Below are 47,950 nucleotides of genomic sequence, written 5' to 3'. Positions count from 1 at the left end.
CGAGGACAGTGAAGATTTCCAAAACTCGGTATCCGGTAGATCGTAAGGCCGCTCCGCTTAAGTGAACAGCATTACGCCGTCGTCGCGGGCTTTTTCATGGGCGCTGTTTGGCTTTCAGGCTATGCACAGTCTTGTGGGAGCGGGCTTGCTCGCGAACGCGGTGGATCAGTAAAAGTAGGTGTCGACTGATATACCGCATTCGCGAGCAAGCCCGCTCCCACAGGGGACTGTGGCGCTTGCAGGCTCAGGGCTGGCTGTGCCACCCCGCCAACAACTCCGGCAATTCGGTCAGGCTGCGAATCTCCGCATCGGGTACATGGTTGGCATCCCAGGCCTTGCCTGCCGGGTTGAACCACACCGCCCGCAGGCCGGCCTGTTGGGCGCCGGCGATATCGTCGCCGGGATGATCGCCAACGTGTACCGCGGTTTGCGCCGTGGCACCGCCGCGTTTCAAGGCTTCGTGGAACAGTCGCGCATCAGGTTTGGCGATGCCGATGTCCTCGGCGCACAGCGCGAACTTGAAGTAGTCCGCCAGCCCCAGGCGACGCACATCGGCGTTGCCATTGGTGACCACGCCGAGGGCGAACTGGTTGGCGAGGATTTCCAGGGTGGGCTGTACCTCGGGGAAAACCTCCAGTTGATGGCGGGCATGCAGGAACGTCTCGAAGCCCTGGTCCGCCAGCTCGGACGCTTGCCACTGGTCATAACCGGCTTCCTGTAGCGCACGGAACAGCACCCGCCGCCGCAACGCGCTGATGCGATGCTTCAGATCGGGTTCCTCGCGCAACACCTGCTCGCGAATCGAAAAAAGATGCTCGACCGGCAAGCCGCCCAGGTTCGGTGCGTTGTCGGTCAGCCATTGGCGTAGAACGGCTTCGGCCGTGGCGATCACCGGGGCGGTATCCCATAAGGTGTCGTCGAGGTCGAAGGTGATGAGCTCGATGGTCATGATTCGTCGCCCTTGATGCGTTTGGCCCTGGGATGGGCACTGTCATAGACCGTCGCCAGGTGCTGGAAGTCCAGGTGGGTATAGATCTGAGTGGTCTTGATGTCCGAGTGGCCCAGCAACTCTTGCACGGCGCGCAAGTCCTGGGAGGATTCCAGCACGTGGCTGGCGAAGGAGTGCCTGAGCATGTGCGGGTGCAGATTCTGCCCCAGCTCGCGTTCGCCGGCGGCCTTGACACGTACCTGGATCGCCCGCGGACCGAGGCGCCGCCCCTGTTGGCTGACGAACACCGCGTCATCGGCCGGATTGCTCAGGGCTCGCAACGGCAGCCACAGTTCCAGGGCTTCCCGGGCCTTGCGGCCAATGGGCAGCAGGCGGGTCTTGCTGCCCTTGCCAAGTACCTGGACCATGCCGTCGGCCAGGTCCAGTTGATCCAGGTTCAACCCTGTCAGTTCGGAAAGCCGTAGGCCGGAGGAATAGAACAGTTCGAGAATCGCCTGGTCTCGTCGCGCCAGGAAATCATCTTCGACCGCGCCTTCAAGTAATTGCAGGGCGCGGTCGGTGTCGAGGGTTTTCGGCAGGCGGCGTTCGCCCTTGGGCGGTGCCAGGCCGGTGGCCGGATCGTGATCGCACAGGCCTTCGCGGTTGAGGTAGTGATACAACCCACGTACCGCAGAGAGCAGGCGTGCCAGGCTGCGGGAAGACTGTCCCTGCTGATGCAGGCGCGCCACCAGGCTGCGCAGACGCTGGATGTCCAGCGCCTGCCAACTGCCGACGTTCTGCTTCTGGCACCAGCCCAGCACTTTTTCCAGGTCGCGGCGATAGGCCGCCAGCGTGTGGGGGGACACCTGGCGCTCACTGCGCAGGTGTTCGCAGTAGGCGTCCAGCTGTCGTTCCATCATTAGCGTACCGAGCGCAGCGAACCGGCAACCCGTGGCAGTACCCGGCCGGTGACTTCGGCGATGTAACTCAAAAACAGCGTGCCCACCGAGCTCTTGTAGTGCTGCGGGTCACGGCTGGCGATGGCCAGCACGCCATGGACGCCTTGGTGGGCGATGGCGACGACGGCGGTGGAGCCGATCTGCTTGCGCTGTTCTTCACCGAACAGAAAGTCCAGCTCATGTTCGCGCAGGCTGCCGCTGACGCTTTTGTTTTCCGTGAGCAGGCCGCCAATGGCGGTCTGTGCCTCGGCGTGAGTCACCCAGCGACCCACCGGCATGGCGTTGTCGCCGAACAGGATCAGGCTGACAAAGGGCACCTGGAAATCCTGGCGCAGGCTGTCTTCGACGCTCATGACCAGATCTTCGAGGGTGCTGGCGTCCATCAGGGCGAGGATCAGGCGCCGGGTCTTGTCGAAGAGCCGGTCGTTGTCCCGGGCGACGTCCATCAGGTGCGAAAGGCGATGGCGCATCTCGATGTTGCGCTCACGCAGGATTTTCATCTGGTGCTCCACCAGCGACACGGTGTCGCCGCGCCGGTGGGGAATGCGCATCACTGCAAGCAAGTCTTCACGTTCGACGAAGAAATCCGGATGAGCCTCCAGGTAAGCGGCCACCGCCGCGGCCTCCGGAAGCGGGCTCGAGGATTCATCGGGCTGTGGCGCTGGAACCTGTGGCGTGTCGGTCATGGGTTTGGCTCATTCAAAGACGGACTTGTCCTTCGTATACGCGCACTGCCGGGCCGGTCATCATCACCGGTTGGCCGGGGCCTGCCCATTCGATGGACAGGCGTCCGCCGGGCAGGTCGATCAGCAGGGGCGAATCCATCCACCCCTGGCTGATCGCAGCGACTGCGGCGGCGCAGGCGCCGGTGCCGCAGGCCTGGGTTTCCCCGGCACCGCGCTCCCAGACCCGCAATTGCGCGCGGTGACGGTCGATGACCTGCAGGAACCCCACGTTCACACGTGCCGGAAAGCGTGCGTGGTTCTCGATCTTCGGCCCCAGTTCATGCACTGGCGCGCCATTGATGTCGCTGACCCGCAGCACGGCATGGGGATTACCCATGGACACCGCCGCCAGTTCCACCGTGGTGCCGTCGACGTCCAGCTGGTAGCTCAGGGCCTGGGCCGCTGCTTCGAACGGAATATCCGCCGGCATCAGGCGCGGGGCGCCCATATTGACGCCGATCTGACCGTCGTTGCGCACGTCCAGCTCGATGATGCCGCTTTTGGTCTCGACGCGAATCCTGCGCTTGGCCGTCAGGCGCTTGTCCAGTACGAAGCGGGCGAAGCAGCGGGCACCGTTGCCGCATTGTTCCACTTCCGAACCGTCGGCGTTGAAGATCCGATAGCGAAAGTCCACGTCCGGGTTATTGGGCGCCTCGACGATCAGCAACTGGTCGAAACCGATGCCGGTGTGCCGGTCGCCCCATTGCTTGGCATGCTTGGGCAGGATGTGCGCGTGCTGGCTGACCAGGTCGAGAACCATGAAGTCATTGCCCAGGCCGTGCATCTTGGTAAAACGCAGCAGCATGGTTTTACTCCGGCAGCAGGCTTTCGCCGGCAAACAACTCGGCTACCGTCTCGCGGCGACGCACTTCGAACGCTTGATCACCGTCCACCAGCACCTCGGCGCAGCGGCCGCGGGTGTTGTAGTTGGAACTCATGACAAACCCATAGGCACCGGCCGAATGCACCGCCAGCAGGTCGCCTTCTTCCAGCGCCAGCTCCCGGCCCTTGGCCAGGAAGTCACCGGTTTCGCAGATCGGGCCGACGATGTCGTAGCTGCGGGCGGCGCTATCGCGGGGGCGCACGGCAGTCACATCCATCCAGGCCTGGTACAGCGCCGGGCGGATCAGGTCGTTCATGGCCGCGTCGACGATGGCGAAGTCCTTGTGCTCGGTGTGCTTGAGGTATTCGACCTGGGTCAGCAGCACGCCGGCATTGGCCACGATGTAGCGGCCCGGCTCGAACATCAGCGCCAGGTCGCGGCCTTCGAGACGCTCGCGAACGGCCTTGATGTAATCGGCCACCAGGGGCGGCTCTTCATCACGGTAACGCACGCCGACACCACCACCCAGGTCGATATGACGCAGGTAGATGCCGCAATCGCCGAGACGGTCGACCAGCGCCAGCAGGCGATCGAGGGCATCGAGGAAAGGTTCCAGGGTAGTCAGTTGCGAGCCGATGTGGCAATCGACGCCCAATACTTCCAGGTTCGGCAGTTGCGCGGCGCGCACATAGACGTCTTCGGCGTCGGCGATGGCGATGCCGAATTTGTTTTCCTTCAGGCCGGTGGAAATGTACGGGTGGGTGCCTGCATCGACGTCCGGGTTCACGCGCAGGGAAACCGGCGCGCGCACGCCCAGCTCGGCGGCGACGACCTGCAGGCGCTCCAGTTCGTCAGTGGATTCGATGTTGAAGCAATGCACGCCGACCTCCAGGGCACGGCGCATGTCTTCGCGGGTCTTGCCGACGCCGGAGAAGACGATCTTGTCCGGGCTGCCGCCAGCCGCCAGTACACGTTCAAGCTCTCCGCCGGAGACGATGTCGAAGCCGGCCCCCAGGCGCGCCAGGATATTGAGCACACCCAGGTTGGAGTTGGCCTTCACGGCGAAGCACACCAGGTGTGGCATGCCGGTGAGGGCGTCGGCGAAGGTCCGGTATTGGGCTTCGATGTGGGCGCGGGAGTAGACGTAGGTCGGCGTGCCGAAACGTTCGGCAATGGCGGACAAGGCAACCCCTTCCGCGAACAGCTCCCCGCCACGGTAGTTAAAAGCGTCCATGGCGTTCCCTTAGTAGGTGGTGTGAGTGTCGTGCGTGTGGGCTTTGGATTGCGACGACTTGGCCTGCTCTTCAGGGGACTTGCTGTCGTCAGGCAGGTACAGCGGACCTTTTTGACCACAGGCTGTCACAAGGCAGGCAACCGCGACGAGCGCAGCAAGGGAAGAGATCAGGCGCTTCATGGCGAAATCCTTGAAAATGCATTAATTGCGCCGGAGTATACCGGCCACCCGGCGGCTTGCCTATGCAACGGGGCTCCCGTCCGGCGGGGCTGGTGGTCGCTGATGGGTTATTCTTTGCAATCATCTGGCCGCACCCGTATCTTGCGGCGCTTGAGCATGAGCAGACATTTTGAGGTTGTCGCAATGAAAGAAGCCCGTTTCCACGATCTGGTCGATACCACCCAGCAAATACTGGAGGATATCTTCGATGAGAGCGAACTGGACATCGATCTGGAAAGCTCTGCGGGTGTGCTCACCGTCAAGTTCGAAAATGGCAGCCAGTTGATCTTCAGTCGCCAGGAGCCACTGCGGCAGTTGTGGCTGGCGGCGGTGTCCGGTGGTTTCCACTTCGACTACGACGAGGAAAGCGAACGCTGGGTATGCGACAAGCACGCAGAGCAGTTGGGCGAGATGCTCGAGCGTATCGTCAAGCAGCAGGCCGGTGTCGAACTTGAGTTCGAAGGCCTGTGACAACGTGAGCCAGACCGTCCCGGGCCGGCCACCCAAGCCGCTCTACAGCAACGTCAGCCCTGCCGTGCCGTCGCCGTGTACCCGTGTATGCAAGCTGGATGAGCAGAAGGTCTGCATCGGCTGTTTCCGCCATGTGGAGGATATCCGTGAATGGCGCTCGGCCGATGACGAGCGGCGGCGGGAGATCCGTGCCGAGGCGGCGCGACGCAAAGCCTTGGTGTGATCAATGTGGCGAGGGGATTTATCCCCGCCGGGCCGCGAAGCGGCCCTAAAACCTGACACTTCGATTTGTCAGATTGACTGCTTTGGGGCTGCTTTACAGCCCAGCGGGGATAAATCCCCGCGCCACAGTTCTACATCTCATGCAGTGAGTGCGACTACCTGTGGGTTGTATATTTTTTGAGCTGTGATAGTGTCCGGCTACGCCTCAACTTGCCGAGGCCTGTGAAAAACCCCGTCTTTTTGTGGCGGGGTTTTGCTTTTTTCGTGCAGAAGAAAGGAGTCTGCCTGGATCATGACCGCACCTTCCATCACTCTTACCCGCCTGGACGTACAGCGTCTGGAGCGCCTGATCGACAGTCTCGACGAAACACTGCCGGGCGTGATTGCGTTGCAAACCGAACTGGACCGCGCCGAGACCCTGGTGAGCCATGAAGAAGTGCCCGCCGATGTCGTGACCATGAACGCGCGCGTACATTGCCGCGAGGAGGGCAGCGGCAAGGATTACCATCTGACCCTGGTTTATCCACAGGACGCGAATGCCGACGAAGGCAAGGTCTCGATCCTTGCGCCGGTGGGCAGCGCCTTGCTCGGGCTGAAGGTCGGCCAGCACATTGATTGGCCGGCACCGGGTGGCAAGACGTTGAAGTTGACGCTGCTGGCGGTGGAATACCAGCCCGAAGCGGGTGGCGACTTCCACCTCTGAGGGCTTCAGACCAGGGCCAGCGCTTCGTTCAGGGCGCGTTCCAGATCGGCCTTGTAGCGCAGGTACAGATTACTTGAGCAAGCGCTATCACCCACCAGGCCCGAGAGGTCCAGGTCGGTGATGTAGCAGCGATAGCGTTCGGCCTCGCGGCGCTGCTCGACGATCTCACTGGCGACCACACGGAACAGTTGGTCGCCATGTTCCAGTTCCGAAAACTCCTGTTGATTGCAATACAGGGTGACGTGGACCTGGCCATGGGTCGCTTTGCCGATGATGGCCTGCACGTCGTAGAACGGCTTGTTCTCGGGTGTCTGCGGCGCCGGGCGCATTTCGACCCGGCGTGCGCGTCCGTTACCTGAGGGCAGGAGCTGGTAGTACAGGGTATCCAGGTTCAACGGCTGGTCGGTGTCCATCGACAGCAAGGCGTCCCGACGGTACAGCACTGACTGCAGGAAGCGCTGCAGCGGTACCAGCAGGCTCTGTTCGTCGTGATAAGGCAGGCGCTGTTGCCACAGGGCATTGAGCTCATCGAGCACGTACAGATCGGCGTCGTCCTCATTGACCCGGTAGAACACCTGGATGCATTCCGGCTGGCCCATCGGCAGGATCAGCGCCAGGTCGTGGTCTTCCAGCGCCATCGGGTCCAGATGCAGCGGGCTGTAGGCATCCAGTTCTTCGCCCAGGTAATCCAGCAGCGCCGACAGGCTGCCCAGCGCCACGTGCTTGACCTGGCCCGGGACCAGTTCCAACACGTGATAATACTGCTGCACCTGCAGCAGGTAGCGATGGTTGAGCCTGCTCAACAACAGGGTCTGGGCCGTTTCGATGACCTCTTCGACCCGTCGCGCAATGAACTGCGCCCGGTTGTGGCAGAAACAGCGCACCTGCAAGCGCGGTTGGCGCGCAGCGGCGGGCAGGTCGTTGAGGTAGTCGCGCAGGCAGTCGAGCAGTGCGTGTTCGCCATCGAATCGGTTGACCAGTACTTCATTCCAGCTGTTGAGCGTGACCTGGTCGAGGGTCAACACGAGGTTTTCCCGGACCCCGGCATAGCTCAGGGAGTCGGTGCGCTCGGTGGTCATCAGGATGTTCAGGTCGCGGTGATGCTTGAGCGGGTCGACGCCGACGTTCACCAGGATCAGCACTTCACTGGGGACGCTGGCGTGCAGCAGCTGTTCTTCGTCGACCATGGCCAGGGGCAGGGCGATGGCCTGTTGCAGGCTACCCAGCAGGTTGAACAGTTCGAACTCGCTCAGGTCGCTGTCGCCTGGGTGCAGCGCCAGGCGTGTGCTGCTGTCGATCACGCCGTTGCGATGGCACCAGGTCAGCAGTTCCAGCAATTCGCGGCTGCGCTTGATCGGCGCGAAGTTCTCCCATTCCAGAGCATTGAGGCTGCCGTTGTAGAGGCCCCACTGGTTCTGCCCGGGTTCTTTCTTGTTGGGCGACTGGACCAGCGTCAGGGTATCCTCGGCCAGGTCCGGGGCGATGCCGGGGTTGATGAACTCGACCTTGTCAGCCTTGCGTTCGAAAGCTGCATACAGCCGGCGGCCAAGGACGTTGAGGTCGCGCTTGTTGAGCAGGCTGACGGTTTTTTCGGTGCGGGCGAACTGGGTCAGGAAGCGGTAGCTATAGGTCAGTTCGTTGACCAGCGCGCGCCGCTCGTTGCTGACCTGGCGCACCTTCCACTGGCTGCGGCTGTCCAGGAGCGCGAGCTGGCGCGGGTCCCAGCCCCATTCTCCGGCCAGGCGTTCGAGCAGCGTCCGCTGCCAACTGCTGCTGCGCCCTTGACCGGTGAGCTTGCGGTTGACCTTCAGGTACAGCGCGCGTCGGATCAACTCCAGGCGCTCGGGTTCGCCGCGAGCGTTGAGGTATTCCTCGATACGGCGGTACACCAGCATGTAAGGGTCCAGCTCCTCCAGGTCCAGGCGGTTGGCGAATACGGCTTGCTTGAAGCGCAGGCTCAGGCAGCGGACATCGGGGTGTTCGCTGGCGTAGACCTCGGTCAGCAACAGTTTGAGCACGGATTTGTAGGGTGACTCGATGCCCTTGAACAACTGCCAGAGCCCGGCGCCAATGAACTCGCCCGGTGGAATATAGGCCAGGTGCCCGAGGTCGAGGGTTTCATCGGCGCGGATGAAGCGTTTGGAAAGCAACGTATGGGTGTATTGCTCATAGTTGTCTTCCTCGTACACCGGCACCAGCCACCAGATCGGTGTGCGCCCGGCCAGCCAGATCGCGGTGCGGTAGAACTCGTCCAGCAGCAGGTAGTGCTGAGTCGTGCCGCAATCGTCGGAACTGAGCTGATTGTCCCGTTCACCCCGCACGAACCGGGCCGGGTCGATCAGGAAGAAATGGGCTTCGGCGCCCTGGGTCGCGGCCCAGGCTTCGAGCAACTGGCATTTTTTGCGCAGCTCGGCCAGTTCGTCGTCGCTCAGGTCCGGCCCATGGCAGACCCAGACATCCATGTCGCTCTGATCCGCCTGGGCGAGCGTGCCCAGGCTACCCATCAGGTACAAGCCCAGGATCGGTCGCGGCGGATTGCTGCCATGGCGTGGCTTGTAGGAAAACGAACGGGTCAGTCGCTGGGCTTCGGCAAGAACATCGGCATCAGGCTCGTAGTTCGACAGCCCGGCGGGCGTGCTGCCGGAGACGTAGCCGGGCAGCAGCGGATGGTTGACGTGGAAAAACAGCGGCAACAACGTCAGTACGCCTTGCTGGCGGGGTGACAGGCCTTCGAGGGCGCGCTCCAGCCGCACGGTATTGAGCTTGAGAAAACGGGCGCGCAACTGGCTCAGCACCTTGCGGTCGATTCCCTCGTCCAGATCGGGGCGTATTTCGTGATTGCGGGTCATGTCGGCTCAAACCGGCTTTCGGCGTCGAACGTGGGGTGATGGCAGGTTAGCGCCCGGTCTTGGGAATACTTAAGCTGAAAACAGGTTTTTGATGCCGGTTTTTTACGTTGTGCGTCAGTGCGCCTGCGGAAATCCCATAGAGGAGATTTCCGTGGGCGGTAGGGGGATCAGGCGGCTTCTTGTTGAACGCTGAGTATCGTCAGGACGGTTTGGACATTTTGGGCGGCATCCCGTCCCAGGCTGGTCAGGTAGCCGCCGTCGGGCTGGCTGATCAGGTCTTTCTCGTATAGACGTCGGGCAGCGGCAATGGCTGCAGGGGCAGCGGTCTGATGGATTTTCAGGCCTTCCTGGGAACTGTCCAGGTTGAAGAGTGCAAGGATTTCCAGTTCGGCAACCAGCTCAGGGGTAAGCGACATAAGGACTCCAGACTTTCTAGGAATATGGTCGATAGCGTTACTAAGGTGAGCGCACTCAGCCGAGCTGTCCAGTGCCGGAGGCCGGCTTTTTTTGTTTTGGGTGGTAGAGCCAAGGTCTTCTGCGATACCGAGACCACGCAAGTCCCTTGTGGCGAGGGGATTTATCCCCGTTGGGTCGCGAAGCGACCCTTGAAATTAATCGTCGCCCGATTCTCTAGGCCTGCTGCGCAGTCCAACGGGGATAAATCCCCTCGCCACAGAGCAGTCGTGTACCGTAAGTTCAGCTCTTTTCCGGTGGCAGTTCGGGCAGTTTGCGCAACGCCTCTTCATACCACTGGGTATCGAACGGGCGGTCTTCCTCGAGCATGGCGTCGATTTCGAAGGCCAGCACATGGGCCATGAGGTTCAGAATTTCTTCGCGCTCGTAATTGACCAGGGTCAGTTTGTTGAAGGTGGCCTTGGCTGCTGGCGGGTTGCCGCTTTCGATCTGGTTTTCTATGGCTTCGATCAGGGTCGACTCGACGAATTCTTCTTCGTCGTTGTCGATGTCGGTTGGCTCGCTCATGGCAGGCTCCTGTGGGAAAGGCACCAGTTTACCTGCATCCAGCTGCGTGATGCGCCTGGCGTGAAACCTCCTGACAGTCTATAACGCAAGGCTGCCCACCCCACACGGACCGGAGGTATTTGCAATGTTCAAGCTTTATGGTTTCTGCGCCAGCAATTATTACAACATGGTCAAGCTGGCGTTGCTGGAGAAGGGCGTGCCCTTCGAAGAAGTACCCTTCTATGGCAGCCAGACTCCGGAAATACTCGCCATCAGCCCACGGGGCAAAGTGCCGGTGCTGAAAACCGACCAGGGCTTCATCAGCGAAACCAGCGTCATCCTCGAATACATTGAGCAAACCCAGCCGGGCAAGGCCCTGCTGCCCGCCGACCCGTACGAACGAGCCCAGGCCCTGGCCCTGTGCCGGGAAATCGAGTTGTACATCGAACTGCCGGGGCGTGCCTGCTACGCCGAGGCATTTTTCGGTATGACGGTACCGGATGCCATCAAGGAAAAGAGCAAGGCTGAACTGTTGCTGGGGTTCGCCTCGCTGGGCAGGCACGGCAAGTTCTCACCCTATGTGGCAGGCGATAGCCTGAGCATTGCCGATTTGTACTTTCTCTACGGTGTTTCGCCAGCCTTACAGGTAGGCAAGAAGTTGTTCGATATCGACTTCTTCGCAGACATGCCGGCGGCCAAGGCGCTGATGGAGCGGTTGGGGGCGAATCCGAACGTGCAGCGGATCGCGGCGGACAGGGAAGCGGGGATGCCAGAGTTTTTGGCGATGATCGCCGCCAAAAAGTGAGATTTGTGCTGTTCTGAAGCATGCTTTCGCGAGCAGGCTCGCTCCCGAGGATCTGTGAACACAGAGATCCCCTGTGGGAGCGAGCCTGCTCGCGATGCTTTTGGGTCTTAGCGACTGGCCAGCAGCGCCTGGCCACGTACCACGGCAGCCTTCACCTGCGCCGGCGCCGTACCGCCGATATGGTCACGGGCGTTGACCGAACCCTCCAGAGTCAGGACAGCAAACACGTCCTGCTCGATCTGGTCGCTGAACTGACGCAGTTCGTCCAGGCTCATCTCCGCAAGATCCTTGCCGTTGTCCACACCGTATTTCACGGCATGCCCAACGATTTCATGGCAATCGCGGAATGGCAGGCCACGGCGCACCAGGTAATCGGCCAGGTCTGTCGCGGTGGAGAAACCGCGCAGGGCCGCTTCGCGCATCACCGCATGCTTGGGCTTGATGGCCGGGATCATGTCGGCGAAGGCGCGCAGTGAGTCGCGCAGGGTGTCGGCGGCGTCGAACAGCGGCTCCTTGTCTTCCTGATTGTCCTTGTTGTAGGCCAGCGGTTGGCCTTTCATCAGGGTCAGCAGGCCCATCAGCGCGCCGAATACCCGGCCGCTCTTGCCCCGTACCAGCTCCGGCACATCAGGGTTTTTCTTTTGCGGCATGATCGAGCTGCCGGTGCAGAAACGATCTGGCAGGTCGATGAACTGGAACTGCGCGCTGGTCCACAGCACCAGCTCTTCGGAGAAGCGCGACAGGTGCATCATCGCGATGCTTGCGGCGGCGCAGAATTCGATGGCGAAATCGCGGTCCGAGACGTTATCCAGCGAGTTGCCGCCCACGGCGTCGAAGCCCAGCAGTTGGGCGGTATATTCGCGATCGATCGGGTAGGTGGTGCCGGCCAGCGCGGCGCTGCCCAGGGGCATACGGTTGGTGCGCTTGCGGCAATCGACCAGGCGCTCATAGTCGCGGCTGAGCATTTCGAACCAGGCCAGCATGTGATGCCCAAACGTTACAGGTTGGGCGGTCTGCAAGTGCGTGAAGCCGGGCATGATGCTTTCGGCCTCACGCTCGGCCTGTTCCAACAGGCCTTTCTGCAGGCGGGTGATCTCGGCCAGGATCAGGTCGATTTCATCACGCAGCCACAGGCGGATGTCGGTGGCGACCTGGTCGTTGCGACTGCGGCCGGTGTGCAGCTTCTTGCCGGTCACGCCGATGCGGTCGGTCAGGCGCGCTTCGATGTTCATGTGCACGTCTTCGAGGTCGACACGCCAGTCGAATTGGCCGGCCTCGATTTCACCCTGGATGGTCTTCAGGCCATCGATGATGCTGTCGCGCTCGGCATCGGTCAGCACGCCGACCTTGGCCAGCATGGTGGCGTGGGCGATCGAACCCATGATGTCGTGGCGATACAGGCGCTGGTCAAAATTGACGGAGGCGGTGAAGCGGGCGACGAAGGCGTCGACGGGTTCACTGAAGCGGCCGCCCCAGGACTGATTGGTCTTGTCAGTGCTCATGAATTCGCTCGTGATCGGCTGTGGAAAAAGTAGCGGTTAAAAGGCTGCGGCGGATGATAGCAGGGTTGCCGGGGCTGGCGCTGGCACTGGTCGGCTGGTTTTTTGCGCATGAGCCGGGCGTGCAAGCAGGTTTTCTGCACAACGATATTTTCCGATTGAGCAATATCGTCGTGGCAACCGTCTACAGTGGACGATAGGAGTTTTGCTTTTTCCATCATGGCGCATGGGGCGAACCAACCAGGGGGGCTCAATATTGATCAGATCGAAAATGAACAATCCCCACGGCGACGCCGTGCGACAACGGGCCTCGAGCATCGGTCGGCAAGCGCTGGTAAAGATAGGCAACCGCCTCGCGGCACTTTTTGGCCCTCGGGCGAGTCTTAGCGTGGATCGCGGTGACGGATGTCACTTCCCCTGTCTACGCTATCCTTGTGCGAGACTCACGCAGGAATCCAGCGCAATATGAATGTCCTGATCGTTGATGACGAACCACTGGCCCGCGAGCGCCTGAGCCGAATGGTTGGCGAGCTCGAGGGTTACAGTGTCCTGGAGCCGAGCGCCACCAATGGCGACGAGGCGTTGGCCCTTATCGACAGCCACAAGCCGGATATCGTGCTGCTCGACATTCGCATGCCTGGCCTGGATGGTCTGCAGGTGGCGGCGAAGCTGTGCGAACGGGAATCGCCTCCCGCCGTGGTGTTTTGCACCACCCGGGATGACTTCCCGCCCGAGATATTGCAGGCCGGCGCCGTGGGCTATCTGGTCAAGCCGGTGGCATCCGAGGCGTTGCTCGACGCCTTGCGCAAGGCCGAGCGACCCAACCGCGTGCAACTGGCGGCGCTGACCCGTCCGGCAGCGGAAAGTGGCAGCGGCCCGCGCAGCCACATCAGTGCGCGAACCCGCAAGGGCATCGAATTGATCCCGTTGAATCAGGTGGTCTACTTCATCGCCGACCACAAATACGTGACCTTGCGCCATGAGAGTGGCGAGGTGCTGCTGGACGAGCCCCTCAAGGCTCTCGAAGACGAGTTCGGTGAGCGATTCGTGCGTATCCACCGCAATGCCCTGGTGGCCCGCGAGCGCATCGAACGTCTGCAACGTACGCCCCTTGGGCATTTCCAGCTGTTTCTCAAAGGCCTCAATGGCGACGCGTTGATCGTCAGTCGGCGACATGTGGCGGGCGTGCGCAAGATGATGCAGCAGCTCTAGTGGCCTGTACGGTTAACTTGAGTACAGGCCACTAGCGCAACGCCTCGCCGGCATTGCACGTTTCATTTCCAGGACATTGACGGCCAGGGAGGCCTTGGGGTCGTGATTCAAGTCAAAGCGGATTTGGCTGAGCTGTTATTATCCGCCGTATCTTTTAAGTACGGATTGATCCATGTCCCCTCGCGAGATCCGCATCGCCACTCGTAAAAGTGCCCTGGCCCTGTGGCAGGCCGAATACGTCAAAGCCCGTCTGGAAGCCGCCCATCCCGGCCTGATCGTGACGCTGGTGCCCATGGTCAGTCGTGGTGACAAGCTGCTGGACTCGCCGTTGTCGAAAATCGGCGGCAAGGGTTTGTTCGTCAAGGAGCTGGAAACCGCGCTGCTGGACAACGAAGCCGACATCGCGGTGCATTCGATGAAAGACGTGCCCATGGACTTCCCCGAAGGCCTGGGTCTGTTCTGCATCTGCGAGCGGGAAGATCCGCGCGATGCGTTCGTCTCCAACACCTTTGCCAGCCTTGAAGCGCTGCCTGCCGGGAGCGTGGTTGGCACGTCCAGCCTGCGTCGCCAGGCACAACTGCTGACCCGCCGTCCCGACCTGCAAATCCGCTTTCTGCGTGGCAACGTCAACACTCGCCTGGCCAAGCTCGACGCTGGCGAGTACGACGCCATCATCCTGGCCGCCGCCGGCCTGATCCGCCTGGGCTTCGAGGACCGCATCACTTCGGCTATCAGCGTCGACGACAGCCTGCCAGCCGGTGGGCAAGGCGCCGTTGGCATCGAATGCCGCAGCGCCGACAGCGAGATCCACGCGTTGCTGGCCCCCCTGCATCATGAAGACACCGCGACCCGGGTCTTCGCCGAGCGTGCCCTCAACAAGCACCTCAACGGCGGCTGCCAGGTGCCGATTGCCTGCTATGCCGTACTGGAAGGCGAGCAGGTCTGGTTGCGTGGCCTGGTGGGTGATCCGAACGGCGGCAGACTGCTCAGTTCCGAAGCCCGGGCGCCCCGGGGCGATGCTGAAGCGCTGGGAGTGCGAGTCGCCGAAGATCTGCTGAGCCAGGGGGCTGACGAGATTCTCAAGAAGGTCTACGGCGAGGCTGGCCACGCGTGATGGGCTGGCGGTTGCTGCTGACCCGGCCAGAGGACGAGTCGTCAGCCCTGGCGACTGTCCTGGCCGAGGCTGGCGTATTCAGCAGCAGCCTGCCGTTGCTGGCTATCGAACCGATTCCCTTGTCCGATTCCGGCCGGGCGCTGCTGCAGCGGCTCGACCGGTACTGCGCCGTGATCGTCGTCAGCAAACCCGCTGCCCGGTTGTGCCTGGAACATCTGCGCGAGTATTGGCCCGAGCCGCCGGAACAACCCTGGTTCAGCGTGGGGGCGGCCACCGGGCAGATCCTGACCGATGCGGGCCTTTCGGTGTTTTATCCGGCCGAGGGCGACGACAGCGAAGCCTTGCTGCAACTCCCGGCGTTGCGCCAGGCGTTGACCCGGCCCGATCCCCAGGTTCTGATCGTGCGTGGCGAGGGTGGCCGAGGCTTGCTGGCGGAGCGCTTGCGCGAGCAAGGTGCTAGTGTCGATTATCTGGAGTTGTACCAGCGTGGCCTGCCCGAGTATCGCGAAGGCGAACTGCTGGCGAAGGTCGAAGCGGAACGCTTGAACGCACTGATGGTCAGCAGTGGGCAGAGCTTCGAGCATCTGCACCGCCTGGCGGGTGCCGCGTGGCCCGATCTGGCGCGGTTGCCGTTGTTTGTTCCAAGCCCCAGGGTGGCCGGGATGGCGCGGGCCGCCGGGGTCCGATCAGTTATAGATTGTCGTGGCGCCAGTGCCGCGGCTTTGCTGGCGGCGTTACGGGGACAATCCGTGCCGTTTTCTAATGCAAAGGATGGATACGTGAGCGAAACAGCCTTGCCAAAAGATCAAGACCGGCCCGTGATCGATACGCCGGTGGAAACCCCGGTACCGGTGGCGCCGCGTCGCGGTAACGGGTTGGCCATTGTTGCATTGTTGCTGGGGGTCGCTGGCGTGGCCGTTGGCGGCTGGGGTGTCTGGCAGGTGCGTCACCTGCAGGCCAACAACCAGCAACAATCCGCCCAGGTCCAGGCACTGAATGATCAGGCCCAGAATCTCAAGCTCAATGAGCAACGCCTCAGCGAGCGCCTCGCACAGATGCCGGCGGCCGAAGAGCTGGAGGAGCGACGGCGTCAGGTCGCGCAGTTGCAAGGCGACCAGCAGCACCTGAGCCAGCGTCTGGAAACCGTGCTCGGTGCCAGCCGCAAGGACTGGCGGTTGGCCGAGGCCGAGCATCTGTTGCGCCTTGCCAGCCTGCGCCTGTCCGCCCTGCAAGACATCAGCAGTGCCCAGGCCCTGGTCCAGGGTGCCGACGAAATCCTGCGGGAGCAGAATGACCCGGGGTCGTTCGCTGCCCGCGAGCAGCTGGCCAAGACGCTCGCGGCGCTGCGCAGTACCGAGCAGCCGGATCGCACTGGGCTGTTCCTGCAGTTGGGAGCCCTGCGTGAGCAAGTGCTGCAACTCACGGAGCTGGCGCCGGAGTACAAGGATCGCGGCGAATCCCTGCTGGGCCTGACGGCCGATGGCGATGGAGCCAGCCGCTGGGCGCAGTGGTGGGATCAGATCTCGCGCTATATCCGCATCGACTTCAATGCCGACGAGAATGTCCGCCCGCTGCTGGCCGGGCAGAGCCTGATGCAGGTGCGCCTGGCCTTGAGCCTGGCGCTGGAGCAGGCGCAATGGGCGGCTCTCAACGGGCAGGCGCCGGTGTATACCCAGGCGTTGGACGAGGCCCGTGATGTACTGAAGAACAACTTCAACCAGGACAACCCGCAGAGCAAAGTCATGCTCGAGCGAGTGGCCGAACTGGCCAAACAGCCGGTGACGGTGGTTACACCGGACCTGACCGCGACCCTGAGCAGCGTCCAGGCCTATCTGGAGCGCCGTAACCTGAATGCCGAGGAGTCGGTCAAGCCGCTGGCCAAGCCTGCTGAGCAGGGGGCCACGCCATGAAGCGTCTCTACGTGATTCTATTTGTGGTCATCGCTGCCGCCGCCCTGTTGGGCGTGGCGATTTCCGAGCATTCGGGTTACGTGCTGGTAGCGTACAAGAACTTCCGCTACGAAGCGGGCCTTTGGGTCACCCTGGCGTTGGTGGCGGTGCTCTGGCTCTTGTGGCGGGCAGTGCGCGCCTTGATCGGCCTGGTGACCACTTCCGGCGGCGTGGTCAACCCGTGGTCGCGGCGCAATCGTAGTCGACGCGTGCAAGTGGCGATCGAACACGGGCAACTGGACCTTGCCGAAGGTCGCTGGGCCAGTGCCCAACGGCATTTGCATCGTGCCGCGGAAGCCGAGCGCCAGCCATTGCTGTATTACCTCGGCGCGGCCCGCGCGGCCAACGAACAAGGTCTTTACGAACAGAGCGACAACCTCCTGGAGCGCGCCCTGGAGCGCCAGCCCCAGGCGGAGCTGGCCATTGCACTGAGCCACGCGCAGTTGCAGATGGACCGGGGCGACACCGACGGCGCCTTGGTCACGCTGCAAGCCATGCATGATCGTCATCCTCATAACGTACAGGTCCTGCGCCAGTTGCAACGGCTGCATCAGCAGCGCGGCGATTGGTCGGCGGTGATTCGCCTGTTGCCGGAACTGCGCAAGGACAAGGTACTGCCGGCGGCCGAACTGGCTGAGCTGGAACGCCGGGCCTGGGGTGAAAACCTCTCCCTGGCGGCCCATCGTGAAGAGGACGGCAGCGTCGGCTTGCAGTCGCTCAACCGCGCCTGGCAACAACTGACGTCCGCGCAGCGCCAGGAGCCGGCGCTGGTGCTGGCTTATGCCGAACAGCTGCGACAGCTGGGCGCGCAGGGCGAGGCCGAGGAAGTATTGCGCGCCGCGCTCAAGCGTCACTACGACAGCCACTTGGCGCGCCTGTACGGGCTGGTCCGCGGCAATGATCCGGCTCGACAACTGCAAGCGGCCGAGGACTGGCTCAAGGATCATCCGGCCGATTCCAGCCTGCTGTTGACGTTGGGCCGCTTGTGTTTGCAAAACAGCCTCTGGGGCAAGGCACGGGATTATCTGGAAGGTAGCTTGCGGATCCAGCGCAATCCCGAAGCCTGTGCCGAACTGGCGAGACTCCTGGCACAACTGGGCGATGCCGAGCGCAGCAACCAGTTGTTCCAGGAGGGCTTGGGACTGCTGGATGAGCGCTTGCTCGCTGCACCGTTGCCGGTTCCAGCCCAGGTATTATCCAGTTAAGGAGTACTGACAAAGCTCTGCGGTTCGCGGTGGTCTTGCCAAGAGGACAGTCGCTGATCGCCGTCCGGTTCAAGGCCCAAATGATGTATTCGGGAAAGTCCTACAGGGGGTTGCGCGAAATCCCCTCGTCTCTGTCGGGAATTCCCTACACCCTTGGTGAAGTGTCTGCGCGGGCCTGCCTTGAAAGGCCGGAGGGCTTTCCTCTACCGTAACTGCTTGTCTCTTCTGTTACGGAACCGCCATGTCTTTGGCTTGCTCTCGCTTCTTGTTTTTCATGGCTTCCGCCGCCGCGGCCCTGGCTTTGGGCATCGCCAGCTATCTGGAGTACGCGGTCGGACTGACGCCTTGCAGCCTGTGTGTCCTGCAGCGTTTGTGCCTGGTGCTGTTCCTGGTGAATGGTCTCGCAGCCTGCGTGCATGGCCCGGGTCGAAAGGGCAGCATTCTCTACGGTGTGACGGGACTGGTTTCCGTGTCCGGAGGAATGGCCCTGGCCTGGCGTCAGGTTCTGTTGCAAAGCCATTCGCCCGATTGCCTGACCCAAGTGAAGGGCGCGGGTTCATGGTGGAGTGCCATGCGACAGGTTCTCGATGGCGCGGTCGATTGTGCGGGTGTCACCTGGACATTGTTCGACCTGAGCATCCCCGAATGGAGCCTGCTGTTTTTTCTCGCCATATCCATTGCAATGACCTACTTGCTGCTTCGCCTTGTCTGGACCGCTCTGATTCGACCGCTGGGCGACAAGACGTCGCAATTCGTCCGGGTAACGGATTAAACACTTGTATGAACTTTGTCGCCTGCGTACCTTGAAGCGGCTGTCGTGCGAGCATAATCTGGCCCGCACGTATCATTGGAATTATGCCGCTCGATCATGTTGTGTCCGGCTTGCCATGAATCATCAAGGTGTATGCAGGCTGCGAGGGGCATGACTCACAAGGGAAGAAATCGCCATGCTCGAAAGTTGTCAGAATGCTCAGGAACGATGGGGTGGGGTGCATCTGCTGATCGACCGCTGGTTGCAGGAGCGTCACGAACTGGTTCGGGCCTATGATGCTCTCGGTGACAAACCTGAAGCGTTGGGTGAAAGCCGTAAGCCGTTGCAGGAATTCTGCGGTGTGCTGGTGGACTATGTCTCTGCCGGGCATTTCGAGATCTACGAGCAACTTACCGGCGAGGCCAAGGCCTTCAACGACAAGCGTGGCCTGGAGCTCGCCGAACAGATCTACCCGCGCATCGACGTTATTACCGAAAAGCTGTTGGCATTCAACGACCTTTGCGATGAAGGCAAATGCGTAGCGGAAAAATTCAAGGAGCTGGGTGGACTTCTGCACGAGCGGTTCGAGCTGGAGGACTGCCTGATCGAAGTGTTGCACAACGCCCATAAGGAAGAGGCGGCCGTTCAGGCTTGATGGTTTCTCTGGAAAAAAAACGGTGCGCATTGCGCACCGTTTTTCGTTCGGGCGATGTCAGCTCGTCACACCCAGCAGCTCGATCTCGAACACCAGTGGCGTGAACGGGGGAATCACATCCCCGGCACCTTCGGCACCATAGGCCTGGGTCGAAGGAATCACCAATCGCCATTTCGCGCCTACGGGCATTTGCGGTAACGCGCTGCGCCAACCATCGATCACGCTGTCGAGATTGAACCACTGCGCCTGGCGGTTGGCGTCGAACACGCTGCCGTCGGGCAGTCGACCGGTATACAGCACCTGGACCTTGCCGTGGGGACCGGCTTTCGCGCCATGGCCTGGCTTGAGTTCAGTCAGCAGGATGCCGTCTTCCAACTGTTTCACACCTGGCCGGTTTCTTTCCTCGTTGAGAAATTTTTGCTCCGTCTTCAGCGCCACTTCAATCTGTGGTGTCGTCGATTGCGCAGTGAGCTGTGCCTGATGCTTGGCCAGGATCTGTTCGATGCGTTCATCCTTGAGCGCCAGCGGCTTGCCCAGGTAGGCCTGTTGCAGGCCTTCGACCAATGCCTGGATCTGCAGGTCGGGCACGTCCTGGCGCAGGCGTTCACCCAGGCTCGCGCCCAGGCTGTAGGCCAGGTCGTGGGCATCGCTTGCGCTGGTTTTTTCAACGGCCTGGACCGTTGAGCAAACCATGCACAGGAGGAAAAACAGGTGACGCGACATGTGTGCTCTCCGGGCTCGAATGGAGGAATTATGCCTGCGACGATTGCCGCGAAGTGAGATTGCTCCGGCAATGGCGCAGAAGATTTTTTGTGTCTTGCAACGCAACGTCTTGTGTACTGTCAACATGCCCTAGCGGCGGTTGCAGCAGAGGTCTAGTATGAGCCGCACTCACGTCAGTCAGGAGGTAAACCATGTCGGCCCCCAAGAAGCCTGTAAACACTCCGTTGCACTTGCTCCAACAACTCTCGGGCGCCTTGCTCGAACATTTGGAAAGCGCCTGCTCCCAAGCCCTGGCTGATGCTGAAAAACTGCTCGCCAAACTGGAAAAACAACGCGGCAAGGCGCAGGAAAAACTGCACAAGTCGCGTACCAAACTGCAAGACGCAGCTACCGCCGGCAAGGCCAAGGCACAAGCCAAGGCCAAGGACGTCGTGAAAGAACTCGAAGACCTGCTCGATGCCTTGAAGGATCGTCAATCCGAAACCCGCGCCTACATCCTGCAACTCAAGCGTGATGCCCAGGAAAGCCTGAAGCTGGCCCAGGGTGTGGGTCGTGTGCAGGAGGCTGCCGGCAAGGCGCTGACGCTTCGTGCTGCCAAGCCTGTCGCTGTATCGGCCAAGAAACCGGTAGCTAAACCCGTTGTGGCAAAAGCACCGGCCAAGGCAACTGCCAAGCCTGCCGCGAAAGCACCGGCCAAAGCAGCGAGTAAGCCTGCGGCTAAACCGGTCGCTGCCAGCGCTGCTAAACCAGCGGCTAAAAAACCGGTTGTCAAAGCTGCCGCCAAGCCCGTTGCAAAAACAGCGGCCGCCAAACCTGCTGCGAAAGCTGTTGTGAAACCGGTCGCTAAAAAAGCAGTCGCCGCCAAACCCGCCGCGTCGAAAACTGCGGCTGCCAAGCCTGCCGCCAAAGCGCCTGCAAAAGCTGTCGCAGCGAAGCCAGTTGCCAAACCAGCGGCGACGAAAACCGCTGCCGCCAAACCTGCTGTAGCTGCCAAGCCAGCCGCTGCCAAAGCGCCCGCCAAGACTGCGACTAAACCCGCTGCGGCCAAATCCGCCGCCAAGCCAGCCGCTGCAAAACCCGCTGCTGCAAAACCGGCAGCGAAGCCTGCTGCTGCCAAGCCAGCAGCCAAACCCGCTGTGAAAAAGCCAGCCGCTGCCAAACCCGCGACTGCGCCAGCCGCCAAGCCTGCATCGTCGGCCCCGACAGCGACCCCGGCTCCAGCCGCCAGTACCCCGGCTTCGACGGTCAGCCCAGCCGCCGTTACGCCGAGCGCCAGCACCCCAACCAGCGCTTCCTAAGTGCTGGAGACCGCGACGCGCAACTGATGCAGCGCGTCGTGGTCCGCAGGTTCGGTACTCGCCGCCAGCTCTTGCAGCCATCGCGCTGAAGCGTTCTGTTGGCCCCCAGGCCAATTTGCAGCCATGACTTCCAGTCGCTCCAACAAACACCGTTCGGCTTCCAGCTCCAGTTTCTTGACCTGCTCGCGCAAGTGCATAAGGTCCGGGTCTTGAACGGCATCCGCTTTCCATTGGCTGCGAAGCGTCCGTAGCGGCTGGACCACTTCTTTATCCCAAGGCTCCGCCAACTGCCGAAGCTGTTGCAGTCTTTGTTGATCGCAAGCCACGCCGCGCTGTTCCAGCCACAGGCCGCAAAGCAGGAGGCAGACGCTCGCGCCGGCCTCCTGCAATGCCAGGCAGGTCTGCTCTACGCCGGGCCGGGCATAGAGGTCGAGGGAGAAATTCCACAGGTCAGAGGACATCGTGCTACTCGCGCCAGTTGCGAGCGAAGCTGGTAGACTCCGCCGCCATTATGATCCGACTTCAGAACCTGACTTTACAGCGTGGCCCGCAACGTCTGCTAGAAGACGCCGAGCTGACCCTGCACGCCGGCCACAAAGCCGGCCTCATCGGTGCCAACGGCGCCGGCAAATCGAGCCTGTTCGCCTTGTTGCGGGGTGAGCTTCACCCGGACTCCGGTGATTGCTCGCTGCCCGCCGACTGGCGTATTGCCCATATGCGCCAGGAGGTCGATACCCTCGAACGCCTGGCGGTGGACTACGTGCTCGACGGCGATATACGCCTGCGTCAGGTTCAACGCGACCTGGCTGTCGCCGAAGCGGCCCACGACGGCGGCGCCCTGGCCCGGTTGCATTCGGAGCTCGACAGCGCCGACGGTTATACCGCCGATGCCCGCGCCCGCAAATTGCTCGCTGGCCTGGGGTTTACCAACGAACAGATGGACCGTCAGGTCGGGGATTTCTCCGGTGGCTGGCGGATGCGCCTGAATCTGGCCCAGGCCTTGATGTGCCCCTCGGATCTGCTGCTGCTCGACGAGCCGACCAACCACTTGGACCTCGACGCCATCATCTGGCTCGAGGACTGGCTCAAGAGCTACCCGGGTACTCTGCTGCTGATTTCCCACGACCGTGATTTTCTCGACGCGGTGGTGGACCACGTGGCCCACGTCGATCAGCGCAAGCTCGTCCTGTATCGCGGCGGCTATACGGCTTTCGAGCGCGCCCGTGCCGAGCGCCTGGCCCAGCAACAGCAGGCCTATGAGAAGCAGCAGGCGCAGCGTGCGCACATGGAAAGCTACATCGCCCGCTTCAAGGCCCAGGCCACCAAGGCCCGTCAGGCCCAGAGCCGAATCAAGGCGCTGGAACGGATGGAGGAGCTGTCCGCGGCCCACGTCGATTCGCCATTCGATTTCGTCTTCCGCGAGTCCACCAAGATCTCCAGCCCGCTGATCGACCTGTCCGATGCGCGACTGGGTTATGGCGACAAGACCGTGCTGGAGAAGGTCAAGCTGCAGCTGACACCCGGTGCGCGGATCGGTTTGCTGGGCCCCAACGGGGCCGGTAAATCAACCCTGATCAAGAATCTCTCCGGTGAACTCCAGCCCTTGGCCGGACGCCTGACCCGCGGCGAGAACACCGTGGTCGGCTACTTCGCCCAGCACCAGCTGGATTCCCTCGATGCCAAGGCCAGCCCGTTGCTGCACTTGCAGCGCCTGGCGCCGACCGAACGCGAGCAGACCTTGCGTGACTTCCTCGGCGGTTTTGACTTCCGTGGCGCGCGCATCGACGAGCCGGTGCTGAATTTCTCCGGTGGCGAGAAGGCGCGCCTGGCGCTGGCCTTGATCGCCTGGGAGAAGCCCAACCTGCTCTTGCTCGACGAACCGACCAACCACTTGGACCTGGAAATGCGCCTGGCCCTCACCATGGCCTTGCAGGAGTTCAGTGGAGCGGTACTGGTGGTGTCTCACGATCGACATCTGCTCAAGAGCACCACGGACAATTTCTTTCTGGTGGCCGACGGCAAGGTCGAAGAGTTCGACGGCGATCTCGAAGACTACGCACGCTGGCTGGTGGACTACCGTCAGCGCAATGCGCCGGTCAGCAGTACGCCGGTGAACCCGGACAAGACCGACAAGAAAGCTCAGCGCCAGGCCGCCGCCGCCCTGCGACAGCAGCTGGCGCCGCACAAGCGCGAGGCCGACAGGCTCGAGTCCGAGCTGGGCAAGCTGCATGAAAAACTGCATCAAATCGAAACCCGCCTCGGCGACAGTGGTCTCTACGAGGCAGCGCGCAAGGATGAACTGCGCGACCTGTTGGCCGAACAGGCCCGGTTGAAAGTTCGGGAGGCGGAGCTTGAGGAGGCGTGGATGCAAGCCCTGGAGTTGTTGGAAACCCTGCAAGCGGAGCTGGAGGCGCTGTCCTGATGGAAGCGTTGACCTTGCCCATCCCGGTCATGTGGATCGAGCCGCTCTGGCTCGGTGTGCAAGTCCTGCTGATCCTGCTGGCCGGTTATGTGATGCAGCGTATCGTGGCGCGTGGGCTCACGAGACTCGGTGAGCGCTACCCGTTTCCGCCTCACCTGTTAATCGTTCTGCGCGGCGTGCTGCGCTGGCTGATCATGGGCAGCGCGGTGCTGGTGGTGCTCGAACGCCTGGGGGTGTCGGCCACGGTATTGTGGACCGCGATTTCCGGCTTCGTCGCGGTGGCGGCCGTGGCGTTTTTCGCCATCTGGAGCGTATTGTCGAACCTGCTGTGCGCCGTCCTGATCTACACCGTCGGGCCATTTCGCCTGGGCGACGTGGTCGAGCTGGTAGAGGCGACCGACAAGCCCGGCATCAAAGGACGGGTGGTCGCGATCAACCTGCTTTACACCACCTTGATCGAGCCTGAGGAACTCGGCACCGGCAGCTCCATGGTGCAAGTGCCCAACAGCCTGTTCTTCCAGCGATCGGTCCGGCGGTGGCGTGGCAGTGAGGCTTTTCCGGTGGGTGGGTTCGTCGAGTAGACTGCCTCGATACCGCTACCCTCTTTTGTCAGTGTTTGAAACAAACTTTCAAGCTGAGCCGGTGTTTGATACCGCTACTGTTCAGGCAGGCACTGATGGATTTTCTCGTCGAATGCACCGTATCGGGAGGCTAGGATGGTTAAGAAAGTTTACGATTCGGATCAGCTATCGAGGCTGACCCTCAAGGGTTACAAGTCCATCGCCGAATGCGATATCGAATTAGGCAAGCTCAATGTGCTTATCGGTGCGAATGGTGCAGGGAAATCCAATTTCATTGGTTTCTTTCGCTTGATTAGCCGCATTCTGGATGAGCAGTTGCAACTCTCGGTAGGGGCTGCCGGAGGTCCTGATGCCTTGCTTCATTTCGGTCGAAAAAAGACCGAAGAACTTTGTGCGGAACTGTACTTCGGCAATAACGGTTATAAATTCAAGCTCAAGCCCACTCAAGATAACCGCATGATGTTCAGCCATGAGGCACTGTGGTGGAACGTTAGCGGTGACTGGCGTGCCAGATCCGGCCATTTTGAGTCATACGCAGCTGAGCAAAAGTCCAAGACGCAGATCTACAGACATGTCGTTCCCGCTATCAGAAGCTGGCGTATCTATCATTTCCACGACACGGGCTCCAGCGCCCTTGTGAAGCAAGTCCATGGCATCAACGATAATGAGTATTTGCGCGATGATGCGCGAAATCTGGCCGCGTTTTTATATCGCTTGAAGAACCATAACGAAACGCACTACAAGCGCATCGTGAAGGCCGTTCAGATGGTGGCTCCGTTCTTTGGTGACTTTTATCTGCGCCCAACGGTTGATAACAAGGAAAAGATACAGCTTGAATGGACAGAAGTCGGCCAGGACATCCCTTTCACCGCAGCCGCTTTGTCTGATGGCACGTTACGCTTCATCTGCCTGGCAAGCGTGTTGCTGCAGCCTGAGGAGTTCATGCCCTCAGCCATTCTGATTGATGAGCCGGAGCTGGGGCTGCATCCCTTTGCCATCGTTGCGCTGGGTGGCCTGATGAAGTCGGTTTCCCAGAAACACCAGCTCATTATTTCGACGCAGTCAGTAGAGCTCGTTGATCAGTTCGACGCTGAGGATTTGATCGTCGTAGACAAGGTCGGTGGTGCCTCGACGTTCAAGCGATTGGATACCGCCGCTCTGAGCGCATGGTTGGAAGAGTTCAGTCTTGGTGAACTTTGGAAGAAGAACATATTGGGCGGGAGGCCGAGCCGATGAGTCGAGTCGTTCTTCTTGTAGAAGGGCAAACGGAAGAGGCCTTCGTCAACGAGTTGCTGGCTCCTCATTATTGGGCATTTGGTGTTTTTCTTACGCCAATCATCATCAGCACAAGCCCCGGCAATAAGGGGGGCGTCGTCAGCTATGGAAAAGTCAAACATCAAGTGACTCGCTTATGTCGGGAGCATCATGCTGCGCAGGTCACCACAATGTTTGATCTCTATGCATTGCCCGGTGATTTTCCCGGCTTGGCGTCTGCCGATTTTCCGATTGCGGGTACAGGTCGCCAAAAGGCTTGTTTTCTGGAAGCCCAGCTGGCGATCGATATTGGGGAAAAGAACTTCATTCCCAACTTGATGGTGCATGAGTTCGAAGCACTTCTCTTCGCAGACGCTGATAAGTTTGCAGAATGGACGGATGACTCAACGGTTGTACCGGTCCTCAAATCGATCGCCAGTGGCTATCAGACACCGGAAGACATCAACAACAGTCCACAGACTGCACCCTCCAGGCGTATATCCAAGGCGATGCCCGAATACCAAAAAACATTTCACGGCCCCTTGATCGCTTGTGAGATCGGGTTAGATGCCATGCGTCTGAACTGCCCGCATTTCCATGAGTGGTTGTTCAAGCTTGACGCTTTGGCGGCGAGGTAAAAATTCATGGCGTTTATCCGATAGTCGCATTAGCGTAGCCAGTTCGATGAGTCCGAGCCGAGGTGTGCAATGGTGCTGCAAACATGGCTGGCGTTTTTCGCCGCTTGTTGGGTGATCAGTCTTTCGCCGGGCGCCGGTGCCATCGCATCGATGTCCAGCGGTCTGCAGTACGGTTTCTGGCGTGGCTACTGGAATGCCCTGGGCCTGCAGTTGGGCCTGGCATTGCAGATTGTGATTGTCGCTGCTGGCGTCGGCGCGATCCTCTCTACCTCGGCCACGGCGTTCTATGCGATCAAATGGTTCGGGGTCGCCTACCTGGTGTACCTGGGCATCAAGCAGTGGCGAGCCATTCCCGGCGAGATCAGCGACGACGCCTCCCCGCGCCCCATCGGCAAGCCGTTGGCACTGATGTTCCGTGGCTTCCTGGTGAACATCAGCAATCCCAAGGCACTGGTGTTCATGCTGGCAGTACTGCCGCAGTTCATCGACCCCCATGCCCCGCTGGTCAAGCAGTACCTGATCCTGGGCGTGACCATGATTTGCGTCGACCTCATCGTCATGGCCGGCTACACCGGGCTGGCCGCCAAAGTCCTGCGCCTGTTACGCACTCCGAAGCAGCAACGGCGGATGAACCGGACCTTTGCCGGATTGTTCATTGGCGCGGCGGGTCTGCTGGCGACGATTCGCAAAGCTGCCGTGTAAACGCTGGTACTTCATAAGAAAAACAGTGTGGGAGCGGGCTTGTTCGCGAATGCGGTGTATCAGTCAGGGATACTTTGATTGACATACCGCATTCGCGAGCAAGCCCGCTCCCACATTTTTTGTGTGTTGCGAGTAGGTATCAGCCTACAAAACCACCTTTTCTGACAGACCGAGATGGGGGGGCGCGGGGAATTTGCCTATGAGGTGTTCGGATTGGGGCTGCATACGATCTGCGTTGGTTTTTCGATCATGGGGCACTCTCGTTCATCCGGTGACCGCCAATGCCCGCCTTCTCCACAGCCCAGTTCAGGCTGACGATCGACAGCCAGCCCGATGAGTTCGATGTCCTTGCCTTCGAGGGCACGGAGGCCATCAGTCGGCCTTTTGAATTCAGGATCAGGCTCGTCAGCGAGCACGCCGAGCTGGCGCTCGAGCGGTTTCTGCATCGTCCCGCCTTCCTGGCCTTCGATACGCTGGGCAATGGCATCCACGGGCAGATCGCGGATTTCGCCGTGGGTGAGTCTGGACGGCGGCTGACCCACTATCACGCGACGCTGATGCCGCGCCTGAGCAGTCTCGACCTGGCTTTCAATCGGCGAATCTTCCAGCGGCGGACCGTTCGCCAGATCATCACCGAGGTGCTCAAGTTGCATGGTCTGCTGGAAGATGCCTTTCGTTTTCAACTGGGCCCCACGGAATATCCGCCGCGTGACTATTGCACCCAGTACGAAGAAAGTGACCTGGCCTTTATCCAGCGCCTGTGTGAGGAAGAGGGTTGGCATTATCACTTCGAGCATGGGCCGCAGCAGCATGTTCTCGTCGTGGGTGATGACCAGTCCAGGTTCAGGAGCCTACCACCCACACCGTTCGTGCCTGACGGTGCGATGGTCGCCGACGAGCCCACGATCAGGGCCTTCTCCGTTCGGGTACGGGGTGCCACCAGCCGGGTAACCCGGCGTGACCATGATTTCGAAAAGCCTCGCCTGACCCTGGAAGGTGCCGCCGGACACTATCCTTTTGGCGAAGAGGGGGCGCAGCCGGATCGCGAGGATTATGCCTGCGCGCAAGGGCGTTTCCTGACATTGGCCCACGGCCGACTGACGGCCCAGCGGGTCCTGCAACGCCGACAAAGGGACACCTGCGTCGCCGAAGGTGCCAGCAACCAGCCGGCCCTGGTAAGCGGGCATTTCATGAGGCTGAAGAACCATGGGCGGGTTTGCTGGAACCAGCGCTGGCTACTCACCTGGCTCAGGCATGAAGGCTCGCAACCCCAGGTCCTTGAAGAAGCCATTGGCAATGTGGAAGAGCGCTCGCTGGAGCAGGGCTATGGCAACCGGTTCAAGGCGATTCCGTGGGACGTATTCTATCGCCCGTCCGTGAGGCATCGCCGGCCGTTGCTGGTCAGTGAAACGGCCACGGTCAGCGGCCCGCAAGGCAGCGAGATTCATTGCGATGAGTATGGCAGGGTCAAGGTCCGCTTTCATTGGGACCGTGCCGAAGGCAACCCGGAGCGGAGCAGCTGCTGGGTGCGGGTCGCCACGGGGTGGGCGGGGGATGGCTTCGGCACCCAGTTGATCCCCCGGGTCGGCATGGAGGTCGTGGTCACCTTCCTGGCGGGCGATCCCGATCAACCGCTGATCACCGGTTGCGTGCCGAACCAGGCCAACCCGGTACCCCATGGGTTACCCGTCAACGACACCCGCAGTGTCTTCAAGAGTCGGAGTTCGCCGGGAGGGGGCGGCAGCAACGAATTGCACATCGAAGACCGAAAGGGGGCTGAACGGATTTATCTGCGGGCCGAACGCGACCTGTTCGCCAATGTGCGCAATGACCATGTGTTGGAAATCGGACGCGACCAGCGCATTACCCTGGCGGGACAGCGCTACAGCGAAGTTCGGGGCGAGGAGCACCACACCGTTGGAGGGCATCGCGTGACGCAACTCGATGCCGACGATTTTCTCAACATCAACGGCAGCCTCCATGCGCAGGCCGGCGAGACCCTGGTGATTCGCGCCGGACAGGTCCTTCAACTCGAATGCGCGGGGGCGCTGACAGTCAAGTCCGGAACGCAGCTGACTTTGGAGGGGGGTGGGCATTTCCTGCGCATTGGTGCCGACGGTATTTTCAGCAGCATTCCCATCGAGCAAGGCGGTGGTCCGGGGCCCGGAGCGACTCTGCGGTACAAACCAGCCCGCCGGCCGGGTGAAGCCGGTGAGCCGGTGGCCGGACGCACAGGCACTTTGACTGACCTCACCGCGATAAGCCAAGGCGCGACCGGGCCGCCAGCGGGTAGCTCACCCTTGCCGATCGGCGTGCTGTGCAAACGCTGCTTTCTACAGGCCCAAGCCCAGGCCAAAGGTTTGGCTATCCGCTTCTGAGCGGTTCAACTCTCAAGGATGATCATGTTCCCAACTGCCCTGCAATGGCTGCAACATCTATGTGCTCAGGCCAAGACCTGCGGCCTCCCTCATGTGGACCTGCTGGTCGACTGCGCGTTGTTCGACTATCCGCTGTTGCGACACTTGAACGAGCTTGTGCCGTCGCCGCGCTACCGGCTTCTGCTCCAGGACTCCCCCGAACGAGCCTTCGCTGACCAGGGGCCGGTGCTGGTGCGGGTATTGCTCTTCAATACCGCGCAGCAGCCGTGGCTGACGGACTTCATCCAGAGGTGCTACCGCCATTCGCGGGTGCTGGCGCTGTTCAGCCGCTGGTCGTTCGATGCCCTTGGCGAACGCCTGGGACGGTGCACCCAGGCCGAATGGGCCCAGGGCCACAGAAGCGGTGTACTGCGTTACTACGACACTCGCCTGTTCAGATGCTTGTGCGAGCTGCTTGATCCCGACCAGCTCAAGATGCTCCATGAGGGCGTCATCAGTTGGCAATGGATCGACCGCGATGGCAAGGCCAGCCAGATGGCGGGACTCGATGTCCGACAGAGGGAAGCGGGGCGGGACGCGCCGGTGTTGCGGTTGAGCGATGAGCAAGTCACCGGAGTGGGCGCCCTCGGTGACGCGCAACTATGGTGTACCCGACAGCAAATCCTTCCAGGCACCTACGGTTTCGATTCGTTCGAGACGCTCATCTATCAGGCTTTTCGCGTTCATGTCGATGCAGACCGTCAGCAGCTGACGGGAGTGGCGCGGGAGCAGTTCCTCCAGGAGTGGCTCGTCGATTGCGCCGCCCTGGCGAAGGGTGGGCGAGGTATCAACCAATGACGGGGCCAGGGGCATGGAGGTTGTCGCTCGTCAGTACTCTTTGCGGTTGCATGCCTGCGCAAACCAGCCTGATCGGTACGCCCATCGAAGGCTATAACCACACTTCAGCGGCCATTCATCACTTCAGCGTCAACCGCAACGGTGGGCCGGGCATCGGGCCTTATGGCGGTGGCGGCAAGCAGAACTGTTGCGTTGGGATGCCCGCTCAATGGCGTCCGGGGCTGAAGGTGTGGGTGGAATGGGAGAAGGATCCGGCGCCCCATGCTTATGGCGGTTGGCCGGAGCGACGGCACACCGATGAATGGCGGACGCGGATGAAAGCCCATCGGGCCGGCTATAGCCGGCACAGCGTCTGGGCTGAGGTAGCCCCCTACGAGCGGCTCGGGGTGGTTGACGTGCATTTCCTGCCTTGTGATCAAGTGGCCGTGTCCGCAGTGGAAATGTTGCCAGGCAAGTCCGGTTATCCCTTCGTTTTCCCCCGCAGGATGGAGGAGGCACTGTCGCCATGTCCGGCACCTTGAAAAATGCGTCACAGGCCCTGGCCGCCACGCCATTCTTTACCCAGGAGGGCATGTTGCCGCGAACGCCTGAAGACGTTCTGCGCAATCAGGTTGAACAGCAGAGGGCGCTGATTGAAGCCGCGGAAATCTCCAGGACGGCTTGCAGGGCGGCGAACGTTCCCTATTCCGGCCCGCCCTGCATGGACGTATTGCATATCACGTTGTGTTTTGACGGCACCAATAACCATGAACCCACAGACAAGCGGAACTCCCCGCCGACCACCAGCAACGTGGCGCGCCTGTATCACGCCAGCCTGGGTGGCGGCGCCGGTTTGGAGCAAAGCCGGGCCAATGAGGCGGGTTTCTATGCCTATTACATGCAGGGTGTCGGTACCGAGTTTCCCGAAGTCGGTGAGTTTGAACCTGACGCTATGGGGCTGGTGGCGGCTCGCGGTGGAGAAAATCGCATCAATTGGGGCCTGACGCGGCTGATCGATGCCTTGCGTCGCCACTGTGGCGAGTCGCACCTGGAACCGGCGCAGGCCTTTGCCTGGGTCCGGCAGATGGGCAGTTGCTTGGGCGATGCACTCAATACCGGGAAAGCTCGTAGGCGTGCTGCCCTGGAAGGGCCATTGATAGCTTTGCGCGAGACCGTGGAGCGTTTGCACGCCAGTCGCTCGATCCCTCGGATCAATGCCTTGCGCCTGTATGTCTATGGCTTTTCCCGTGGCGCCGCCCAGGCCCGGACATTTACCCAGTGGTTGCATCAACTGACCGAAGTCGAGGTGAACGGCGAAACCTGTTACCTGTTCGCCGGTGTGCCCATCAGCATCGGATTCCTCGGCCTGTTCGACACGGTGGCGTCGGTGGGCATGGCGTACCTGGCGCCCTTTGTCAGCGGACACATGGGCTGGGCTGACGGTTCGTTGCGGCTGCCCGAGTCGCAGGTATTCCTGGAGCGTTGCGTGCACCTGGTCGCAGCCCATGAGCAGCGGGGCAGTTTTCCCTTGGATTCGATCCGTCGAAAAGCCGAGCCCGACGATCCCGATTGTCCCTCCACCTATCGCGCGGGCACATTTGAATACCTCTACCCGGGTGTGCATTCGGATGTTGGAGGGGGGTATCCACCGGGTGACCAGGGCAAGGCATTGGGAGGCAATCACGAGCTGTTATCCCAGTTGCCCCTGCAGCACATGTTTCATGAGGCCTATCAGGTCGGCGCCCCCTTGCAGGCACCGGCCGATGCCCTCAGCGAGGAACAGAAAGAGCGCTGGCCGTGGTTGGTCATGGACGGCGCGACATACGATGCTTTCGACATCTCTCCAACACTGGTCCGTCGCTTCAACATCTGGCTCGATGCCCAGGACAATGGGCCGCTCGAAGAAGTGATGGCCCGGGAGGCCGGCTTGATCACCGGATGGCGAATCAGCCGCTATGCCAATTTTCTCTTTCGCACGACCTCGGCCTGGGCCCATGTGCAGGGCAAGGACATGAGTGAAGAGGAACGTTCGGCCTTTGCCGCCCTGCACCGGCGACAACGGGAGGAAGACACTGCCCTGCGCGCCGGCAAGGAGCCTTGCGCCGTACCTGCTGATCATGAACGTCATTTGGCCCTGAAGCGTGCATACGAACAACGGACTGGTGTGGGTGAGATAGCGCTCAATACGGCCAAAACATTCGAACCGAGCCTGGATCAACATCAGCTGCATGGTGCCATGCTGGATTTCCGCCGCGACTACGTGCCTGAGTGGAATCTGAATCCCTTCGGTTCAGGCCTGAGTCAAGGTCGCCTCATCAACGCCTCGGTAGGCGGCCTGGTGTACTTGCTCAACGAGCAGGATGAGGCCGAGGAATACCGTGACCTGCGCCGGGCCGGCAATCGGGAAGTGACGCGTTGGTTCGGTGAGGACCTTGTGCCTCGCGATGATGAGGCGTGGGAGCTGATGCGGTTGTTCGATGAGCATGTCCACGATTCTCGCGCCTGGTTCATGAATGCAACCCTGGACGAGCGGGAGGTATTCAGTGACTACTTTCGGTATCGGGCGATTTTTTTCGATGGCGAATCCAATAAACGCCTGTCGCTGTTGGCAACGGCCGGCCAGGTCATTGGCGTGGCCGCGGCGCTCGCCAGTGTTGGCCTGAGTGTCAGCCGCCGCGATCCACGCCTGTTGGTGGGCTTGTTGATGCCGGGGCTCGGCATCCCGGTGTTTCGTGGCAAGCTCGGCGTCGTTCCGACGATCAAGGCCTTTGAAAGCGCCACTGGTATCGCCCTGCCATTGGTAGAAGGGCTCGACGAGGTTCGTGCCTACACACGGCAAATCGGCAATGTCCTGAAGCTGGCACAGGCCTTACCGCCTCCGGCACCGCTGAACGAGAGAACGGCGGATGGCCGCGGGTGGCAGCCATTGATGGATGCGATTCAATCATGTCTTTTTGATCTTTAAATGCAGTTTTTGTGACATCACTTCCAAAGCATGAAAATCCGATGAAAATGTGCCCCCGCAGCACATTCGCACTTGAGCCAAAGCCTGGGTAAGTGAACAATGTGTTACTTCTTATTTCCAATTGAGAGTCATTCATGATTGCCCCGCTTCGTTTTCTGGCCTGGCTAGCGCTGCCGTTGCTTGCCCTGTGCAGCAATCCATTGCTGGCCAACACCGTTGAGGGCGCTCCCCAGGCGCTGCACTTGCTGGATTACATCGGGGCGGATTACCCGGAAACCGTCGAAGCGGGCAAGGTCATAGACGAGTCCGAGTATCGCGAGCAGCTGGAATTTACCCAGGTGCTGGAAGGGCTGGTCGTTGCGCTGCCAGCCAAGCCGGAAAAGGTGGAGCTCATGCAGGGCATCAGCGCCTTGCGCCAAGCGATCACCCAGCATCAGGACGGCGGCGACGTCGCCCGCCTGGCACGTCAACTGGGGGCGAAGCTGGCGGTGGCCTATGAAGTCAGCCAGGCACCGGTCATTACCCCGGACCCGACCCGCGGTGCGCCGTTGTATGCCCAGAACTGCTCGGTGTGCCACGGTGACAGCGGCGCCGGGGACGGCCCCGCCGGTGTCGGCCTGGAGCCGGCGCCTTCCAACCTGCGCGACGGTCGGCGTCTCGATCACCTGAGCCTCTACGCGATCTACAACACCCTCGGCATGGGCATCGAAGGGACCGACATGCCGGCCTTCGCCGATCAGCTCGATGAGCGTCAGCGCTGGGACCTGGCTGCCTTTATCGCCGGCTTCAGTGCGGACCCGGCGGCGGCCAAAAGCGAGCAGACCTTCAACCTCGCCGACCTGGCCCGCCAGACCCCCGCTGAAGTGCTCGCCGCCCAAGGCCCGGCCGCGGCCGCAACGTTCCGCGCCCAGCGTGCCCAGCCGCCGCAGGTGCAGCGTGGCCCGGCGCAGTTGCTCGACTACACCGCCGCCACCCTGGATAAAAGCATCGCGGCCTATCGTGCCGGTGATCACGACCAGGCCTATGACCTGTCGGTAGCGGCCTATCTGGAAGGTTTCGAGCTGGTGGAAAGCTCGTTGGATAACGTCGATGCCGCTGTGCGCAAGGACACCGAAAAAGCCCTGATGGCTTACCGTCAGTCCCTGCAGGACGGCTTGCCGGTGGAGCAGGCCGAACAACGCCTGGATGCGGCCAAGGCCAAGCTGAAGGCGTCGGCGGGACTGTTGGGCGGGGATGGCCTGAGTTGGTCGCTGAGCTACATCTCCGGTTTGTTGATTCTGTTGCGCGAAGGGCTGGAGGCGATCCTGGTGCTGGCGGCGATCCTGGCGTTCCTGCGCAACACCGGCCAGGAATCGGCAGTTCGCAGCGTCAACGCGGGTTGGGGCCTGGCGTTGCTGGCCGGCCTGGCGACCTGGGGCCTGGCAGCCTATGTGATTGACGTCAGCGGTTCCCAGCGTGAATTGCTGGAGGGTGCAACGGCGTTGTTCGCCAGTGTGATGGTGCTGTGGTTGGGAGTGTGGATGCACGACCGCCGTCACGCGGCGGCCTGGCAGGATTACATCAAGAGTAGCCTGGTCGGTGGTGGTGGCCGTTTCGGCTTCGCCGTACTGGCGTTCTTCTCAGTCTATCGCGAACTGTTCGAAGTGATCCTGTTCTACGAAACCCTGTGGCTGCAAGCCGGTCCCGCCGGGCATGACGCCGTACTGGCCGGTGGCGCGACGGCGCTGGTGCTGCTGGTCGGACTGGCCTGGGTGATCCTGCGCGGTTCGGCACGACTGCCGTTGGCGCTGTTCTTCAGCATCAACGCCGCGTTGCTGTGCGCGCTGTCGGTGGTCTTCGCCGGGCATGGTGTGAAGGCTCTGCAGGAAGCCGGGATCTTCGGCACCCGCCCGGTGGCGTTCTTCGATTTCGACTGGCTGGGTATTCACGCCGATGCCTATTCGCTGACCGCTCAAGTGATCGCGATCCTGGCAATTGTCGTGTTGTATGGCCGTAGTTGGATGACAGAGAAGCGCAGGGTCCAGGTTTCCTGATGCGTGTCTGGATCGACGCTGACGCCTGTCCCAAGGCGGCGAAGGAACTGGTGGTCAAGTTCGCCTTGAAACGCCGGTTCGAGGTCGTGCTGGTGGCTGGGCAGCCGCAGATCAAGCCCAGCCTGGCTTGCGTCAAGTTGATCGTAGTCCCCAGCGGCCCTGATGCTGCGGATGATTATCTGGTGGAGCACGCGGGGCCGGGTGAGCTGGTGATCTGCAGCGATGTGCCCCTGGCCGACCGGCTGGTGAAAAAGGGCGTCGCAGCCCTGGACCCGCGGGGCAAGGAGTTCAACGCGCAGAACATGGGGGATCGGCTGGCGGTGCGCAACCTGTTCACCGATTTGCGTGAGCAGGGCCAGATGGGCGGCGGCCCTGCGGCCTACAGCGAGCGGGACAAGCAGGGGTTCGCCAATGCGTTGGATCGGATCCTTACGCGTTTGAGCCGGATGACCTGAGTACCGTCTCCTGTGGGAGCGGGCTTGCTCGCGAATGCGGTCTGTCGTTAACAAATATGCCAGCTGAACCGACGAATTCGCGAGCAAGCCCGCTCCCACAAAGGTTGTCAGGCATCGTTTTCGTGGGTCAGCTCAAGTATCCGATCCACCAGCTTATTGATTCCCGACGCCGCTTCGCTGATGTTTTGCGCCAGCATGTAGGCTGGAGTGCTGACCAGCCTGCGCGCGCGGTCTTCGACGATGTCGGTGACGGCGCAGTCTTCATGGGTGCCACCCATTTTGGTCACCGCAGCCGCAGTGTCGACATCCGTACCGATGGTGCAGGTTACGCCGGGGCCATAGATTTTCGCCGCCAGGGCCGGGGAAATGCAGATCAGCCCCACCGGCTTGCCGGCCTCCGCGAAGGCCTCTGTCAGTGCCAGGAGTTCGGGGTGGACGGTGCAATCCGCGCCTTCGACGGCAAAGCTGGAGAGGTTCTTCGCCGAACCGAAACCGCCAGGTACGATCAGGGCGTCGAAATCCTCGACCCTGGCTTCACGCAAGTCCTTCACGTTACCGCGGGCGATCCGCGCCGACTCCACCAGTACGTTGCGGCTTTCGGGCATTTCTTCACCGGTCAGGTGATTGATCACGTGCAGTTGGGCGATGTTGGGGGCGAAGCACTGGACCTGTGCACCGCGTTGGTCCAGGCGCAGCAGGGTGATCACGCTTTCGTGGATCTCGGCGCCGTCGTACACGCCACAGCCGGAAAGGATCACTGCAACTTTTTTGCTCATGGGTTTTTCTCCAGATTCATGGCGTTAAATGTCCACTAATTTGTCACTCGTTGCCATAGGGTTATCCGGCGGCTAAACCTAATCTGCCGACTATCTCCTGTCCGGGTCGCATCATGAATTTCATTCTGTATGCCGTACCGTTCTTCTTCGTGTTGATCGCCGTCGAGTTGCTGGCCGACCGCTGGCGTGGCGTGAGTCATTACCGCATGGCCGATGCGATCAACAGCCTGAGCACCGGCGTGCTGTCGACCACTACCGGTTTGTTGACGAAGGGCGTGGGGTTGGTGACCTACGCCTTTGCCCTGGAACATCTGGCTGTTGCCCGGCTGCCTGCCGACCAGGCTTGGGTCTGGGTGTTCGCCTTCGTGTTCTATGACTTCTGCTACTACTGGCTGCATCGCATGGGTCATGAGCGCAACATCCTCTGGGCGGCTCATTCGGTGCATCACCAGAGCGAGGACTACAACCTCTCCACGGCGCTGCGCCAGACCAGTACCGGGTTCCTGTTGAGCTGGGTGTTCTACCTGCCGCTGGCTGTGCTGGGCGTACCGCTGACGGTGTTCGTCAGTGTCGCGGCGCTGAACCTGCTGTACCAGTTCTGGGTCCACACCCAGCACATCCCCAAGCTTGGCTGGTTGGAGTGGTACTTCGTCACGCCGTCCAATCATCGTGCTCACCATGCGCAGAACCCTCTTTACATGGATCGCAACTACGGCGGGGTGTTCATTATTTGGGATCGTCTGTTTGGCACCTTCCAGGAGGAAGACGACCGCGAGCCGGTGATTTTTGGCGTGACTACGCCGCTGGCGAGTTGGAACCCGTTGTGGGCCAATCTGCAGTTCTATGTGCAGTTATGGACAGATGCCCGACGGGCCGGACGCTGGTGGGACAAGCTGCGGATCTGGTTCATGCCAACGGGGTGGCGACCCGCAGATGTGGCGGCGAGTTACCCGCTGAACAAGCCGGACCTGAGCCGGTTCCGCAAATTCGAAGTGCCGTTGGATGGACGCCAGCAGGGCTACGTGGCGCTGCAATTCTGCCTCTACATCGCGCTGGGTAGTTATTTGATGAACCTGGAGAACAGCCTGCCCGTCGCCGCCCTGGTATTGGGGTGGGGGACGGTCGCGTTCGGCCTGTTCGTATTGGGCATGATTCTGGAAAATCGCCCGTGGGCGCTGAGGTTGGAGTTGTTGCGACTGGCCTCCAACCTGCCACTGGTGTGGCTGGCGCCGCTGGCCGGGGTGTGGCCGGCAGGCCCCGCAGCCTGGGTCGGCTTGCTCAGCTACAGCCTGCTCAGCGTCATGGGGCTCTATTACTGTCGCAACCGGCTTGCTCGGTTGGCGTCGTAGGTTCGTCGGGTTTGGTTCGCTCCAGCCGCTCGGCTTCGAGGACTTTTTTCGCCAGCCGCGCATTCTTGATCCGTCGACGCAACCACAGGCACAGGCCCAGCACCAGCAACGCGCCGAGTACCCACAACTCATATTTCTTGATGCTGCCCAGCATGCCTTCGAGCACCGCGCCGAAGTGATAGGCGGCGGCAGCCAGGGCGGTCGCCCAGATCGCCGCGCCAATGCCGTTGAGCAGCAGGTAGCGTCCTGGCGGATAGCCTGACAAGCCGATAGCCACCGGCATCACCGTACGCAGGCCATAGACGAAGCGAAAGCTCAGGACCCAGATATCCGGGTGCCTGCGAATGTGCTCCAGGGCGCGGTCGCCCATCAATTGCCAGCGCGGTTTGCGCGCCAGCAACTTGCGCCCATGCTTGCGCCCCAGGAAATACCACAGCTGATCGCCCGCATAGCTGCCGCAGAACGCCACGACTACCACGAGATTGATGTCCATGTAGCCACGGAACGCCAGAAAACCTGCGAGCACGAGGATGGTTTCGCCTTCGAAGAACGTGCCGATGAAAAGGGCCAGATAGCCGAAGTCGTGTAGAAATTGCTGGAGCATTGTCTGGGTGCTGGCGAAATGAACGCGCAGCCTAACCCTTCGGGCACATTCAGGAAAGTGTCGAAATGTGTCTCGACGTGAACATTTCCTACAACCACAATAACTGCGACGACAGGTCACAGGTGCACATAACTGTCATACGTTAGTCATAATGGCCGCTTATAACTGTCACGCTCGCCCGTCAGTGGGCTCAGGAGTCTGCCGTGAGCTTTACCCCCGCCAATCGTCTGTTCCCTGCCACCCGTCTGCGTCGCAATCGCCGTGATGAGTTCTCTCGTCGGCTGGTGCGTGAGAACGTGCTGACCACCGATGACCTGATCCTGCCGGTGTTCGTGCTGGATGGCGAGAACCGGCGCGAAGCGGTGGCATCGATGCCCGGGGTGGAACGCCTGACCATCGATCTGCTGCTCGAAGAAGCCGCCCAATGGGTGGAACTGGGCATTCCGGCGCTGGCGCTGTTTCCGGTGACGCCGCCGGCCCTCAAGTCCCTGGACGCCGCCGAAGCCTGGAACCCGGATGGTATTGCCCAGCGCGCGACCCGTGCCCTGCGGGCGCGCTTCCCGGAATTGGGGGTGATCACCGACGTGGCATTGGATCCGTTCACTACCCACGGGCAGGATGGCATCCTCGACGAAGACGGCTATGTGCAGAACGACATCACTGTTGATGCCTTGGTCAAGCAGGCGTTGTCCCATGCCGAGGCCGGTGCCCAGGTGGTGGCGCCGTCGGACATGATGGACGGTCGCATCCAGGCGATCCGTGAAGCCCTCGAGGTGGCCGGGCACGTCAACGTGCGGATCATGGCCTATTCGGCCAAGTACGCCAGTGCCTATTACGGTCCGTTCCGCGATGCGGTCGGCTCGGCCCTGAACCTGGGCAAGGCCAACAAGGCCTCTTATCAGATGGATCCGGCCAACAGTCAGGAAGCCTTGCACGAAGTGGCGGCCGACTTGTCAGAAGGGGCAGATATGGTCATGGTCAAGCCAGGCATGCCTTACCTCGACATCCTTTGCCGGGTCAAAGACGAATTCAAAGTGCCGACCTTTGTTTATCAGGTCAGCGGCGAGTACGCCATGCACATGGCGGCGATCCAGAACGGCTGGCTGGGCGAAGGGGTCATCCTCGAATCCCTCACCGCTTTCAAGCGCGCTGGTGCTGATGGGATCCTGACTTACTTCGCCGTGCGCGCCGCCCAATTGCTACGAGAGCAGTAATAGCCTCCCAGGAACTTGCGATGAATACCGAAGGACTCTCTGAAGTTGCTGTAAAAGACGCTCAACCCGTGGTCGAGCAAATCGCCGAAACACCACCGGAGCTTGAGCCTGCTCCCCCGGTGGTCGTCGCCGAACCCGCCCCGGCCCCGGCGATTGCGATCCCCAGCCTGGATGACAGCAGCCTGTACATCCATCGCGAGCTGTCGCAGCTGCAGTTCAACATCCGCGTGCTGGAGCAGGCGCTGGACGAGTCCTATCCCTTGTTGGAGCGGTTGAAGTTCCTGTTGATCTTCTCCAGCAACCTGGATGAGTTCTTCGAAATCCGCGTCGCCGGCCTGAAGAAGCAGATCACCTTCGCCCGTGAGCAAGCCGGTGCCGATGGCCTGCAACCCCATCAGGCCCTGGCGCGCATCAGCGAGCTGGTCCACGGTCACGTCGACCGCCAGTACGCGATCCTCAACGACATCCTGTTGCCGGAGCTGGAAAAGCACCAGGTCCGCTTCATCCGTCGTCGCCACTGGACCACCAAGCTCAAGACCTGGGTACGCCGCTATTTCCGCGACGAGATCGCACCGATCATCACGCCGATCGGCCTCGACCCGACGCACCCGTTCCCGTTGCTGGTCAACAAGAGCCTGAACTTCATCGTCGAGCTGGAAGGCATCGACGCCTTCGGTCGCGATTCCGGCCTGGCGATCATCCCCGCGCCACGCCTGCTGCCGCGTATCATCCGCGTACCGGAAGATGTCGGCGGCCCTGGCGACAACTATGTGTTCCTGTCGTCGATGATCCACGCCCACGCCGATGACCTGTTCCAGGGCATGAAGGTGAAGGGGTGCTACCAGTTCCGCCTGACACGTAACGCCGACCTGTCGGTTGACACCGAGGACGTCGAAGACTTGGCCCGTGCCCTTCGCGGCGAGCTGTTCTCCCGTCGCTACGGCGATGCGGTGCGCCTGGAAGTGGCCGACACTTGCCCGAAACACTTGTCCGATTACCTGCTCAAGCAGTTCAACCTGCATGAAACCGAGCTGTATCAGGTCAACGGTCCGGTCAACCTGACCCGTCTCTTCAGCATCACCGGCCTGGACAGTCATCCGGAGTTGCAATATTCGCCGTTCACGCCGCAGATCCCGAAGCTGCTCCAGAACAGCGAGAACATTTTCAACGTGATCAGCAAGCAGGACATCCTGTTGCTGCACCCGTTCGAGTCGTTCACGCCGGTAGTCGACCTGCTGCGCCAGGCTGCCAAGGACCCTCACGTCCTGGCGGTGCGCCAGACCCTGTACCGCAGCGGCGCCAACTCGGAAATCGTCGACGCCCTGGTGGATGCGGCGCGAAACGGCAAGGAGGTCACGGCGGTGATCGAATTGCGTGCGCGCTTCGACGAAGAGTCCAACCTGCAACTGGCAAGCCGTCTGCAAGCGGCGGGGGCGGTGGTGATTTATGGCGTAGTCGGCTTCAAGACCCACGCCAAGATGATGCTCATCCTGCGGCGCGAGGCCGGCGAGATCGTGCGTTACGCCCACCTGGGCACGGGTAACTACCACGCCGCCAACGCCCGTCTGTACACCGACTACAGCCTGCTGACCTCCGACGATGCCTTGTGTGAAGACGTCGGCAAGCTGTTCAGCCAGTTGATCGGCATGGGCAAGACGCTGCGCATGAAGAAACTGCTGCATGCGCCGTTCACCCTGAAAAAGGGCATGCTCGACATGATCACCCGGGAAACCCAGTTCGCCCTGGACGGTAAACCGGCGCACATCATTGCCAAGTTCAACTCGCTGACCGATCCGAAGATCATCCGCGCGCTGTACAAGGCCAGCCAGTCGGGCGTGCGTATCGACCTGGTGGTGCGCGGCATGTGCTGCCTGCGGCCAGGTATCCCGGGGGTCTCCCATAACATCCATGTGCGTTCGATCATCGGGCGCTTTTTGGAGCACACGCGGGTGTTCTACTTCCTCAACGGTGGCGAGGAACAGATGTTCCTGTCCAGCGCCGACTGGATGGAGCGCAACCTCGACAAACGCGTCGAGACCTGCTTCCCGGTGGAGGGCAAGAAGTTGATCCTGCGGGTCAAGAAGGAGCTGGAAAGCTACCTCACCGATAACACCCACAGCTGGAGCCTGCAGTCGGACGGCCGTTACATCCGCAACACACCGACCGGCAACCAGAACCCGCGCAGCGCCCAGGCGACGTTGCTGGATCGTCTGAGCAGCCCGGTGTTGGCGGTCAATTAAGGAACGGCGAGCGCGGTGGGGGCGGTGAACTTGGCTTTTTGTAGCGAGGGAGCTTGCTCCCGCTGGGCCGGTCCGCGTTCGGGCGAAGCAGCCCCAAGGTCAGGGAGGGCTTCGCCCTCCAGCGGGAGCAAGCTCCCTCGCCACAGAGGGTTTTGCTGTAGCGGGGTTCAGTGAATATTCAGCACGATCCCCACTCGGGTCAGCCATTCCGCTTCCTGGGCGAAGTCGGCCTGGGTCAGTTGGTTTTCTTCCAGCCAGCCCTCGGGGAACATTACATCCAGTTGATCACCGTCGGCCCGCAAGGCCACCTGGGGCATTTCCTGGGTGCCGCGGATGTGGTGGAACAGGATCGCGAATCGCAGCAGTACGCACAGGCGAATCAGCTTGATGCCTTCATCGCCGAATTCGGCAAACTTATCCTTGGGGATGTTGCGGCGGTGGCCGCGTACCAGGAGGGCGAGCATCTGCTGGTCCTCGCGGGAGAAGCCCGCCAGGTCCGAGTGCTCGATCAGGTAGGCGCCGTGCTTATGGTAGTGATAGTGGGCGATGTCCAGGCCGACTTCATGAACCTTGGCGGCCCAGCCCAGCAATTCGCGCCAGACCCCGTCGTTGAGATCCCAGTCGTCGGCCACCTGGTCGAAGGCATGCAGCGCCTTGCGCTCGACCCGCACGGCCTGTTCCAGGTCAACGTGATAGCGCTCCATGAGCGAACCCAGGGTGCGTTCACGGACGTCTTCGTGATGATGGCGTCCCAGTAGGTCATACAGCACACCTTCGCGCAGGGCGCCTTCGCAGTGGTCCATGCGTTGCAGTTCGAGGGCGTCGAAAATGGCTTCGAGAATCGCCAGGCCCGCCGGGAAAATCGCCCGGCGGTCGGGTTTGATGCCCTCGAAATCGATCTTGTCCGATTCGCCGAGCTTGAACACCTTGCGCTTGAGCCAGGCCAGGCCCTCGGCGTTGACCTCGCCACTGCCATGGCCGCCAGCCTTGAGCGCCAGGCCGATGGCGCGGATGGTGCCTGAAGAGCCGATGGCTTCATCCCAGGTCAGGCGGTGCAGGGCATGTTCGATGCTCATGATTTCCAACCGCGCCGCCGTGTAGGCCTGGGCATAACGGGCCGGCGTGATCTTGCCGTCGCGGAAATAGCGCTGGGTGTAGCTGACGCAGCCCATTTGCAGGCTTTCGCGCAGCAGCGGCTCGAAGCGTTGGCCAATGATGAATTCGGTACTGCCGCCACCGATGTCCGCCACCAGCCGTTTACCGGGGGTATCGGCCAGGGTGTGGGAAACACCGAGGTAGATCAGGCGGGCTTCTTCCCGACCGGAGATGACTTCCACCGGATGGCCGAGGATCTCTTCGGCGCGGCGGATGAATTCGCCACGGTTGCGCGCCTCGCGCAGGGCGTTGGTGCCGACGATCCGCACGGCGCCCAGCGGCATGCCGTTGATCAGTTGGGCGAATCGCTTGAGGCAATCGAGCCCGCGCTGGATGGACTCTTCGCTCAGTTTGCGTTCTTCATCGATGCCGGCGGCCAGTTGGACCTTTTCACCGAGCCGCTCAAGAATGCGGATTTCCCCGTTCTGGGCCTTGGCGACAACCATGTGGAAACTGTTGGAGCCCAGGTCAATGGCGGCGATCAGGGACAGATTCTTGGCTTGGGATGGCGGCATGTCGGAAGGTCTCGGTCGATAACCCTGCCATCCTGCCACGATCGACCGCTTACGCCAACGCAAAGGCGACCGCTTCGCGGTCAATCGCGAGCAAGCTCGCTCCCAAGCGGGTTTTGTCTCGCCTGCGCGATAGCCGGCACCGCAAACCTCAGGCCACAGGCTCGACCATCCCGATAAAGTTCGCCAGCTCCACCGTCTGCGGCTCGGCAAACAGCACCTTTGGATCCCCCACCTCGTGCACCTTGCCCTGGTGCATGAACACCAGTTTGTCACCCACCTCGCGGGCGAAGCGCATCTCGTGGGTGACCATGATCAGCGTCATCCCTTCCTTGGCCAATTGCCGCACCACGCCGAGCACTTCATTGACCAGTTCAGGGTCCAGGGCCGAGGTGATCTCGTCGCAGAGCAATACCTTGGGTGACATCGCCAGGGCCCGGGCAATCGCTACCCGTTGCTGCTGGCCGCCGGACAGCCGGTCCGGGAAAGCGTCGAATTTTTCACCGAGCCCGACCCGCTCGAGCATCTCCCGGGCAAGCTCGGTCGCCTTGGCCTTGGATACTTTTTGTACAACCTGCGGCGCGAGCATCACGTTTTCGCCAACGGTCAGGTGTGGGAAGAGGTTGAACTGCTGGAACACCATCCCGACTTTCTGGCGCAGGCTGCGCAGATCAGCGCGCGCGGCATCGAGGTACTCGCCGTCCACTTCGATCACGCCATCGTTGATCGATTCCAGGCCATTGAGCGTGCGCAACAAGGTAGATTTGCCCGAGCCGCTGCGGCCGATGATCGCGACCACCTGGCCTTCTTCGACGGTCAGGTCGATGCCTTTGAGTACGTGATGATCGCCGTAGTATTTGTGCAGGGCGGAAATTCTAAGCAGAGGCATGCAGTCTCCTTTCCAGGTAGCGCGCGCTGAGGGACAGGGGGTAGCAAAGGAGGAAATAGCCGAGGGCAACCAGGCCATAGACCATGAAGGGTTCGAACGTGGCGTTGGCGAGCATGCCGCCGGTCTTGGTGAGCTCGGTGAAGCCGATGATCGAGGTGACAGCCGTGCCCTTGACCACTTGCACCGAGAAACCCACGGTTGGTGCCACAGCGATGCGCAGGGCCTGGGGCAGGATCACGTAGCGCAACTGCTCCAGCCGGTTCAGCGCGAGGCTCGAGGACGCCTCCCATTGGCCATTGGGGATAGCTTCGACACAACCGCGCCAGATCTCCGCCAGATAGGCGCTGGTAAACAGAGTCAGGGCAATGGCTGCGGCCATCCACGGCGAGATCTCCACGCCGGCCAATGCCACGCCAAAAAACACCAGGAACAACTGCATCAACAGCGGCGTGCCCTGGAACAACTCGATATAGGTTCGGGCGACGTGGCGGGGCAGGGTGACTCTGGCGATGCGCATCACCATGACCAGCAAACCGATCACGCCACCACCGATAAACGCCACCAGCGACAGTGCGAGGGTCCATTGCAGGCCTGTGAGCAGGTTGCGCACCACGTCCCAGAAAGTGAAGTCGCTCATTGGTCGCTCCTGGCGCTGTTCTTGTACAGGCAGCGACGTCCCACCCAGTCCAGTAACTGGCGGATCAACAGCGCCATGCACAAATAAATCAGCGTGGTCAGTGCATAGGTTTCAAAGGCGCGGAAATTGCGCGATTGAATGAAGTTGGCGGCAAAGCTCAGTTCTTCGGTGGCGATCTGCGAACAGACCGCCGAGCCGAGCATCACGATGATGATCTGGCTGCTCAGGGCTGGCCAGACCTTGCCCAGCGCCGGCAGTAACACCACGTGGCGAAAGGCTTCGATGCGACTCATCGCCAGGGCCGCGGCGGCTTCCAGCTGTCCGTGGGGGATTGCCTGGATGCCGGCGCGAATGATTTCGGTGGAGTAGGCGCCGAGGTTGATCACCATGGCCAGGACCGCCGCCTGCCATTCGGAAATCTGCACACCCAGGGATGGCAGGCCGAAAAAGATGAAAAACAATTGCACCAGAAACGGTGTGTTGCGGATCAGCTCCACGTACACCCCGAATATCGTCGCGAACGGGCGGATCTGCCACGCCCGTACCACGGCGCCGACGATGCCGAGGCCAACCCCGAACAGCGCGCCGATGGCCGTCAATTCCAGGGTGAACAGCGCACCGCGCAACAGCAACTCGGTGTTTTGCATCACCGGCAGGAAATCGAACTGATAAGCCATGCTCAGCCTCTCAAGTGGCGGTCAGAGATCGGCCGGCAGCGGCTGCTTGAGCCAGGTCTGGGCGTTTTTCTCCAGACTGCCATCGGTCTTGGCCGTGGCGAGTATCTGATTGACCTTATCCAGCAGCGCGGGCTCGTTCTTGTTCACGCCGATGTAAACCGGCGAATCCTTGAGCTTCACTTTCAGCGCCGGGACGCGCTTGGGGTTGCGCTCACTGATGGCGACCATCACCACGTTGCCGCTGGCGATCAGGTCCACCTGGCCGGCGAGGTAGGCCGCGATGGTCGAGTTATTGTCTTCGAAGCGCTTGATGGTGGTGCCTTCGGGCGCGACCTTTGTCAGCTCGATGTCTTCGATGGCGCCCCGGGTGACGCTGATGGTCTTGCCCTTGAGGTCGTCCAGGCCATTGATGGCGGCCTCGGGTGGGCCGAACACGGCAAGGTAGAACGGGGCGTAGGCGCTGGAAAAATCAATGACCTTCTCACGTTCCGGGTTCTTGCCCAGGCTGGAGATCACCAGGTCGACCTTGCCGGTGGTCAGGAACGGGATGCGATTGGTGCTGTTAACCGGCGTAAGCTCAAGCTTGACCTTGAGCTGGTCGGCCAGCAGCTTCGCGGTATCGATATCCAGGCCGCGGGGTTTCATGTCCGGGCCTACCGAGCCGAACGGCGGGAAGTCCTGGGGCACCGCGACTTTGAGCGTGCCGCGCTTGACCACGTCTTCCAGCCCGTCGGCATGGGCGGGTAACTGGCAGAGCATCAGGCTGGCAAACAGGACGGTGAGCAGGGCGCTGCAACGCTGGATCATGGCGAATCTCCGCGGTCGGTGATGTGATTTCTGCGTTCGGACAGAGCACAGGCCATGCCAACGCGCTTTCAAACCCTGCGAAACCGCGGATTTGCTGACGGGGTTCGGTCTGACTGGTCTGAACAGTTGGGGTGTGTCTCGCACCTTTATCGGGCATCGGTATTTGCCGTCGAGCATTGCTGGGGCACGACTTGCCGGGCGCGGCGAATAGCTTTACAACTAGCCGCTCACTGGTCCGATGTGCCCGAAAAAACATGAATTCCATTTCTCGTGCGGTTCCCGAAGTGGCCGTGCAAGGCATTCGCAAACTGATCGCCGACGAAGGCTTCGGTCCGGGGGATGCGCTGCCGTCGCAACGGGATCTGGCGCTGCAACTGGGCGTGAGCCGGGCGTCGCTGCGTGAGGCCCTGTCGTCATTGAGCGCGTTGGGGATGATCAGCGTGCAGCCGGGCAAAGGGGTATTCGTGCAAGCGTCAGCAGAGGTCTCGTGGAGTGAGCCGGCACCGGGCTGGCCGTTCGCGGCCCAGGCCTCGCCACTGGACATCTTCCAGCTGCGCTATGCCCTGGAAGGTTTCGCGGCTGGAATGGCGGCGGCGACGCTGAGCCCCGATGAGCTCGATATGTTGGGTGATAACGTCGAGGCCATGCGCCGGGAACTGAAATCAGGGGACTTCGACGCGGCGGCGCGGCTGGATTTCGAGTTTCATCGGCGAATCCTGCAGGCCGGCGGCAATCAGGCGATGCTGAGCATCCTCACCGCCAGCGCCGAGATTTTCCTGGAGAGCCAGAAATTGCCGTTCATCAGGGCCGAACGGGCCATGGAAACCTGGCAAGAGCATCGGAAAATCCTGCGGGCATTGTCCCGGCGTTCCTCGGGCTCCGCCCAGAAAGCCATGCAGGAGCATGTCCGTAACGCTGCGCTGCGCACCGGAATCTGCTTCGTCGCCCCGGTCGCCTCATGACCCCGGTCATGTCCAAATGCGTCCGGCGCCATAGCGAGGCTCAATCAACAGTGACTTCCTGAACCCGGGAAGGGCAGCTATGATGGGCCACGTTTTTTTGCTGACAACCCCGGAGATTTCCCATGAGCAGCGATCTGATCAAACACGTTAGCGACGCTAGCTTCGAGGCTGACGTACTCAAGGCCGAAGGCGCTGTACTGGTGGACTATTGGGCTGAGTGGTGCGGTCCGTGCAAGATGATCGCTCCAGTTCTGGACGAAATTGCCGAGACCTACAAGGGCAAGCTGACCGTCGCCAAGCTGAACATCGACGAAAACCAGGAAACCCCGGCCAAGCACGGCGTGCGTGGTATCCCGACGCTGATGTTGTTCAAGGACGGCAACGTCGAGGCCACCAAGGTCGGTGCGCTGTCGAAGTCGCAACTGGCGGCTTTCCTCGACGCCAACATCTAAGCGCCGAATGCCATTGAAAAAGCCCCGCCAATCGCGTAATGCTGTTCACTTAAGCGGAGCGGCCTTACGATCTACCGGATACCGAGTTTTGGAAATCTTCACTGTCCTCGGCCGCCCTGGCCTTGGAC

General features: G+C 61.3%; 47 protein-coding genes and 2 pseudogenes. 30 read left to right on the top strand and 19 right to left on the bottom strand.

Annotated features, from left to right (window positions below; all coding sequences use genetic code 11):
- Positions 1–244: 244 nt before the first annotated feature.
- From FBX99_RS26330 to FBX99_RS26305, 6 genes are read right to left on the bottom strand one after another with little or no spacing between them, the layout of a single operon-like run.
- Entirely contained in the window at positions 245–949 is a 705-nt protein-coding gene (locus tag FBX99_RS26330) for an HAD family hydrolase (protein ID WP_144926827.1), read from the bottom strand.
- Positions 946–1,845, bottom strand: a complete 900-nt coding sequence (gene xerC / locus FBX99_RS26325) for a tyrosine recombinase XerC (protein ID WP_055127496.1) — start codon at positions 1,843–1,845, stop codon at positions 946–948. The genes FBX99_RS26330 and xerC overlap by 4 nt, the downstream gene beginning before the upstream one ends.
- A 2-nt stretch (positions 1,846–1,847) precedes the next feature.
- Positions 1,848–2,573 carry a DUF484 family protein gene (locus tag FBX99_RS26320; protein WP_047702558.1) on the bottom strand — a complete coding sequence of 242 codons (726 nt, stop codon included), beginning with the start codon at positions 2,571–2,573 and terminating at the stop codon, positions 1,848–1,850.
- Between the two features lie 13 nt (positions 2,574–2,586).
- Positions 2,587–3,417, bottom strand: a complete 831-nt coding sequence (dapF, locus tag FBX99_RS26315; RefSeq protein WP_145133378.1) for a diaminopimelate epimerase — start codon at positions 3,415–3,417, stop codon at positions 2,587–2,589.
- 4 nt (positions 3,418–3,421) lie between these two features.
- A complete protein-coding gene (gene lysA / locus FBX99_RS26310) occupies positions 3,422–4,669 on the bottom strand; it encodes a diaminopimelate decarboxylase (RefSeq protein WP_047702556.1) in 1,248 nt (415 codons plus the stop codon).
- A gap of 9 nt (positions 4,670–4,678) precedes the next feature.
- A complete protein-coding gene (locus tag FBX99_RS26305) occupies positions 4,679–4,849 on the bottom strand; it encodes a lipoprotein (RefSeq protein ID WP_144926822.1) in 171 nt (56 codons plus the stop codon).
- A gap of 156 nt (positions 4,850–5,005) precedes the next feature.
- On the opposite strand from FBX99_RS26305, the gene cyaY reads away from it, so the two are divergent.
- The 3 genes from cyaY (at position 5,006) to rnk (ending at position 6,284) form a co-directional block, all read left to right on the top strand.
- Positions 5,006–5,359, top strand: a complete 354-nt coding sequence (gene cyaY / locus FBX99_RS26300) for an iron donor protein CyaY (RefSeq protein ID WP_144926819.1) — start codon at positions 5,006–5,008, stop codon at positions 5,357–5,359.
- A gap of 4 nt (positions 5,360–5,363) precedes the next feature.
- On the top strand, positions 5,364–5,582 hold the full coding sequence (locus tag FBX99_RS26295; protein WP_144926816.1) for a DUF1289 domain-containing protein: 219 nt from the start codon (positions 5,364–5,366) through the stop codon (positions 5,580–5,582).
- Positions 5,583–5,873: 291 nt separating this feature from the next.
- Entirely contained in the window at positions 5,874–6,284 is a 411-nt protein-coding gene (gene rnk / locus FBX99_RS26290; protein ID WP_144926813.1) for a nucleoside diphosphate kinase regulator, read from the top strand.
- A gap of 5 nt (positions 6,285–6,289) precedes the next feature.
- On the opposite strand, the gene FBX99_RS26285 is transcribed toward rnk, so the two are convergent.
- The 3 genes from FBX99_RS26285 to FBX99_RS26275 form a co-directional block, all read right to left on the bottom strand.
- The gene (locus FBX99_RS26285; RefSeq protein ID WP_144926810.1) at positions 6,290–9,133 is read right to left on the bottom strand and encodes a class I adenylate cyclase; all 2,844 of its coding nucleotides are present in this window, start codon (positions 9,131–9,133) and stop codon (positions 6,290–6,292) included.
- A gap of 167 nt (positions 9,134–9,300) precedes the next feature.
- A complete protein-coding gene (locus FBX99_RS26280) occupies positions 9,301–9,549 on the bottom strand; it encodes a TIGR02647 family protein (RefSeq protein ID WP_144926807.1) in 249 nt (82 codons plus the stop codon).
- A 280-nt stretch (positions 9,550–9,829) separates the two neighbouring features.
- The gene (locus FBX99_RS26275; protein ID WP_144926804.1) at positions 9,830–10,114 is read right to left on the bottom strand and encodes a hypothetical protein; all 285 of its coding nucleotides are present in this window, start codon (positions 10,112–10,114) and stop codon (positions 9,830–9,832) included.
- Positions 10,115–10,238: 124 nt separating this feature from the next.
- Here FBX99_RS26275 and FBX99_RS26270 point away from each other — a divergent pair, with 124 nt between their 5' ends.
- Positions 10,239–10,898: a glutathione S-transferase family protein gene (locus FBX99_RS26270; RefSeq protein WP_144926801.1), complete on the top strand. Its 660-nt coding sequence runs from the start codon at positions 10,239–10,241 to the stop codon at positions 10,896–10,898.
- Between the two features lie 107 nt (positions 10,899–11,005).
- Here the strand turns inward: FBX99_RS26270 and argH are convergent, their stop codons facing one another.
- Complete coding sequence (argH, locus tag FBX99_RS26265) at positions 11,006–12,400, bottom strand: argininosuccinate lyase (RefSeq protein ID WP_041022648.1); 1,395 nt, start codon at positions 12,398–12,400, stop codon at positions 11,006–11,008.
- A 20-nt stretch (positions 12,401–12,420) separates the two neighbouring features.
- Here argH and FBX99_RS28980 point away from each other — a divergent pair, with 20 nt between their 5' ends.
- The 9 genes and pseudogenes from FBX99_RS28980 to FBX99_RS26235 all read left to right on the top strand — a co-directional run bounded on the left by FBX99_RS28980 (position 12,421) and on the right by FBX99_RS26235 (position 19,283).
- Complete coding sequence (locus tag FBX99_RS28980) at positions 12,421–12,597, top strand: hypothetical protein (protein WP_178112083.1); 177 nt, start codon at positions 12,421–12,423, stop codon at positions 12,595–12,597.
- A 119-nt stretch (positions 12,598–12,716) separates the two neighbouring features.
- Positions 12,717–12,866: pseudogene (locus FBX99_RS29705) on the top strand (sensor histidine kinase); the annotation flags it as partial.
- Positions 12,863–13,609, top strand: coding sequence for a LytTR family DNA-binding domain-containing protein (locus FBX99_RS26260; RefSeq protein ID WP_139641084.1), 747 nt, complete (start codon positions 12,863–12,865; stop codon positions 13,607–13,609). The pseudogene FBX99_RS29705 and the gene FBX99_RS26260, both read left to right, overlap by 4 nt.
- Before the next feature lie 172 nt (positions 13,610–13,781).
- Positions 13,782–14,723 carry a hydroxymethylbilane synthase gene (gene hemC / locus FBX99_RS26255; RefSeq protein WP_144926798.1) on the top strand — a complete coding sequence of 314 codons (942 nt, stop codon included), beginning with the start codon at positions 13,782–13,784 and terminating at the stop codon, positions 14,721–14,723.
- Positions 14,723–15,466: pseudogene (locus FBX99_RS29330) on the top strand (uroporphyrinogen-III synthase); the annotation flags it as partial. The gene hemC and the pseudogene FBX99_RS29330, both read left to right, overlap by 1 nt.
- 36 nt (positions 15,467–15,502) lie before the next feature.
- Positions 15,503–16,633, top strand: a complete 1,131-nt coding sequence (locus FBX99_RS29325; protein WP_256662511.1) for a uroporphyrinogen-III C-methyltransferase — start codon at positions 15,503–15,505, stop codon at positions 16,631–16,633.
- Positions 16,630–17,877, top strand: coding sequence for a heme biosynthesis protein HemY (locus FBX99_RS26245; protein WP_144926793.1), 1,248 nt, complete (start codon positions 16,630–16,632; stop codon positions 17,875–17,877). The genes FBX99_RS29325 and FBX99_RS26245 overlap by 4 nt, the downstream gene beginning before the upstream one ends.
- Positions 17,878–18,118: 241 nt before the next feature.
- Positions 18,119–18,649 (top strand): disulfide bond formation protein B, encoded by a 531-nt coding sequence (locus FBX99_RS26240; protein WP_144926790.1) that lies wholly within the window; start codon positions 18,119–18,121, stop codon positions 18,647–18,649.
- Positions 18,650–18,824: 175 nt separating this feature from the next.
- Positions 18,825–19,283, top strand: a complete 459-nt coding sequence (locus FBX99_RS26235; protein WP_041022643.1) for an Rsd/AlgQ family anti-sigma factor — start codon at positions 18,825–18,827, stop codon at positions 19,281–19,283.
- A gap of 57 nt (positions 19,284–19,340) precedes the next feature.
- On the opposite strand, the gene FBX99_RS26230 is transcribed toward FBX99_RS26235, so the two are convergent.
- Entirely contained in the window at positions 19,341–20,006 is a 666-nt protein-coding gene (locus tag FBX99_RS26230) for an FKBP-type peptidyl-prolyl cis-trans isomerase (RefSeq protein ID WP_144926787.1), read from the bottom strand.
- Positions 20,007–20,197: 191 nt separating this feature from the next.
- Between FBX99_RS26230 and FBX99_RS26225 the strand changes: the two genes are divergently transcribed.
- Positions 20,198–21,304, top strand: coding sequence for an AlgP family protein (locus FBX99_RS26225; RefSeq protein ID WP_145133376.1), 1,107 nt, complete (start codon positions 20,198–20,200; stop codon positions 21,302–21,304).
- Here FBX99_RS26225 and FBX99_RS26220 read toward each other — a convergent pair.
- Complete coding sequence (locus tag FBX99_RS26220; protein WP_144926782.1) at positions 21,301–21,765, bottom strand: TIGR02444 family protein; 465 nt, start codon at positions 21,763–21,765, stop codon at positions 21,301–21,303. The genes FBX99_RS26225 and FBX99_RS26220 overlap by 4 nt on opposite strands.
- A 50-nt stretch (positions 21,766–21,815) precedes the next feature.
- On the opposite strand from FBX99_RS26220, the gene abc-f reads away from it, so the two are divergent.
- The 11 genes from abc-f to FBX99_RS26165 all read left to right on the top strand — a co-directional run bounded on the left by abc-f (position 21,816) and on the right by FBX99_RS26165 (position 35,548).
- Positions 21,816–23,726, top strand: coding sequence for a ribosomal protection-like ABC-F family protein (gene abc-f / locus FBX99_RS26215; protein ID WP_144926779.1), 1,911 nt, complete (start codon positions 21,816–21,818; stop codon positions 23,724–23,726).
- A complete protein-coding gene (locus FBX99_RS26210; protein WP_144926776.1) occupies positions 23,726–24,307 on the top strand; it encodes a mechanosensitive ion channel family protein in 582 nt (193 codons plus the stop codon). Before abc-f ends, FBX99_RS26210 begins: the two co-directional genes overlap by 1 nt.
- Positions 24,308–24,442: 135 nt before the next feature.
- On the top strand, positions 24,443–25,543 hold the full coding sequence (locus FBX99_RS26205) for an AAA family ATPase (protein ID WP_144926773.1): 1,101 nt from the start codon (positions 24,443–24,445) through the stop codon (positions 25,541–25,543).
- Positions 25,540–26,199: a DUF4276 family protein gene (locus FBX99_RS26200; RefSeq protein WP_144926770.1), complete on the top strand. Its 660-nt coding sequence runs from the start codon at positions 25,540–25,542 to the stop codon at positions 26,197–26,199. Before FBX99_RS26205 ends, FBX99_RS26200 begins: the two co-directional genes overlap by 4 nt.
- 69 nt (positions 26,200–26,268) lie before the next feature.
- Positions 26,269–26,901, top strand: coding sequence for a homoserine/homoserine lactone efflux protein (rhtB, locus tag FBX99_RS26195; protein WP_144926767.1), 633 nt, complete (start codon positions 26,269–26,271; stop codon positions 26,899–26,901).
- 281 nt (positions 26,902–27,182) lie between these two features.
- Positions 27,183–29,279 (top strand): type VI secretion system tip protein TssI/VgrG, encoded by a 2,097-nt coding sequence (gene tssI / locus FBX99_RS26190; protein WP_145133374.1) that lies wholly within the window; start codon positions 27,183–27,185, stop codon positions 29,277–29,279.
- Positions 29,280–29,303: 24 nt separating this feature from the next.
- The gene (locus FBX99_RS26185; protein ID WP_178112081.1) at positions 29,304–30,116 is read left to right on the top strand and encodes a DUF4123 domain-containing protein; all 813 of its coding nucleotides are present in this window, start codon (positions 29,304–29,306) and stop codon (positions 30,114–30,116) included.
- A 50-nt stretch (positions 30,117–30,166) separates the two neighbouring features.
- Positions 30,167–30,637: a DUF3304 domain-containing protein gene (locus FBX99_RS26180; protein ID WP_256662509.1), complete on the top strand. Its 471-nt coding sequence runs from the start codon at positions 30,167–30,169 to the stop codon at positions 30,635–30,637.
- Positions 30,622–33,060, top strand: coding sequence for a DUF2235 domain-containing protein (locus FBX99_RS26175; RefSeq protein WP_256664131.1), 2,439 nt, complete (start codon positions 30,622–30,624; stop codon positions 33,058–33,060). The genes FBX99_RS26180 and FBX99_RS26175 overlap by 16 nt, the downstream gene beginning before the upstream one ends.
- Positions 33,061–33,194: 134 nt before the next feature.
- Complete coding sequence (locus FBX99_RS26170; protein ID WP_145133370.1) at positions 33,195–35,093, top strand: FTR1 family protein; 1,899 nt, start codon at positions 33,195–33,197, stop codon at positions 35,091–35,093.
- Complete coding sequence (locus FBX99_RS26165) at positions 35,093–35,548, top strand: YaiI/YqxD family protein (RefSeq protein WP_145133368.1); 456 nt, start codon at positions 35,093–35,095, stop codon at positions 35,546–35,548. Before FBX99_RS26170 ends, FBX99_RS26165 begins: the two co-directional genes overlap by 1 nt.
- Before the next feature lie 107 nt (positions 35,549–35,655).
- Here the strand turns inward: FBX99_RS26165 and elbB are convergent, their stop codons facing one another.
- Entirely contained in the window at positions 35,656–36,324 is a 669-nt protein-coding gene (gene elbB / locus FBX99_RS26160) for an isoprenoid biosynthesis glyoxalase ElbB (protein WP_145133366.1), read from the bottom strand.
- A gap of 113 nt (positions 36,325–36,437) precedes the next feature.
- Between elbB and FBX99_RS26155 the strand changes: the two genes are divergently transcribed.
- Positions 36,438–37,673, top strand: a complete 1,236-nt coding sequence (locus tag FBX99_RS26155) for a sterol desaturase family protein (RefSeq protein ID WP_144926746.1) — start codon at positions 36,438–36,440, stop codon at positions 37,671–37,673.
- Here the strand turns inward: FBX99_RS26155 and FBX99_RS26150 are convergent.
- Positions 37,624–38,277, bottom strand: a complete 654-nt coding sequence (locus tag FBX99_RS26150; RefSeq protein ID WP_144926743.1) for a DedA family protein — start codon at positions 38,275–38,277, stop codon at positions 37,624–37,626. The two genes, FBX99_RS26155 and FBX99_RS26150, sit on opposite strands and share 50 nt — an antisense overlap.
- 203 nt (positions 38,278–38,480) lie before the next feature.
- Between FBX99_RS26150 and hemB the strand changes: the two genes are divergently transcribed.
- A complete protein-coding gene (gene hemB / locus FBX99_RS26145; RefSeq protein ID WP_145133364.1) occupies positions 38,481–39,491 on the top strand; it encodes a porphobilinogen synthase in 1,011 nt (336 codons plus the stop codon).
- A gap of 20 nt (positions 39,492–39,511) precedes the next feature.
- Positions 39,512–41,731, top strand: coding sequence for a polyphosphate kinase 1 (gene ppk1, locus FBX99_RS26140; RefSeq protein WP_041024485.1), 2,220 nt, complete (start codon positions 39,512–39,514; stop codon positions 41,729–41,731).
- 167 nt (positions 41,732–41,898) lie between these two features.
- Here ppk1 and ppx read toward each other — a convergent pair whose 3' ends face one another.
- The 5 genes from ppx to FBX99_RS26115 all read right to left on the bottom strand — a co-directional run bounded on the left by ppx (position 41,899) and on the right by FBX99_RS26115 (position 46,408).
- The gene (gene ppx / locus FBX99_RS26135; RefSeq protein ID WP_144926737.1) at positions 41,899–43,401 is read right to left on the bottom strand and encodes an exopolyphosphatase; all 1,503 of its coding nucleotides are present in this window, start codon (positions 43,399–43,401) and stop codon (positions 41,899–41,901) included.
- A gap of 148 nt (positions 43,402–43,549) precedes the next feature.
- Entirely contained in the window at positions 43,550–44,287 is a 738-nt protein-coding gene (locus FBX99_RS26130) for an amino acid ABC transporter ATP-binding protein (RefSeq protein WP_144926734.1), read from the bottom strand.
- Positions 44,274–44,924 carry an amino acid ABC transporter permease gene (locus FBX99_RS26125; protein WP_144926732.1) on the bottom strand — a complete coding sequence of 217 codons (651 nt, stop codon included), beginning with the start codon at positions 44,922–44,924 and terminating at the stop codon, positions 44,274–44,276. The genes FBX99_RS26130 and FBX99_RS26125 overlap by 14 nt, the downstream gene beginning before the upstream one ends.
- Positions 44,921–45,601 carry an amino acid ABC transporter permease gene (locus tag FBX99_RS26120; RefSeq protein ID WP_144926729.1) on the bottom strand — a complete coding sequence of 227 codons (681 nt, stop codon included), beginning with the start codon at positions 45,599–45,601 and terminating at the stop codon, positions 44,921–44,923. The genes FBX99_RS26125 and FBX99_RS26120 overlap by 4 nt, the downstream gene beginning before the upstream one ends.
- Before the next feature lie 21 nt (positions 45,602–45,622).
- Entirely contained in the window at positions 45,623–46,408 is a 786-nt protein-coding gene (locus FBX99_RS26115) for a transporter substrate-binding domain-containing protein (RefSeq protein WP_144926726.1), read from the bottom strand.
- Between the two features lie 254 nt (positions 46,409–46,662).
- Here FBX99_RS26115 and FBX99_RS26110 point away from each other — a divergent pair, with 254 nt between their 5' ends.
- Entirely contained in the window at positions 46,663–47,370 is a 708-nt protein-coding gene (locus FBX99_RS26110) for a FadR/GntR family transcriptional regulator (protein ID WP_145133362.1), read from the top strand.
- 122 nt (positions 47,371–47,492) lie between these two features.
- Entirely contained in the window at positions 47,493–47,822 is a 330-nt protein-coding gene (gene trxA, locus FBX99_RS26105) for a thioredoxin TrxA (protein WP_144926720.1), read from the top strand.
- Positions 47,823–47,950 lie beyond the last annotated feature (128 nt).

This window comes from Pseudomonas sp. SJZ074, from assembly GCF_007828215.1.
Taxonomy (GTDB): domain Bacteria; phylum Pseudomonadota; class Gammaproteobacteria; order Pseudomonadales; family Pseudomonadaceae; genus Aquipseudomonas.
Note: the sequence above shows the minus strand (reverse complement) of the source record. Positions and strands in the feature narration are given on the sequence as shown.

What these genes read in the sequence shown, in the direction of transcription:
- FBX99_RS26330 (WP_144926827.1), bottom strand. Translation starts at nt 949, where the DNA reads ATGACCATCGAGCTCATCACCTTCGACCTCGACGACACCTTATGGGAT.
- xerC (WP_055127496.1), bottom strand. Translation starts at nt 1,845, where the DNA reads ATGGAACGACAGCTGGACGCCTACTGCGAACACCTGCGCAGTGAGCGC.
- FBX99_RS26320 (WP_047702558.1), bottom strand. Translation starts at nt 2,573, where the DNA reads ATGACCGACACGCCACAGGTTCCAGCGCCACAGCCCGATGAATCCTCG.
- dapF (WP_145133378.1), bottom strand. Translation starts at nt 3,417, where the DNA reads ATGCTGCTGCGTTTTACCAAGATGCACGGCCTGGGCAATGACTTCATG.
- lysA (WP_047702556.1), bottom strand. Translation starts at nt 4,669, where the DNA reads ATGGACGCTTTTAACTACCGTGGCGGGGAGCTGTTCGCGGAAGGGGTT.
- FBX99_RS26305 (WP_144926822.1), bottom strand. Translation starts at nt 4,849, where the DNA reads ATGAAGCGCCTGATCTCTTCCCTTGCTGCGCTCGTCGCGGTTGCCTGC.
- cyaY (WP_144926819.1), top strand. Translation starts at nt 5,006, where the DNA reads ATGAGCAGACATTTTGAGGTTGTCGCAATGAAAGAAGCCCGTTTCCAC.
- rnk (WP_144926813.1), top strand. Translation starts at nt 5,874, where the DNA reads ATGACCGCACCTTCCATCACTCTTACCCGCCTGGACGTACAGCGTCTG.
- FBX99_RS26285 (WP_144926810.1), bottom strand. Translation starts at nt 9,133, where the DNA reads ATGACCCGCAATCACGAAATACGCCCCGATCTGGACGAGGGAATCGAC.
- FBX99_RS26280 (WP_144926807.1), bottom strand. Translation starts at nt 9,549, where the DNA reads ATGTCGCTTACCCCTGAGCTGGTTGCCGAACTGGAAATCCTTGCACTC.
- FBX99_RS26275 (WP_144926804.1), bottom strand. Translation starts at nt 10,114, where the DNA reads ATGAGCGAGCCAACCGACATCGACAACGACGAAGAAGAATTCGTCGAG.
- FBX99_RS26270 (WP_144926801.1), top strand. Translation starts at nt 10,239, where the DNA reads ATGTTCAAGCTTTATGGTTTCTGCGCCAGCAATTATTACAACATGGTC.
- argH (WP_041022648.1), bottom strand. Translation starts at nt 12,400, where the DNA reads ATGAGCACTGACAAGACCAATCAGTCCTGGGGCGGCCGCTTCAGTGAA.
- FBX99_RS26260 (WP_139641084.1), top strand. Translation starts at nt 12,863, where the DNA reads ATGAATGTCCTGATCGTTGATGACGAACCACTGGCCCGCGAGCGCCTG.
- hemC (WP_144926798.1), top strand. Translation starts at nt 13,782, where the DNA reads ATGTCCCCTCGCGAGATCCGCATCGCCACTCGTAAAAGTGCCCTGGCC.
- FBX99_RS26245 (WP_144926793.1), top strand. Translation starts at nt 16,630, where the DNA reads ATGAAGCGTCTCTACGTGATTCTATTTGTGGTCATCGCTGCCGCCGCC.
- FBX99_RS26240 (WP_144926790.1), top strand. Translation starts at nt 18,119, where the DNA reads ATGTCTTTGGCTTGCTCTCGCTTCTTGTTTTTCATGGCTTCCGCCGCC.
- FBX99_RS26235 (WP_041022643.1), top strand. Translation starts at nt 18,825, where the DNA reads ATGCTCGAAAGTTGTCAGAATGCTCAGGAACGATGGGGTGGGGTGCAT.
- FBX99_RS26230 (WP_144926787.1), bottom strand. Translation starts at nt 20,006, where the DNA reads ATGTCGCGTCACCTGTTTTTCCTCCTGTGCATGGTTTGCTCAACGGTC.
- FBX99_RS26225 (WP_145133376.1), top strand. Translation starts at nt 20,198, where the DNA reads ATGTCGGCCCCCAAGAAGCCTGTAAACACTCCGTTGCACTTGCTCCAA.
- FBX99_RS26220 (WP_144926782.1), bottom strand. Translation starts at nt 21,765, where the DNA reads ATGTCCTCTGACCTGTGGAATTTCTCCCTCGACCTCTATGCCCGGCCC.
- abc-f (WP_144926779.1), top strand. Translation starts at nt 21,816, where the DNA reads ATGATCCGACTTCAGAACCTGACTTTACAGCGTGGCCCGCAACGTCTG.
- FBX99_RS26210 (WP_144926776.1), top strand. Translation starts at nt 23,726, where the DNA reads ATGGAAGCGTTGACCTTGCCCATCCCGGTCATGTGGATCGAGCCGCTC.
- FBX99_RS26205 (WP_144926773.1), top strand. Translation starts at nt 24,443, where the DNA reads ATGGTTAAGAAAGTTTACGATTCGGATCAGCTATCGAGGCTGACCCTC.
- FBX99_RS26200 (WP_144926770.1), top strand. Translation starts at nt 25,540, where the DNA reads ATGAGTCGAGTCGTTCTTCTTGTAGAAGGGCAAACGGAAGAGGCCTTC.
- rhtB (WP_144926767.1), top strand. Translation starts at nt 26,269, where the DNA reads ATGGTGCTGCAAACATGGCTGGCGTTTTTCGCCGCTTGTTGGGTGATC.
- tssI (WP_145133374.1), top strand. Translation starts at nt 27,183, where the DNA reads ATGCCCGCCTTCTCCACAGCCCAGTTCAGGCTGACGATCGACAGCCAG.
- FBX99_RS26185 (WP_178112081.1), top strand. Translation starts at nt 29,304, where the DNA reads ATGTTCCCAACTGCCCTGCAATGGCTGCAACATCTATGTGCTCAGGCC.
- FBX99_RS26180 (WP_256662509.1), top strand. Translation starts at nt 30,167, where the DNA reads ATGCCTGCGCAAACCAGCCTGATCGGTACGCCCATCGAAGGCTATAAC.
- FBX99_RS26175 (WP_256664131.1), top strand. Translation starts at nt 30,622, where the DNA reads ATGTCCGGCACCTTGAAAAATGCGTCACAGGCCCTGGCCGCCACGCCA.
- FBX99_RS26170 (WP_145133370.1), top strand. Translation starts at nt 33,195, where the DNA reads ATGATTGCCCCGCTTCGTTTTCTGGCCTGGCTAGCGCTGCCGTTGCTT.
- FBX99_RS26165 (WP_145133368.1), top strand. Translation starts at nt 35,093, where the DNA reads ATGCGTGTCTGGATCGACGCTGACGCCTGTCCCAAGGCGGCGAAGGAA.
- elbB (WP_145133366.1), bottom strand. Translation starts at nt 36,324, where the DNA reads ATGAGCAAAAAAGTTGCAGTGATCCTTTCCGGCTGTGGCGTGTACGAC.
- FBX99_RS26155 (WP_144926746.1), top strand. Translation starts at nt 36,438, where the DNA reads ATGAATTTCATTCTGTATGCCGTACCGTTCTTCTTCGTGTTGATCGCC.
- FBX99_RS26150 (WP_144926743.1), bottom strand. Translation starts at nt 38,277, where the DNA reads ATGCTCCAGCAATTTCTACACGACTTCGGCTATCTGGCCCTTTTCATC.
- ppk1 (WP_041024485.1), top strand. Translation starts at nt 39,512, where the DNA reads ATGAATACCGAAGGACTCTCTGAAGTTGCTGTAAAAGACGCTCAACCC.
- ppx (WP_144926737.1), bottom strand. Translation starts at nt 43,401, where the DNA reads ATGCCGCCATCCCAAGCCAAGAATCTGTCCCTGATCGCCGCCATTGAC.
- FBX99_RS26130 (WP_144926734.1), bottom strand. Translation starts at nt 44,287, where the DNA reads ATGCCTCTGCTTAGAATTTCCGCCCTGCACAAATACTACGGCGATCAT.
- FBX99_RS26125 (WP_144926732.1), bottom strand. Translation starts at nt 44,924, where the DNA reads ATGAGCGACTTCACTTTCTGGGACGTGGTGCGCAACCTGCTCACAGGC.
- FBX99_RS26120 (WP_144926729.1), bottom strand. Translation starts at nt 45,601, where the DNA reads ATGGCTTATCAGTTCGATTTCCTGCCGGTGATGCAAAACACCGAGTTG.
- FBX99_RS26115 (WP_144926726.1), bottom strand. Translation starts at nt 46,408, where the DNA reads ATGATCCAGCGTTGCAGCGCCCTGCTCACCGTCCTGTTTGCCAGCCTG.
- FBX99_RS26110 (WP_145133362.1), top strand. Translation starts at nt 46,663, where the DNA reads ATGAATTCCATTTCTCGTGCGGTTCCCGAAGTGGCCGTGCAAGGCATT.
- trxA (WP_144926720.1), top strand. Translation starts at nt 47,493, where the DNA reads ATGAGCAGCGATCTGATCAAACACGTTAGCGACGCTAGCTTCGAGGCT.